General features: G+C 55.9%; 44 protein-coding genes, 1 tRNA gene and 1 pseudogene. 25 read left to right on the top strand and 21 right to left on the bottom strand.

All coding sequences use genetic code 11. From position 1 onward, the window contains the following. Nucleotides 1-22 precede the first annotated feature (22 nt). The 3 genes from AQS70_RS16295 to AQS70_RS16285 all read right to left on the bottom strand — a co-directional run bounded on the left by AQS70_RS16295 (nt 23) and on the right by AQS70_RS16285 (nt 3,053). Nucleotides 23-1,078, bottom strand: coding sequence for a linear amide C-N hydrolase (locus tag AQS70_RS16295; RefSeq protein ID WP_055103795.1), 1,056 nt, complete (start codon nt 1,076-1,078; stop codon nt 23-25). Between the two features lie 24 nt (nt 1,079-1,102). Next, a complete protein-coding gene (locus tag AQS70_RS16290; RefSeq protein WP_055103838.1) occupies nt 1,103-1,888 on the bottom strand; it encodes a hypothetical protein in 786 nt (261 codons plus the stop codon). Between the two features lie 139 nt (nt 1,889-2,027). Then, the gene (locus AQS70_RS16285; protein WP_055103794.1) at nt 2,028-3,053 is read right to left on the bottom strand and encodes a GlxA family transcriptional regulator; all 1,026 of its coding nucleotides are present in this window, start codon (nt 3,051-3,053) and stop codon (nt 2,028-2,030) included. 166 nt (nt 3,054-3,219) lie between these two features. Between AQS70_RS16285 and AQS70_RS16280 the strand changes: the two genes are divergently transcribed. The 3 genes from AQS70_RS16280 (at nt 3,220) to AQS70_RS16270 (ending at nt 7,243) form a co-directional block, all read left to right on the top strand. After that, nucleotides 3,220-3,729 carry a sigma-70 family RNA polymerase sigma factor gene (locus AQS70_RS16280; RefSeq protein ID WP_055103793.1) on the top strand — a complete coding sequence of 170 codons (510 nt, stop codon included), beginning with the start codon at nt 3,220-3,222 and terminating at the stop codon, nt 3,727-3,729. Beyond that, complete coding sequence (locus tag AQS70_RS16275) at nt 3,726-4,706, top strand: DUF4880 domain-containing protein (RefSeq protein WP_055103792.1); 981 nt, start codon at nt 3,726-3,728, stop codon at nt 4,704-4,706. The genes AQS70_RS16280 and AQS70_RS16275 overlap by 4 nt, the downstream gene beginning before the upstream one ends. A 110-nt stretch (nt 4,707-4,816) precedes the next feature. Continuing rightward, nucleotides 4,817-7,243, top strand: coding sequence for a TonB-dependent siderophore receptor (locus AQS70_RS16270; protein WP_055103791.1), 2,427 nt, complete (start codon nt 4,817-4,819; stop codon nt 7,241-7,243). A gap of 107 nt (nt 7,244-7,350) precedes the next feature. On the opposite strand, the gene AQS70_RS16265 is transcribed toward AQS70_RS16270, so the two are convergent. The 3 genes from AQS70_RS16265 to AQS70_RS16255 all read right to left on the bottom strand — a co-directional run bounded on the left by AQS70_RS16265 (nt 7,351) and on the right by AQS70_RS16255 (nt 10,628). Beyond that, complete coding sequence (locus AQS70_RS16265) at nt 7,351-8,739, bottom strand: tripartite tricarboxylate transporter permease (protein WP_055103790.1); 1,389 nt, start codon at nt 8,737-8,739, stop codon at nt 7,351-7,353. Then, complete coding sequence (locus tag AQS70_RS16260; protein ID WP_055103789.1) at nt 8,736-9,212, bottom strand: hypothetical protein; 477 nt, start codon at nt 9,210-9,212, stop codon at nt 8,736-8,738. The genes AQS70_RS16265 and AQS70_RS16260 overlap by 4 nt, the downstream gene beginning before the upstream one ends. 129 nt (nt 9,213-9,341) lie before the next feature. Further along, nucleotides 9,342-10,628, bottom strand: a complete 1,287-nt coding sequence (locus tag AQS70_RS16255) for a hydroxymethylglutaryl-CoA reductase, degradative (RefSeq protein WP_055103788.1) — start codon at nt 10,626-10,628, stop codon at nt 9,342-9,344. A gap of 129 nt (nt 10,629-10,757) precedes the next feature. Here AQS70_RS16255 and AQS70_RS16250 point away from each other — a divergent pair, with 129 nt between their 5' ends. Beyond that, nucleotides 10,758-12,128, top strand: coding sequence for an aminotransferase-like domain-containing protein (locus AQS70_RS16250; RefSeq protein WP_055103787.1), 1,371 nt, complete (start codon nt 10,758-10,760; stop codon nt 12,126-12,128). Between the two features lie 194 nt (nt 12,129-12,322). Here the strand turns inward: AQS70_RS16250 and AQS70_RS16245 are convergent, their stop codons facing one another. Next, a complete protein-coding gene (locus AQS70_RS16245; protein ID WP_055103786.1) occupies nt 12,323-13,423 on the bottom strand; it encodes a polyamine ABC transporter substrate-binding protein in 1,101 nt (366 codons plus the stop codon). A gap of 391 nt (nt 13,424-13,814) precedes the next feature. On the opposite strand from AQS70_RS16245, the gene ssuD reads away from it, so the two are divergent. After that, on the top strand, nt 13,815-14,957 hold the full coding sequence (ssuD, locus tag AQS70_RS16240) for an FMNH2-dependent alkanesulfonate monooxygenase (RefSeq protein WP_055103785.1): 1,143 nt from the start codon (nt 13,815-13,817) through the stop codon (nt 14,955-14,957). A 102-nt stretch (nt 14,958-15,059) separates the two neighbouring features. On the opposite strand, the gene AQS70_RS16235 is transcribed toward ssuD, so the two are convergent. The 3 genes from AQS70_RS16235 to AQS70_RS16225 all read right to left on the bottom strand — a co-directional run bounded on the left by AQS70_RS16235 (nt 15,060) and on the right by AQS70_RS16225 (nt 19,561). Next, nucleotides 15,060-16,490: an FAD/NAD(P)-binding protein gene (locus AQS70_RS16235; protein WP_055103784.1), complete on the bottom strand. Its 1,431-nt coding sequence runs from the start codon at nt 16,488-16,490 to the stop codon at nt 15,060-15,062. A gap of 323 nt (nt 16,491-16,813) precedes the next feature. Then, complete coding sequence (locus AQS70_RS16230; RefSeq protein WP_055103783.1) at nt 16,814-19,177, bottom strand: DNA polymerase II; 2,364 nt, start codon at nt 19,175-19,177, stop codon at nt 16,814-16,816. Nucleotides 19,178-19,207: 30 nt separating this feature from the next. Then, on the bottom strand, nt 19,208-19,561 hold the full coding sequence (locus tag AQS70_RS16225) for a hypothetical protein (protein WP_055103782.1): 354 nt from the start codon (nt 19,559-19,561) through the stop codon (nt 19,208-19,210). A 514-nt stretch (nt 19,562-20,075) separates the two neighbouring features. On the opposite strand from AQS70_RS16225, the gene AQS70_RS16220 reads away from it, so the two are divergent. Continuing rightward, a complete protein-coding gene (locus AQS70_RS16220; RefSeq protein WP_055103781.1) occupies nt 20,076-21,659 on the top strand; it encodes an aldehyde dehydrogenase (NADP(+)) in 1,584 nt (527 codons plus the stop codon). Between the two features lie 343 nt (nt 21,660-22,002). On the opposite strand, the gene AQS70_RS16215 is transcribed toward AQS70_RS16220, so the two are convergent. After that, on the bottom strand, nt 22,003-22,308 hold the full coding sequence (locus AQS70_RS16215; protein WP_055103780.1) for an NIPSNAP family protein: 306 nt from the start codon (nt 22,306-22,308) through the stop codon (nt 22,003-22,005). A 533-nt stretch (nt 22,309-22,841) separates the two neighbouring features. Here AQS70_RS16215 and AQS70_RS16205 point away from each other — a divergent pair. Next, on the top strand, nt 22,842-24,551 hold the full coding sequence (locus tag AQS70_RS16205) for an amidase (RefSeq protein ID WP_055103778.1): 1,710 nt from the start codon (nt 22,842-22,844) through the stop codon (nt 24,549-24,551). A 79-nt stretch (nt 24,552-24,630) separates the two neighbouring features. Here AQS70_RS16205 and AQS70_RS16200 read toward each other — a convergent pair whose 3' ends face one another. Next, on the bottom strand, nt 24,631-26,853 hold the full coding sequence (locus AQS70_RS16200) for a TonB-dependent siderophore receptor (RefSeq protein WP_055103777.1): 2,223 nt from the start codon (nt 26,851-26,853) through the stop codon (nt 24,631-24,633). A 238-nt stretch (nt 26,854-27,091) separates the two neighbouring features. Further along, a complete protein-coding gene (locus tag AQS70_RS16195) occupies nt 27,092-27,967 on the bottom strand; it encodes a LysR substrate-binding domain-containing protein (protein WP_055103776.1) in 876 nt (291 codons plus the stop codon). Between the two features lie 104 nt (nt 27,968-28,071). Here AQS70_RS16195 and AQS70_RS16190 point away from each other — a divergent pair, with 104 nt between their 5' ends. The 8 genes from AQS70_RS16190 (at nt 28,072) to AQS70_RS16160 (ending at nt 35,271) form a co-directional block, all read left to right on the top strand. Beyond that, nucleotides 28,072-29,298 (top strand): MFS transporter, encoded by a 1,227-nt coding sequence (locus AQS70_RS16190; RefSeq protein ID WP_055103775.1) that lies wholly within the window; start codon nt 28,072-28,074, stop codon nt 29,296-29,298. A gap of 282 nt (nt 29,299-29,580) precedes the next feature. After that, nucleotides 29,581-29,970 (top strand): hypothetical protein, encoded by a 390-nt coding sequence (locus tag AQS70_RS23650; protein ID WP_156355180.1) that lies wholly within the window; start codon nt 29,581-29,583, stop codon nt 29,968-29,970. A 499-nt stretch (nt 29,971-30,469) separates the two neighbouring features. Further along, entirely contained in the window at nt 30,470-31,462 is a 993-nt protein-coding gene (locus AQS70_RS16185) for an NAD(P)-binding domain-containing protein (RefSeq protein WP_055103774.1), read from the top strand. Nucleotides 31,463-31,511: 49 nt separating this feature from the next. Then, entirely contained in the window at nt 31,512-32,273 is a 762-nt protein-coding gene (locus AQS70_RS16180; RefSeq protein ID WP_055103773.1) for a transporter substrate-binding domain-containing protein, read from the top strand. A 28-nt stretch (nt 32,274-32,301) separates the two neighbouring features. Continuing rightward, a complete protein-coding gene (locus AQS70_RS16175; RefSeq protein ID WP_055103772.1) occupies nt 32,302-33,015 on the top strand; it encodes an ABC transporter permease in 714 nt (237 codons plus the stop codon). A gap of 2 nt (nt 33,016-33,017) precedes the next feature. After that, entirely contained in the window at nt 33,018-33,728 is a 711-nt protein-coding gene (locus AQS70_RS16170) for an ABC transporter permease (protein WP_055103771.1), read from the top strand. A 104-nt stretch (nt 33,729-33,832) separates the two neighbouring features. Next, nucleotides 33,833-34,558, top strand: coding sequence for an amino acid ABC transporter ATP-binding protein (locus AQS70_RS16165; RefSeq protein ID WP_156355184.1), 726 nt, complete (start codon nt 33,833-33,835; stop codon nt 34,556-34,558). Nucleotides 34,559-34,677: 119 nt separating this feature from the next. Further along, the gene (locus tag AQS70_RS16160) at nt 34,678-35,271 is read left to right on the top strand and encodes a helix-turn-helix transcriptional regulator (protein ID WP_241492854.1); all 594 of its coding nucleotides are present in this window, start codon (nt 34,678-34,680) and stop codon (nt 35,269-35,271) included. A gap of 41 nt (nt 35,272-35,312) precedes the next feature. Here AQS70_RS16160 and pdxR read toward each other — a convergent pair whose 3' ends face one another. After that, nucleotides 35,313-36,812, bottom strand: a complete 1,500-nt coding sequence (gene pdxR / locus AQS70_RS16155; protein ID WP_055103768.1) for a MocR-like pyridoxine biosynthesis transcription factor PdxR — start codon at nt 36,810-36,812, stop codon at nt 35,313-35,315. Nucleotides 36,813-37,046: 234 nt separating this feature from the next. On the opposite strand from pdxR, the gene AQS70_RS16150 reads away from it, so the two are divergent. Further along, complete coding sequence (locus AQS70_RS16150) at nt 37,047-38,258, top strand: benzoate/H(+) symporter BenE family transporter (protein ID WP_055103767.1); 1,212 nt, start codon at nt 37,047-37,049, stop codon at nt 38,256-38,258. Between the two features lie 89 nt (nt 38,259-38,347). Here the strand turns inward: AQS70_RS16150 and AQS70_RS16145 are convergent. Then, a tRNA-Asn gene (locus tag AQS70_RS16145) sits at nt 38,348-38,423 on the bottom strand. A 65-nt stretch (nt 38,424-38,488) separates the two neighbouring features. After that, nucleotides 38,489-39,685 (bottom strand): amino acid aminotransferase, encoded by a 1,197-nt coding sequence (locus AQS70_RS16140; RefSeq protein ID WP_055103766.1) that lies wholly within the window; start codon nt 39,683-39,685, stop codon nt 38,489-38,491. 334 nt (nt 39,686-40,019) lie between these two features. On the opposite strand from AQS70_RS16140, the gene uvrB reads away from it, so the two are divergent. From uvrB to AQS70_RS16115, 5 genes are all read left to right on the top strand, one after another. Further along, a complete protein-coding gene (uvrB, locus tag AQS70_RS16135; RefSeq protein ID WP_055103765.1) occupies nt 40,020-42,035 on the top strand; it encodes an excinuclease ABC subunit UvrB in 2,016 nt (671 codons plus the stop codon). Between the two features lie 230 nt (nt 42,036-42,265). Next, the gene (locus tag AQS70_RS16130) at nt 42,266-42,910 is read left to right on the top strand and encodes a sugar dehydrogenase complex small subunit (protein WP_055103764.1); all 645 of its coding nucleotides are present in this window, start codon (nt 42,266-42,268) and stop codon (nt 42,908-42,910) included. Beyond that, nucleotides 42,907-44,499 carry a GMC family oxidoreductase gene (locus AQS70_RS16125; protein WP_055103763.1) on the top strand — a complete coding sequence of 531 codons (1,593 nt, stop codon included), beginning with the start codon at nt 42,907-42,909 and terminating at the stop codon, nt 44,497-44,499. Before AQS70_RS16130 ends, AQS70_RS16125 begins: the two co-directional genes overlap by 4 nt. 1 nt (nt 44,500) lies before the next feature. Then, the gene (locus AQS70_RS16120) at nt 44,501-45,853 is read left to right on the top strand and encodes a cytochrome c (RefSeq protein WP_055103762.1); all 1,353 of its coding nucleotides are present in this window, start codon (nt 44,501-44,503) and stop codon (nt 45,851-45,853) included. A gap of 111 nt (nt 45,854-45,964) precedes the next feature. Next, complete coding sequence (locus tag AQS70_RS16115) at nt 45,965-47,113, top strand: MFS transporter (protein ID WP_055103761.1); 1,149 nt, start codon at nt 45,965-45,967, stop codon at nt 47,111-47,113. A gap of 71 nt (nt 47,114-47,184) precedes the next feature. Here the strand turns inward: AQS70_RS16115 and AQS70_RS16110 are convergent, their stop codons facing one another. The 5 genes from AQS70_RS16110 to AQS70_RS16090 all read right to left on the bottom strand — a co-directional run bounded on the left by AQS70_RS16110 (nt 47,185) and on the right by AQS70_RS16090 (nt 53,850). Continuing rightward, nucleotides 47,185-48,504: an MFS transporter gene (locus AQS70_RS16110; protein WP_055103760.1), complete on the bottom strand. Its 1,320-nt coding sequence runs from the start codon at nt 48,502-48,504 to the stop codon at nt 47,185-47,187. Nucleotides 48,505-48,751: 247 nt separating this feature from the next. Further along, nucleotides 48,752-50,182 carry an efflux transporter outer membrane subunit gene (locus AQS70_RS16105; protein WP_055103759.1) on the bottom strand — a complete coding sequence of 477 codons (1,431 nt, stop codon included), beginning with the start codon at nt 50,180-50,182 and terminating at the stop codon, nt 48,752-48,754. Next, complete coding sequence (locus AQS70_RS16100; protein ID WP_055103758.1) at nt 50,179-51,243, bottom strand: HlyD family secretion protein; 1,065 nt, start codon at nt 51,241-51,243, stop codon at nt 50,179-50,181. The genes AQS70_RS16105 and AQS70_RS16100 overlap by 4 nt, the downstream gene beginning before the upstream one ends. After that, the gene (locus AQS70_RS16095; RefSeq protein ID WP_420912356.1) at nt 51,240-52,778 is read right to left on the bottom strand and encodes an MFS transporter; all 1,539 of its coding nucleotides are present in this window, start codon (nt 52,776-52,778) and stop codon (nt 51,240-51,242) included. Before AQS70_RS16095 ends, AQS70_RS16100 begins: the two co-directional genes overlap by 4 nt. Nucleotides 52,779-52,941: 163 nt before the next feature. After that, nucleotides 52,942-53,850: a LysR family transcriptional regulator gene (locus AQS70_RS16090; protein ID WP_055103757.1), complete on the bottom strand. Its 909-nt coding sequence runs from the start codon at nt 53,848-53,850 to the stop codon at nt 52,942-52,944. A 392-nt stretch (nt 53,851-54,242) separates the two neighbouring features. Between AQS70_RS16090 and AQS70_RS16085 the strand changes: the two genes are divergently transcribed. The 4 genes and pseudogenes from AQS70_RS16085 to ureB all read left to right on the top strand — a co-directional run. Next, a complete protein-coding gene (locus AQS70_RS16085) occupies nt 54,243-55,028 on the top strand; it encodes an SDR family oxidoreductase (protein ID WP_055103756.1) in 786 nt (261 codons plus the stop codon). A 476-nt stretch (nt 55,029-55,504) separates the two neighbouring features. Further along, nucleotides 55,505-56,605 carry an FUSC family protein gene (locus AQS70_RS16080; protein WP_055103755.1) on the top strand — a complete coding sequence of 367 codons (1,101 nt, stop codon included), beginning with the start codon at nt 55,505-55,507 and terminating at the stop codon, nt 56,603-56,605. Nucleotides 56,606-57,093: 488 nt separating this feature from the next. Continuing rightward, the gene (locus tag AQS70_RS16075) at nt 57,094-57,396 is read left to right on the top strand and encodes an urease subunit gamma (protein WP_055103754.1); all 303 of its coding nucleotides are present in this window, start codon (nt 57,094-57,096) and stop codon (nt 57,394-57,396) included. A gap of 50 nt (nt 57,397-57,446) precedes the next feature. Then, nucleotides 57,447-57,671: pseudogene (gene ureB / locus AQS70_RS23380) on the top strand (urease subunit beta); the annotation flags it as partial.

The raw sequence follows: 57,671 nt of genomic DNA, 5'->3' as shown, positions 1-57,671 counted from the left end.
CAGATAGCGGGTCGGGTGCGTATTACGCACCTTCAAACTTGAACGGCGCTGCGACTTCAAAACGGCTCGATACTTCACCGGAGAAGATAGTGCTCTGATTCGGTCCAAGATCAAGCTTTTTGACTTTGCCAGTGGCCTGCGACAAGTCCAGCTTTTTAAGGTCTACCCAAAACGTATTGGGGGTGATGGCAGACTCGAAAAAGTACAAGCCTTGCTTGTGATCAATGACAGAACGCCAACGCGTCGAAGAGATATTTGGCTCACCCGGCGTGGTAATGCCGTAAGGCACCGAGACGTTGCGAATCACACTGAACACGCTGGCCAACGACAAGCGCGCATCCTGATTTTGCGGCACCGCGTTGACGTAAAACGACGCTCGGGCAAAGCGGTCGGCTGAACGGTTGGTGCCGGGCAGCATGACGGTGCCGCCAATCGCCTGCCAGTAGGCGTTCATGGCTAACTGATCGGCGAACGCCGGTGAGTTGGTCATGACCTGATACTTGCGGCTGTGGTGGATGACTTGTTTGCCGTCAATGTATTCAATAATCGCGCTGTCGCCCGAAGCATCGGACATCGAAAGGTGCAATGTGGCCAAGCGGCTTTCACCTGGTACTTGCGAGGTTACTACGTTGAAAGGCTCGGTCTTGAGTACCTCAACGGCTTCGGCCACCGTACTGAAGTTGTCCAGTACGTACTGCGCCCAAGCCGCAATGCTCAAACCCGGTTTGTCTTTGCTGTAGGTGGGATACTCGGATTCCACCAACCACAATACGTTGGCCGCCAGACCGGCTTCATTGACCCCGTCGGTGGTTGAGATGTCATAACCGCTGGCAATCAAACTGCCGTATTTGGAGGTCCATTTCACAGACGTAGGCCCAACTTCACCATTACGCTGCATGCCCTTTGGAAACACCCACAAGTTCGTCGCGACGTCTGTTTTCCAGTCCATTGAACGGGCGGTGATCACCCTTTGGTCGTCACCTAAATACACCAAGCGGGTGCAGGCTTGTGCAAATGGCAGCGATAAAGCGAACCCTGAGACCGCCAACACTAGAGCTTTGAGAACAGGCTTTTTCATTCCATTGATCCTTGCATAAACACATTAGAAACGCATGGACAAACCCAGCACCGGGCCGCGCTGAGTCACATCATATTTGAAGGTGTTACCGGTAAAGTCCCGGGTTCGATACTCCTGCGCCAACACTCGATAACCGACCCGCACAATGGTCGGGTGCTCGAACAGGAACGTTCGGTAGCCGAGGTAAGCTTGGGCGTTGTAGGTTTTCTTGGAGGAGGTATCAAAGCCGCCGGTGTCCGCCGCACCAGACAACGTCCAGCGATCGGTCAGGTCCGCTTGCATGCGCACCCCGACAAACGGGTCAGTCCACTCGGTTTTTTTCTTGGTGCTGAAGCCGACTGGGTCGATGTCGACCTTGGTTGTGATCCTCGTCCAGCGCAGCCCTGCGGTCGGTTCAATCCGCCACGTGCGAGGCTCGCCAAATACCGTGTTACCGCCTAACGCGTACTCATAGACACGGTAGTAAACACCCCCGGCCAAGGTGCTTTGGGTAATGTCGAGGCCGATTTTTTGGCCGTATGCCCTTTCAGACTGGCTGGTCTTGGCGTAGACACCGTCCAGATAGAAACCCAACGTGCGGTTAGTCACCTCCACGTTACCCATAAAGACTCGGTTTATATTATTGAAAATCTCGCGGAACCCCACATCCGCCTTGGCATCTACCCCGCCCAGCGCGACTTGGCCATTCATGGACGGCGCCCAAACAAAGGGGCTTACCAGCACCAGCCATTCATCACTCTCAGCACTGGTTTTGGCCGTAGGCTCTTCAGCCTGCGCGGTTGAGTAAATGCCTAACAAAGGCCAAGCCATGCACATCATTCTGAACATCTGCTTAGCCGCAACTAGCCTCAGTGTCATCGCTTTCGTCTTCCTGACTGCAAGTTCTAAATTTTAACCACTGTATATAGCACAACAAGGCTGAACCGTTACCAAGCCCAGCCAAACAAGGCTATTTAATCCAACGCTTTTCTTTAGACGGCCGGTAGCCAAAGTAAGCGCTATAACACTTGCTGAAATGGCTGGGCGAAACAAAACCGCAGGCCACCAGCACATCGACCTGCGACAGCTCAGTGTGTTGTAACAGCCGCCTAGCCTCAGTAATCCGCAGCTCCATGTAGTAACGCTGTGGCGTGGTGCCCAGCTGCTCCTTGAACAGCCTTTCGAGCTGACGACGCGAACGACCTGCGTACACCGCTAACTGTTCCAGTTCGAGGGGGTCTTCAAGGTTCGCATCCATTAGTTTCAACACCTCGCGCAAGGGTGCGCTGACACTGATCTTTTGCGTCGGTTTGATGCGTCGATAACGCGACTCCTCAAACGCCAGAATGTCTTCAACGCCCTCAACCAATGCCTTGTCATGCAAGCTTTTGATCCAAGCCAGCGCCATCTGAATAGCCCCGGATGGGCTGGAGGCTGTTAGCCGATCACGGTCAATTACAAAGGGCTCACTGGTGACGTTCGCGGTCTTGGACACTTCTGCCAGCGCCGGTCGATGCTCTGGGTGTATCGCACAGCGGTAACCCTCCAGTAAACCTGCACTGCCGAGAAACCATGCGCCATTCCACAAGCCGGCCAGACTGATATCCAACTGCGCAGCCGTGACGAGCAATTGATTGAAGTGCGCATCCCGCTTGAGTTCTGTGCGATAGCCACCACACACCATCAGTAAATCCAAATCATTGAGCCGTGCCGCGTTAAGTGACTGGTCTGGCCGTATAACCAACCCTAGATCGCTGACAACCTCACCTTCAGCCAAGCCGAACGTCTGAGTCTCAAACAACCCGGTGCGCAACAAATTAGCAGTGATGAGCGCATCCAACGCCTGAGTAAACGCGGGTAGCGAGAAGTGCTCAAGCAGGACAAAACCGACGCGCACACTTGGCCGTACTTCGTCGGGATACCTTGAGAGATAGCGCAGGTTTTTGCCTTGCATGCCGGTGCTGAATTGACGACGTTCCACCACGATTCCATCCATCTTGATCTTTCAACACATTCCCGCTCGGGGCTGAGCCGATAATACCCTTACACATGGCCTATCACTCCAACGTCTTACACCGAGCGTAGGAAACATTCCAGGCGCGCGTTAATGAGAAGCGCTATCATTGCGATCCTTGTCAGTGTCCGCACCGGAATTGCTCTCCATGCATCCATCCTCTTCCACACACAGCGTTATAGGTGAGTTGTACGTCCAGCACCATGGCTGGGTGGTGCAACTGTTACGCCGAAAATTAGGTAATCAAGAGCAGGCTCTGGACTTGGCGCAAGATACCTTTGTGCGAATGCTGCGCACCGACACCCACCCCTCGCTGCGCGAACCGCGCGCTTACTTGACCACTATCGCCAGTCGCTTATGTGGTCAGTACTTCCGACGCCAGGCATTAGAACGCGCTTACATGGAATCATTGACGGCGCTGGAGCCCGAACATGTGCCCTCCCCAGAGGCGCGTCTGCTGGTGCTTGAGGCGTTGGACGCGGTGGGCCAAGTGCTGGATGGACTTGGAAGTAAAGTGCGAGAAGTATTTTTGCTCTCGCAACTAGACGGCCTGACCTACCCGCAAATCGCTGAGCGCATGGACCTCACGGTTAACGTGGTGCAAAAGGCCATGCTTAAGGCTTACCGTCACTGTTACAGCGCGGTCTACGCAGCGTGAGCCTGTTCGAAAGCGCCAACGCGCAAGCTTTGGATCAGGACGTAGTCGAGCAGGCCATGCTGTGGATGGTCACCCTGCAATCGGGCGTGTGCAGCGAAACTGAACGCATGGCTTGCCACCATTGGCGCAAGCAATCGGCGGTGCATGAAGCTGCTTGGCAGCGACTCACCGGGCTGAACCGCGATGTACGCGAAAGTGCGCAACTCATCGCCCCCGAAAGCGCTCGCCGCCTGCTTAAGGCGCGGCATGCCACTTCACGACGCAGCTTGCTCAAAGGCTTTGCTGGCCTTGGAGTGGTCATGGCTACGGGCGTGAGTGTGCATGAGCGCGTGCTGCTACCGCAGCTGTTCAGTGACTACCACACCGCCATCGGTGAGCGCCGCACGGTGTCACTCAGCGATGGCGTGGGGCTCACGCTTGACACCCATACCGCGCTCGACACTCAAGCTAGCGCCGCGGGTCTTAACCTGAAGCTCAACCTGGGCAGAGTTTTACTGTCCAATTACAAGACACCCGACGCCACAGTACAGACCGCTAATGGACGTATTCATCCCGCTCCATACTCACGGCTAATCGTTAGCCAAGGATTGCCTGATCAACCTGGAACTCAGGTGCAAGTACTCGCAGGCAGCGCGTCAATTGAGCAAGGTCGCGCAGACCGCATTAGTCTGCAAGCCGGCCAGCAACTGACATTTAGCAGCCATTGGAGTGGTGAGCCGACACAGGTTATTGCGGCCTCGACTGCTTGGGTCGACGGTCTTTTAATCGCTGAACGCATGCCATTGGCACAGGTCATTGCTCAGCTCAACCGTTATCGCCGTGGCGTATTGCGCTGCGATCCGGTGGTTAGCGCCTTGCAGGTATCAGGCTCGTTCTCGATTGACCACCCAGACGCCAGCCTCGCGCTGCTCACCCGCGTCTTGCCGATTCGCGTACAGCGGGTGTTTGGCTATTGGGCCAATGTAGTGCCTGCCTGATTAAATTTTTTTCTGTGTCAACGGCAGTTTTTTCGATCTCGTGCATCAGGTTCAGGGAAGACGCTGAAAAACAGCGCACCGCCGCCCCTTCTCACACATGGACAGTCACTATGCACATCCGACTTACGCCCCTTGCCAGCGCTTTACGCAGCGTTTTATTGGGTTTAACCCTGACCGCCACCGGCTCTCTGGCGCAGGCTGCAACGGTCAGCACCCAGAGCCAAAGCCAGTCCTTTACTATTGCCCCCGCCAGCCTAGACCAAGTGCTGGGCAGCTTTGGTCAACAAGCCGGGGTGATGATCGCGGTGGACTCGGCGCTGACCACGGGCGTTCAGAGCAACGGCCTCAATGGGCAGTTCGTCGTGGCCGACGGTTTGGAACAACTGCTTGCGCCAGTGGGGCTGCAAGCCATCAGTGAGGGCGCAGGTTATCGTGTCATCGCCAAGCCGTCGTTAGGCGACGGGCCGTTGCAATTGCAATCGACCCAAGTCACCTCTAACCAGTTGGGAACCATCACTGAAGGCAGTGGCTCGTATACACCCGGCACTATCGCCACGGCCACGCGGATGGTGTTGTCGCCGCGGGAAACACCGCAGTCGATCAGCGTTATTACCCGCCAGCACATGGACGATTTTGGCCTTAACGCCATCGACGACGTCATGCGTCATACACCGGGTATCACCGTCTCGACCTTCGACAGCGAACGCACTAACTATTACGCGCGAGGTTTTTCGGTCGAGAACTTCCAGTACGACGGCATCCCTACCTTGCGCAACTCGGCCTATTCATCGGGGCAAACCCTCAGCGACATGGCGATTTATGACCGTGTGGAGGTACTCAAGGGCGCAACCGGCTTGCTGACTGGCGCCGGTGCCCCAGGCGCTACGATCAACCTGATCCGCAAAAAACCAACCCGCGACTTCAAAGCCAGTGTTGAACTAGGCGCTGGCAGTTGGGACAACTATCGCTCACAAGTCGACGTCAGCGGCCCGCTGACTGACAGCGGCAACGTGCGCGGGCGAGCCGTGGCTGCCTATCAAGATAAGCACTCGTTTATGGAGCGCTATGAGCGAAAAACCGGGGTTTACTTTGGCACGCTCGAAGCCGATCTGAGCGATGACACCCTGCTGACGGTGGGCTTCGATTATCAAAACAATGACCCTCGTAGCTCAGGCTGGTCGGGCAGTCGTCCGTTGTTTGACCGCAATGGCGAGCGTATCGACGTTAAACGTTCCTATAACAACGGGGCCAAATGGAGCCGCTGGGAGCAAACCACCCAAAGCGTGTTTTCAACCTTGGAGCACAGTTTCGACAATGGCTGGGTCGGCAAGGCTCAGCTGACCCACCAGATCAACAGCTATGACGCGCCGTTGGGTTCGGTCATGGACGGCCCCTTCCCTGCGACGGGTTTGTCGTCGGTGTATGCCAACAAATTCACGGGCAACACCCGCACTGACGCCGCCGACGCTTACTTCAGCGGCCCCTTCAGTTTGGGCGGGCGTGAGCATGAATTGGTGATTGGTGCCTCGGCGTCCAGCGCTCATTGGAAAGGCAAGGACTACGGCAACCCGACCTTTGTAAACGGCAATAAAGTCATCGACTTCTGGAACTTCGACGGTGAAATCCCTGAGCCAGACTGGGGCGCCCCAACCCAGTACAACGACACCACAACCCGTCAAACCGCCAGCTATTTCACGGTGCGCTTTAACCTGACCGATGAATTGAACCTGCTGCTGGGCAGCCGAATCGCCAACTACAAACTGACCGGCGATTACCAATCCAGTGAAACAGGCAGAGTCGTTCCGTATGTGGGTGTGACGTATGACCTCAATGACAACTTCACCGCTTATGCCAGCTACAGCTATATTTTCATGCCGCAGACCTACAACCGCGACCGTGAGAACAAGGTGCTGGAACCCGATGAAGGCAAAAACTACGAGGTGGGAATCAAAGGTGAGTTCTACGACGGCAGGCTGAACACCAGCTTGGCTTATTTCGAAGTGCACGAAGATAACCGCGCAGAACCCGATGCTGAGTACAACGCCGCCCCCACCAACCCATCCATTTTGTACGCCTCAATCGGCACTAAAGCTAAAGCCAAGGGCTTTGAAGCCGAACTGTCTGGCGAGTTGGCACCGGGCTGGCAGGCTCAAGCCGGTTACACGCACAAGATCATCCGCGACAGCCAAGACGAGAAAATCTCGACTTGGGAGCCACAGGACCAGTTGAGTGCCTTTACCAGTTACAAATTTAAGGGCCCCTTGGATCGTCTGACTATCGGCGGCGGCGCTCGCTGGCAGAGCCGCAGTTGGCAGAACATCTACAACCGCACCAAGGCTCAGTATCAGGAATTTTCGCAGGATGCCTACTGGGTGGTCGACGCGATGGCGCGTTACCAAGTCACCGACAACTTGTCCACGACCTTGAACGTCAACAACCTGTTCGACAAGAAGTACTACACCAACATTGGCTTCTATAACACCGCCTACTACGGCGATCCGCGCAATGTGATGCTCAACACCCGCTGGGAGTTTTAATTAGCGCTGCAGTTCCCGATGATTTGTAGTCGCTGGCGAGCGAAGGCCGCGATGAGGGGGCACCTCGTACCCTATCGCAGCCTCATTCTTCGACAGCGACGACTGCCTTAAGCGCCCAACAGCGCGACCAGCGCCGGGACAGTCAATACCGCGGTGTAGTAGCCCATAAACTGCACGCCGATGTTGAAACCCAAAAAGCGTGAAAGGAAACCGCCTAACAAACCCACAGTGACAATCACCAGCAACCCCAGCAAGCCGCCCTCCCAGATACCAATCACCAGAATCAGCCCAACAAAGGTCGCAATCACTGCTTCATGGCTGATTTTGCGCGACACGTAGGACGCTGCGCGATACGCGTAATTCATGGTGAAGGGGTAAGCGATCAACAGCGCAATCACCACCGCCAGCATCCCATAACCCAAAAACTCCCACGTGCTGAGCAGTGAGTGCAGGTTGTGTACTTCACCCGAGGCAGAGTCCACGCTAAAGCGTGGCGGCGCATTGAACAAGGGCGCCGCCGGGCCAGCCGCCACCGGGCTTAATGGCAAGCCAAAGGCGATCAAGGGAATCAGCGCCTCGGCAATATAAGTGGACTCGGTGACGCCATTGCGCGCGGTAATCACCGTGGTCAGCCGATGGTAAACATGCTTAACCCGTGAGCCGACTAACTCGCCCATGATGACGGTCATAGCCACCGGACTGAACACAAAGGTGGCGCTCGAAATCACCGCGGTAATGCCGGTCCACAGGCTTTGTTTACCGTCCAGTACCTTGAGCGGATTTGGGAAAAACCCACCGCCGCTTTTTACATCAGGTGACAGCGAGAACGTACGCACCTCTTGGCGGCGCATTTTCTCGCGCTCGGCCGGAGCCATCATGGCGAATAGCGCCGCGATCAATGGCCCAATGGCGATGCCCAGAAAGTAACTGACGCTAAGCTTTACCCCATATTGGCCAGTTAGGGTTTGCAAACCGAGAATAATCAGTACGAAGGGGATCAATGCCAGCACAGCGGCCAGGCGCCCTTTCGAGAACCAAGCAATCGCAATCGCCGCCGCTAGGAAGATCCAAGGCGCCGTGCGTTTAATGGTGTCGCCAAAAGGCGCCAACATCACCGCAAACAAGACGGCCATGGGCACCGCAATCAGCGCGGCAATCACGGCCCCGGAGATCATCTTGCGCAACGCGATGTGCGGCACCCCGAGGTTGCGCAAAAAATTAGCCTCGCGCATCAAGGGCGTGGCCATGGTGTCACCTGGAATCCCCAGCAAAGCAGTGGGTACGGCGTGGGTCATGTGCTTGGCCACGGCGCCCGCCAAGAAAAACGTCAGCACCCCTGGCGCAGGCACGCCCAACAGCACTACCAGCAACGTCAGTGGGGCCAGTGTGGTCGTCTCATCGCTGCCAGAGATCAAACCGATGGCTGCGAAAATCACCGCCCCGATAATCCCCATGCCCAGCGCAATCAGCACTTGGTCGAAGAGCGACGCGATCATGACCGACCTCCATTACCGACCAAGCCAGTGGCCGGTTGCGTCTGGGAAACCGGCTCAGCTTTGGCGGCGCTCTCCAGCCCCTGCTCGTACTCAACGAACAAGTCGTAAAGGTCCATGTCTTTGAGCTCTTTAATGGTTTCTGGCGGCAAGTCAGCGAGGCGCCCGAGGTCGCCAAACTCGTTTTGCAGATCAACCAGCACTTGGCTGCGCCACGCCGGATCCGCCTCGTGTTCGACCACGTGACGCTTAGGTTTGAATAAGGTTGCGCTGATTGCACCGCCCACCAGACAGCCAACGATCCCGACCAGCATGGCGTAGGCCCGCGCCATCTGCGCTGAGTCCACCCATTGCAGCAAAAAGTGTTGCGCGGTAAAAAAAGCGCTGAGGCTGACGATGGCCCCGATTACGATGGCGTACACCAAATGCCGCGCATCCACCGTATCGCCCCAGACTTCGTAGAGTTCAGGTTTCAAAAAAATTCTCCCACTGCTTTTATTGTTATGAAGGTGAAGAGAGATGCCCCAATACCTGTAGCGAGCTTGCTCGCGATCTTTTAAAAGCTCGCGAGCAAGCTCGATCCTACAGATGACGTGGTGTTTTCATCACAAGCCGCGTTTTTGCTTGAGCAATGCCGCTGCGTGGTCGGCACGCACGTCACGGGCGTCGACCATCTGTTTGACCAGCCAACCCAGCTCCTCACCCCGTGCACCGGCGGTGAGTGCGATATTGCGCGCATGCAAGGCCATGTGCCCGCGCTGAATGCCCTCAGTGGACAACGCCCTCAGAGCGCCCAAGTTTTGTGCCAAACCGACCGCCACCGCAATCTCGGCTAACTGCTGGGCTGTCTCGACCTTGAGGATGCGCAACGACAACTGCGCCAATGGATGAGTCTTGGTGGCACCGCCAACCAAGCCAACCGGCATCGGCATTTCCAGTGTGCCCACCAGATTACCTTTACTGTCCTTCTCCCACGTCGTCAGCGAACCATAGTGGCCGTTTCGACACGCGTACGCATGTGCGCCCGCCTCAACCGCGCGCCAGTCATTACCGGTGGCCACAATCAGCGGGTCGATGCCATTCATGATGCCTTTGTTGTGAGTGGCGGCACGGTACGGGTCCACCACGGCGAAATTATAAGCATCAAGGATGCCTTCAATGACCTCTTCACCTTTGAACTCGGAGGTTGTTAACAACTGCGGGGCAATGCGAATTTGAGCCCGAGCCAAACGTAAATCAGCCAGGTTGGAAAGGATTCGCAGCCGTACCTTAGCCCCGGTGATTTCTTCTATAAGCGGCGCAACCGCTTCGGCCATGGTGTTTACGGTATTGGCGCCCATCGCATCACGCACATCGACAATCAAGTGCGCCACCAGCATGGGCCCACGCGGGCTTTGCGCGAACGTATGCACTTCAAGGTCCCGGCAACCCCCGCCCAGCGAATTAAGAAGTTGGTCTTTGCGATTCGCCAACTCGATGATTTCATCCTTGCGGCGCAACAGGCTCAAGCGCGCGTTAAACGGATCTTCAACATCAACGATCTGAACTTGCGCGCGCATCAATGGCAACGAGCTGGAGGTTTGAAAGCCGCCCGCTTCACGCGCCAGCTTGGCCATGAACGAGGCAGCGGCCACGACTGAAGGCTCTTCAACCACCATCGGCACGATCACGTCGCGGCCATTAATCTGAAAGTTGCTCGCCACTGCATACGGCAACTCAAAGGTGCCTATCACGTTTTCGATCATGCCGTCGGCCGTTTCCAAGGCTAATGCGCCTGGTTCGCGCAACAGGGCGACATCATCAGCGGACAGTTCAATAAGGTCCTGCAAGTACCCCAAACGTTCTACGGGTGCCATGCTGCGGAACTGGGGAAGGCGCGAATCAATACTCATGGCGAAATCCAGTGGTCTTTATTGTTGTGTGGCCCTCACCCTAAAACGCCCTGTGCCCACATAAAAGGTACAGTTCGCACAAACAGTACCCAAGCTGTACCCTCATTCCATTTCGCTAGGACTGCGATCATGGTGCGCCTAACGCTTGCTCAGCAACTGACCGCTTCGCTGGTCGAACAGATCGGCAATGGCACTTACCGCGAAGGCGATCGCTTGCCGTCACTGCGCGAATGCATGCGCCTGTTCGGCCATTCCAAAAATACCGTGATCAATGCTTACGAGGCGCTGGCCTCCCAAGGGTTGGTTGAGGCGCGCCACGGCCAAGGCTTTTTTGTGCGTCAGGGCGCGACCAGTCACAGCGAAGCGGACGAACCTCAACCCTATGCACGGGCGATGGACACGGTATGGCTGATGCGTCAGCAATTTGTTCGCGAGCCGAGCCATTCACCACTGGGTGAAGGCTTCCCGCCCGTGGACTGGCTGATGGACATGCGTCTAGACAAATTCACTCGGCAGATCATGCGTACCGGGGTCAACACCCTGTTTCGTTACGGTAACCGGCTGGGCAATGCCAGCCTGCGTCAACACTTGGCGCAAAAACTGGCCAGCTACTCAATCAGCGCCAGCCCTCGACAAATCGTCACCACTCACGGTGCCAACCACGCCCTTGACCTGATCATCCGCCGCTTCATTGCCCACGGCGATGCGGTGCTCGTTGAAGACCCTGGCTATTACCCGTTGTTTGGCAAACTGCAACTGCAAGGTGCGCAGATGCTGAGCGTACCGCGCCTGGCAGACGGCCCAGACCTGCAGGTACTGGAACAACACCTGCGCACCCACACGCCTAAACTTTTTTTTATTCAGTCCGTGGGCCACAACCCTACCGGGTCTGATATTTCGCCGAGCAAGGCCCATCGGCTGGTGCAGCTCGCCCAACAGTACAACTTTATTCTGGTCGATGACGACGCACTCGCGGACTTCAAACCGGCCTCTGCGATCAAAGTGTCGGCGCTCGATCAACTGCAACGCTCGTTGTACGTGGGCAGTTTTTCCAAATCAGTGTCCGCCGCGCTGCGCGTCGGATTTATCGCCGGCAGCAAAGACATTATTGATGAGCTAGGGGATTTGAAAATGCTGTTGCACACCAGTTCATCGGAGTTTTGCGAGCGAGTGGTGGATGTGATCTTGACCGAGGGGCACTTCCTGCGGCACCTGATCCGCCTGCAAGAGCGGCTCAAAACGGCCACGTCCATAGGCTTGCAGATGCTCGACGAGATCGGAGCCCAGGTTTTATGTCGACCAGAGCAGAGCCTCTACTTGTGGGCACGTTTTGCCCATATCGACGATGCCAAGCAACTGACCCGTGAGTTACAGCCCAAGGGATTCATGATCGCGCCGGGGCATATTTTTTCGCCCGAACAGTCGAGCATCAATCCGTGGACTCGACTTAACGTCGCCTACTTGAATGACCCGTTGCTTAAGGCGGTGCTGAAAGACTGATAGTCGGTTACTCCGGGTGAAAGATCGCAGCCTGGGGCAGCTCCGCACAGCAGATGCAGCGTGGCGTGAAAGTACCCCACATACCCTTGTAGGAGCTGCCGAAGGCTGCGATCTGTTGATCTTTAAAAGCAAAAGATCGCAGCCTGCGGCAGCTCCGCCGTGGACTGTACTCAAAGACTCGGCCTAAGCGCCGACTACTTGTCTGACTTGATGCTGGTCCATGTCCGGGTGCGCACACGCTCAAGCTTTTGTGGCAGCGGCTGTACGACGTACAGCGACTTCAATGCTTCGCTGGTCGGGGTCAGGTTAGAGTTGCCGGTAATGTCTTTATTGATCAACGGCAGCGAATCCTTGTTGGCGTTCGGGTAGCCCAAAAAGTCGCTGATCGAAGCGATCACTTTTGGCTCCAGCAGGGTGTTCAAGAACTCATGGGCTTGCTCAACGTTTTTCGCGCTTTTAGGGATAGCAAACGTATCAAACCAGATCGGCGCGCCTTCTTTAGGCAAACGCCAGTCCACTACCACGCCGTTTTTCGCTTCTTTGGCACGGTTGCCAAATTGGTAAAAACTCCCCGAGTAACCAATGGCGACGCAGATGTCACCGTTGGCGATATCGGTCATGTATTTGGCTGAGTTGAAGTACGTGACATAAGGGCGGATTTTCAACATCAGCTCTTTGGCTTTTTCATAGTCTTCCGGGTTTTGGCTGTTCGGGTCTAAGCCCAAATAATGCAACGCCAATGGCAAGATTTCAGACGGTGAGTCGAGCATCGCGACCCCGCACGATTTGAGCTTTTCCATGTTTTCGGGTTTGAACACCAGATCCCAACTGTCCACTGGCGCATCATCGCCTAATACAGCCTTGACCTTGTCTGGGTTAAAACCGATCAACACCGTGCCGACCATATAGGGCACGCCGTATTGGTTGCCAGGGTCGTTGGTTTCCAATAGCTTGAGCAGCTGCGGGTCTTGATGCTTCCAATTAGGTAACTTGGATTTGTCGAGCTTTTGAAATACGCCTGCCTTGATCTGAGTGTCCAAAAACTGGTTGGACGGCACGACCAGGTCGTAACCCGAGTTGCCAGTGAGTAGTTTCGCTTCCAGCGATTCGTTAGTGTCGAAGGTGTCCCAGATCACTTTGATCCCGGTGTCTTTGGCAAAGTCTTTGGGCACTGACGGCAAGATGTAATCCGCCCAGTTGTAGACCCGCAGTTCGCCCGGATTGGCTTGAACTGCGCTGGCCAGTAGCGACAAACCACAGACCGTGGCGCCCAGTAAGCGTTTGATCGTGCTCATAAATGCATTCCCCATGGTTGGCGTGAGAGCGATAGTTTTTATGTTTTGTACACGGCAGCAGCCCTAACAAGGGCAAGGGTCTGTAAGACAGCTCTTATAAGTTGATTCGATTCTTGCCGACCCATGGGGTGCTTCACAGAGGTATGCAGGCCAAAAAGGGATCGTTATGGCCATTGATCGTGTCCGAATCTATGTCCGACAGCGCTTAACTGTTGGCACGACAACTGTTGCAAATCAAACAGCAAATCTACACTTAAGCACTCAATCAACACTGCGCACCTCATTAACTATCGTCTAAAGCCCTATTCTTGGGCGATTGGCTGTTGGTACGGAGATTGCTGACTAGGAGGATCTGCTCATCGTTGGCTGAAAATCGCTTAAGGATTTTTTAATGGATGTGTTTTGGTTCCTCCCGACTCACGGCGACGGCCACTTTCTGGGCACCACCAAAGGTGCGCGCCCGGTGACGCTTAACTATCTGAAACAAGTCGCTCAGGCCGCTGATGATTTAGGGTATTACGGGGTTCTCATCCCCACCGGACGTTCTTGCGAAGACTCATGGGTCATTGCTTCTGCGTTGGTGCCGTTGACCGAGCGCTTGCGTTATTTGGTCGCGATTCGCCCAGGAATTATTTCGCCCACCGTCTCGGCACGCATGGCGGCCACCCTCGATCGGCTGTCCGGCGGGCGTCTATTAATCAATGTGGTGACGGGCGGCGACCCCGATGAAAACCGGGGCGACGGTAGCTTCCTTGACCACAGCGAGCGTTACGAAGTCTCTGATGAATTTTTGAAAATCTGGCGCCGGGTCTTGCAAGGTGAGTCGGTAGACTTTGAAGGCAAACACTTGCGCGTACAGAACGCCAAGGCGTTGTACCCTCCCGTACAAAAGCCCTATCCGCCGCTGTACTTCGGAGGCTCTTCCGAAGCCGCTCACGAATTAGCTGCCGAACAGGTAGACGTGTACCTGACTTGGGGTGAACCGCCTGCGGCCGTGGCCGAGAAAATTGCCGATGTCCGCGAGCGCGCAGCACGTTTGGGGCGCAGCGTACGTTTTGGGATCCGCCTGCATGTGATTGTCCGCGAAACCGAACAAGAAGCGTGGAAAGCCGCTGACACCCTGATCGAACACATCAGCGATGAAACCATCGCATCCGCTCAAGCCTCCTTCGCGCGCTTTGACTCTGAGGGCCAGCGCCGTATGGCCGCACTGCACGACGGGCGCCGCGACAATCTGCAGATTGCGCCCAACTTATGGGCAGGCGTTGGCTTGGTTCGCGGCGGCGCCGGTACAGCGCTGGTGGGCAACCCCCAACAAGTCGCGGAGCGCATCAAGGAATATGCCGACTTGGGCATCGAGAGTTTTATCTTCTCGGGCTATCCGCATCTGGAAGAAGCCTACCGCTTTGCCGAACTGGTGTTCCCACTGCTACCAGAACCTTATGCCAGCCTCGCGGGCCGTGGCATTACCAATCTGACCGGACCGTTTGGCGAAATGATTGCCAATGATGTGCTTCCAAGTCAGGCAAAGTAATCCGCAAGGCGATGTAAACGTGCTCGCGATCTTTTGTGCAGCCAAAAGATCGCGAAGCAATTGAACGGCCCACCGGCTCTTCTCACCGTATAAGTAACCGCCTTATAACGACACCAACTTTGCCGCCAATGCTTTGGCCTGCAAAGCCACATCCGTCACCGCAGTACTTTCCCACCACTCGCCGCGCAACGGTGGGCCCATCGCAAATAGACGTTTAGCAGGCTGTGATTGCGCGTTAAGCACCGCCCCTGAAGGATCGGCGGCAATACCCAAGCCTAAGTTACCGACGCGAATCAAACCCCGCTCAAGCAATTGTCGGGGCAAGGCTTTGTCAACTCGACGCCAGTCATACTCGATGCCCGTAGAGTTAATCAAACCATCACCTTCAACCACCCTGACTTGCGTTTGCCCGCGATAGCGCAACCGAATTTGCGGGCGTCCGTCGTCGCTTGACGCCACGCCTTGTAGCGAGGCCGCTTGAATGGTTAACCGCCCTTCTTTGAGTAGTTTTTGCAGTAAGGCATTACCCTGTGGCGGCGAACGATGGTGATGGCTTTCCCACCAAGGCCGGACATGGCGCACAAATTGACGACGCTGAACATCGCTGGCCTGGCTCCACAATCGAGGGATGTGCACGCGCACGGTGTCGAGCGGCGCCTGCCAGTCTATGCCCATCGCTTGCGCACGTTGGCAGTGTTGGCGTAGCGCACGCAGCAATTGCAGTGGGCTGCGAATCTCAGGAGCTTGGCTCAAAAAGTCTTCCCACGCCGGTGGCTGACGACGCACGTGAGGCAACAGACCATGCCGTGAAAAGACCTCAATAGGTCCGCGGTGTCCGGCCTGATTCAGTGACTCTAGAGCATCGACCATGGTCAGCCCTGACCCAATGATCAGTACCCGAGCATCCACCGGCAACCCACGCAAGGCCGCAACATCCCATGGGTCCAGTGCTGCGGCATTAAGACCACTGGATTGACGTTGCGCAGTGCGCGCTGCCGGGAACATCCCCGTGGCCAACACCGCGATACTTGCCTGCAACTGGCGACCGTCTTTGAGGGTGACCTGCACCCGGCGGTCATCGGTTTGCAGGCCGATCACTTCATCGCGCACATGGGTCAGACTCGACCCTTGCACCTTGCCGCGAACTAAGGCTTCGGCCAAACGCTGCTGGGCGTACCGGCCAAACAACCCGCGCGGCGGAAATAAGTGCGCAACCGGCACCTGTTGCGCAGCGGATTCAGGCCAGCCTCCGTCAGTAATATGCGCTTGTAGCCAGCGCGTCAGGTCGTCGGCATCGTCTGGATCAATGCTCATGCGTGCGGCATTGCCATTGAGGGTGTGCCCTAGTTCGGTAGCGCTGTAAGCCTCGCCCCGCCCCAGCTCAGGCCGCGGCTCGACCAGCACGATATGCCGGGCGCCCGGCAAACGCAGCAACTGCATGGCCAGCAGAGTGCCGCTCAGGCCGCCACCAATAATCAGCACATCGGCCTCGCCGATGGCAGTGGCTGCTTGTCCGCCTTGTGGCTCAGTCATGAATATCCTCTCTTAGGGATACAGCCCATCAGGCACGTATTTATCACGCGTTCGGTTCACTTCAGCAAATTCACGGTCGATGGAAAACACCTCATGCTTCCTTTGCACAGGCCGTGCCGTTTCTAAATTCTTTATGAATCAATAATTTACTTGATTGATACACGCACAAGTTACAGCAATTACCGTGCAATCTGTTCAGTTGCTGTTGCTCAAACAACAGTTGGTTATGCAACAGCGCGATAAAGCCATGCAGAGTTTTTCAGTCGATATTGGGTACTCGATGATCTTCCAGCGTGGTTTTATCAAAAACAGCACAACCGGCGCTAAAACAAGCCCATTTGGCCGCCGACTAAAGCGCTGAAATCATCGTCGACAAACACCAATATTGCGTCAGCGACGGGCTGCAATTGGCGGGTCAGGTAATGGTCGTAATCGACCTCGGCGGTGCGGTTTTCTAAAGGTTGAGGGCCAGCCAAGGTGATGACGTAACTGATATAACCGCCGTTTTGATACTGCCGTGGTCGCCGCTGTTGGTCGTTGTACTCATCTGCCAACCGAGCCGCACGCACATGCGGCGGTACATTGCGCTCATAGTCGCTCAAGGGTCGACGCAAACGTTTACGGTAGATGAGCAAATCATCATGTTCACCCGCCAAGGTACGACGCACAAAGTCGCGGACGTATTCTTGGTAAGGCTGACGATTGAAGATCAGCAGGTACAAGGCTTGCTGGAACTGTTGCGCCAGCGGCGACCAGTCGCTGCGCACGGTTTCTAGGCCCTTGTAGACCATTTCTGGTTGCCCGTCAGCGCGGGTCACCAACCCGGCATAACGCTTTTTGCTGCCCTCTTCGGCGCCTCGAATAGTCGGCATTAAAAAGCGGCTGTAGTGGGTTTCGAATTGTAATTCCAAGGCGCTGGTCAGCCCGTACTCGTCGCGCACATGGGCTAGCCACCACTGGTTGACGTGTTGCACCAACTCACGCCCGATGCGCGCAGCGTCTGCTTCGCTGTGCTCGCTGCGCAACCAGACAAAGGTGGAGTCGGTGTCGCCATAGATCACGCTGTAGCCTTGGGCTTCGATCAAGGCGCGGGTTTTGAGCATGATTTCATGCCCGCGCAAAGTAATTGACGACGCCAGCCGAGTATCAAAAAAACGACAGCCGCTGGAGCCCAATACCCCATAAAACGCATTCATGATGATTTTCAGGGCTTGCGACAGGGGCGCGTTTTTCTCGCGTTTGGCCACTTCTCGGCCATTGGCAACCCGCTCAATGATCGACGGCAAGCAGTGCTGGGTTCGCGAAAAACGAGCCCCGCGAAAACCCGGTACCGAGTGTTCGTCGTCAGGCTCGCGCAAGCCCACGACCAGCCCCAGCGGATCAATCAAAAACGTACGGATGATCGACGGATACAAGCTCTTGTAGTCGAGCACCAGCACCGACTCATATAACCCCGGTTGCGACTCCATGACAAAACCGCCAGGGCTGGCCTGCGGGGGTTTGTCTCCAAGATTGGGCGCCACGTAGCCCTGACGGTGCATCAACGGCATATATAAGTGGTAAAACGCGGCGACCGAGCCACCGCTGCGGTCAGCTTCAAGCCCGGTGACCGAGGCGCGCTCCAGTAGAAAGGTCAGCAGTTCGGTTTTTTCGAAGATGCGCGTCACCAGCTCGCAGTCTTTGAGGTTGTAGCGCGCCAGCGCAGGCTTGTCCTCGGCAAACATGCGGTTGATTTCGTCCATGCGCTGGTACGGGGTGCTGATGTCCTTGCCCTCACCCAGCAGGGTTTGGGCGACGTTCTCTAGGCTAAACGAGGTAAACGACCAAGTCGCCGAGCGCAGTGACTCAATACCATCAATGATCAAACGGCCCGCAGCACTGGCAAAGTAGTGATTTTTTCGAGTGCCGTGCTCACGCCATTGCATCTCGTTGCCCGCTCGCCCTAATAGCAGCGGAATGCCGAGGCGCCGAGCATGTTCGTGCAAGATTCGCAGGTCAAACTGCACCACGTTCCAACCAATGATTGCGTCGGGATCGTACAGCGCCAGCCACTGGTTCAAACGCTGCAACAAGTCACCTCGGGTCGCACAAAACTCAAGGTTAAAATCCACCGGCGCATCGGCTGCCGTGGCTTTGCCCAACATGTACACCTGGCGCTGGCCACAGCCATGTAGGCCAATCGAGTACAAATCGCCTTGGGCACTGGTTTCAATGTCCAACGAAACCAGTTTCAATTGCGGGCGGTAATTAGGATGCGGCTTCATCCGCGTATTCAATAGCGGGCCGTTCGCTTGGGCTTGGCCGCTAAAGCTGACCGGCGCGGTAATAAAACGCTCCATTAAAAAGCGCTCGGGGGGCCGTATGTCGGCTTCAAACACCTCCACCCCGGCGCGGCGCAGGCGTTGCGCAATGTCGGTCAGTTGGGCGTGTTGCGGGCAGTAAAGCCCCAGCACCGGCCGTGAGTTGAAATCTCGCAGCGCCAGCTCGCGAACTTCAACGTTACGCTCGTCCTGCAACAGCACTTGCGCCTGCTCACGTTGCTCCAGCGCAATGAACGCGACAGATGTTTGAAGAGGCAAACGCACGTGTTGCGGCCCATCATCGGTCGCCAGCCAGAACTCCACTTCCACCCCAGACGGCGTATCGTGCCAGTGCCGGGTCAGCACAAAGCCCTGTCTCAAGCTCACTGTTGCAGGCTCAATACAAGTACCAGCGGATTACAGGCATGTTGCAACCATCGCCAAACGGCGCATCGCTGCACTGTCATCAGGTTGCTTAGCGTAGTAACTCAACGCAGTGCCGGTACCCTGCGGCACTAGATCAACAAAGGACTCGGCATCACGGGTATAGACGGTCGTCCGCCCGGATTTATCGTTTTTGATATAGCCGCTGGCGTCCACCCCGAATACGCCCTCGTCCTGCCACGTGAACTTGATGCACTCGGCGACCTTTGGCGTCTCTTTATCAGAGCTTAGGGCGCGCGTAGGAGCCTGATTGCGAGCATCATTCATCGCCGGTGAAACACAGCCAGCCAGCAAGGCTACGCTTACAGCGCCAATCAGCATTCGCATTGAATATCCCTCTCAAAAAGGTGCTCACGATAGCACGCTGATACTGCAGATTCATTGTCTGGCAGGCGGCCCTTGCACGCACTCCACAAAACTCTGATTCGCTCTCTATACTCTGGTGCGCTGCTTTATCGACCCTGATGTGCTGAAACTGCATTTGGCCGACCAACACGTACGACAACCTAGGATTAAAACGCAAACCTCTCCCAGTTTACTGAGTGGCAGACAGCTTAAAGCATGACCTACGCAGCAATTAGTACCGGCTTAACGGGGCGATAAACTCACTATTTATTATAAGAATCAGGCTTTTAATCATTTTTTATAACCAATTCATTAGCCAGAAGGCATTGCGAGGCGAAAACTCAAGTCATATGATGTCTGTTAACTTGATTCGCACAGCCCTAACCAGCGCTGGCATCTGCCGAAGACTCGTGCGGCACTGAAATACGACAACAAAAAACCGTGTCTGATGCCTTAACTGCGCATCATTAATGCTTAGCTAGCAAGGATTGAAAAAATGTCGACCGTTACAGGCCACAACTTTATTGCCGGTACCCGCAGCGCTGCAGGCACCACTACCCTTGAAAGCCTCGACGCAACTACCGGCGAGGCTCTGCCTTATCGCTTCCATCAAGCCACGCTTGAAGAAGTAGACCGCGCTGCCAAAGCCGCCGACGAAGCATTTGCGACCTTTCGCCAACTGAGCCCTGAGCGCCGCGCTGAGTTCCTGGACGCCATCGCAGACGAAATCGACCAACTGGGCGACGACTTCGTTGCCATCGTGTGCCGCGAAACTGCGTTGCCAGCCGGGCGCATTCAAGGTGAGCGAGGCCGCACCAGCGGTCAAATGCGCCTGTTCGCTAAAGTCCTGCGCCGTGGTGACTTTTTGGGCGCGCGCATTGATCTGGCACTGCCAGACCGCAAGCCACTGCCGCGCGTAGACCTGCGTCAATACCGCATCGGTGTTGGGCCGATTGCTGTGTTCGGTGCGAGCAATTTCCCACTGGCATTCTCGACTGCGGGTGGCGACACCGCCGCTGCGTTTGCTGCAGGCTGCCCAGTGGTGTTCAAAGCGCACAGCGGCCACATGGCTACCGCTGACCAAGTCGGATCGGCGATTATCCGTGCCGCTGAAAAAACCGGCATGCCAAAAGGCGTGTTTAACATGATCTTCGGCGCTGGCGTCGGCGAACCGCTGGTTAAACACCCGGCCATTCAAGCTGTGGGCTTTACTGGATCCCTGCACGGCGGTAACGCCTTGAGCAAAATGGCCGCCGAGCGCGAGCAGCCAATTCCAGTCTTCGCCGAAATGTCCAGCATCAACCCTGTGATTATCTTGCAGGATGCGCTGGCTGCCCGTGGCGCAACCATCGCTAAAGACCTGGCGGGCTCAGTGACGCTGGGCGGCGGTCAATTCTGCACCAACCCTGGCCTAGTGATCGGCGTACGCTCGCCTGAGTTCACCGGTTTTGTCGAGCAACTCACGCAGCACATGAGCGAACAAGCGCCGCACACCCTGCTCAATGCGGGCGGTCTGCGTAGCTATGCCAAAGGTGTTGAACACCTGATCAAGCATGAAGGCATCAGTCATCTTGCTGGCAACACTCAGTCGGGTTCGCAAGCGCAGCCACAACTGTTCAAGGCTGATGTCAGCCTGCTGCTGAACAAGGATCCATTGCTGCAAGAAGAAGTGTTTGGCCCAGCGACGCTGATCATCGAAGTCGAAGACGATGCGCAGCTTAAAGCGGCCTTGCTGGCCCTGCGTGGCCAACTGACCGCCACCCTGATCGGCGAGCCGGCTGACCTGCAAAACTATCAGTGGCTGGTGCCGATTCTGGAGCAAAAGGTTGGCCGCATTCTGGTCAATGGCTACCCGACTGGTGTGGAAGTGTGCGATGCCATGGTTCACGGCGGCCCTTACCCGGCAACTTCAGACGCCCGCGGCACGTCGGTTGGATCGTTAGCGATTGATCGCTTCCTGCGCCCTGTGTGCTACCAGAACTACCCTGATGCCCTGCTGCCTGAAGCCCTGCAAAACAGCAACCCGCTGGGCTTGCAGCGTCTGGTAAATGGCGAATGGAGTTCGCAGGCAATTGATTAAGCCTTGATTCACGGTCTTGTTGATTAAAAGATCGCAGCCTTCGGCAGCTCCTACGGACGGTGTAACGCATGCACTGTCTGTAGGCGCTCCACGCTAACGAAAAGCCCCACCATGGCGCATCACGCCCTGCTTTTCGTAGAAGAGAAAACATCAAATTTTAGGCAAAAAAAAGCCCAAGTAGCTGATGGAAACTTGGGGCTTAAAAATGCATTTACCGTGGTAGGTGAACGCAGGCCGATAATACCCCAGTGTTACGACAGGTAACAAGATATTCTGCGCAATTTTTTTGGGCCCGGTACTGACCTGCGTCAACAAAACCGAACCCTCTCAGCTTTAGCAAGGCTCACTCGAATACGGGGCGAAAGAAGCTGCGCTCGTAGCTCAGGATGCAACGGTTATCTTCAGCGAGCTTGAAGGCAGCGATGCACTCGGCATCGGTTTTCGAGCGTTCACGATAATCCTCGTAGGCCGCAAGGCTTGGGAAGGTAAACATTGCTAGCGCAATATTGTTGGCGCCTTCTGCGGGTAAGAAATAACCATGGTGAGTACCGCCGAACTTCTCCACCAGCGGGATCCAGATGCGCCCATACGCTTCGAATTCTTCCAGTTTGTAAGGGTCAATCACATAGCGCAGATAACACGTAACCACTTCATCGCTCCTTTGGAGGGTAGAGTCTATTCAGTACGCCCAGGCTGATGACGACCGCAGGGATCATTAGCAGCACAGAATTGAACGGTGCCGGGGCAAACAGCGAGATAAGGCATGCGATGTAAAAACCAGCGGCTACTAGGCAAAAAAACCACGTCGGGATTCGCCTACCAAGATCTTCACACGCTTGATTGAATCGTTTGAACCATTGCATCAGACACATCCTTGTTAAGGGGCGCGCAGAATACCGCAAAAATACTGGCTTTTTGCCCTTTCCAGAACGGTCTTACGCTTCACACTTAAGAAGCGGGCAATACACGTCATTTGTTCTGACTCCTGAGCTTTAACGCTGACTCCCAAGGGTCAAACCAGCTATTGCGGATAAATATCGAATATACATAGAAGTGATATGCGCAGTTTCGCTAAGCTGCGCGCTTATGTACTGCACGCAGCGCTACACAAAGCCCGATAAGTAACGCTATATTTGCACCGTATATGCCCCAAACCCACTATTCAGCCCCGGCGGTGAGCGCATGATCGAAGTCACTGAAGTTTCTATTGCCCAACTGCGTGAAGCGCTCGAGTCGGGCCAGACCACGGCCGTTGAATTGGTTAAATCGTACTTGGCACGCATTGAGGCCTACGATGGCCCGCACACGCCAACTGCACTTAATGCACTGGTGGTTCGCAACCCCGACGCCCTTAAAGAAGCCGAAGCTTCGGACGCCCGTCGCGCCAAAGGTGAACATCTTGGGCCACTGGACGGCATTCCCTATACGGCCAAGGACAGTTACTTAGTCAAGGGCTTGACGGCAGCCTCCGGCAGTCCGGCCTTTAAAGACCTGATCGCCTATCGGGATGCCTTTACCATCGAACGTTTGCGCGGCGCTGGGGCCATTTGTTTGGGCAAGACCAATATGCCGCCTATGGCCAACGGCGGTATGCAACGCGGCGTTTATGGCCGCGCAGAGAGCCCATACAACCCTGACTTTTTGACCGCGCCATTCGCTTCAGGCTCTTCTAATGGCGCAGGCACCGCAACAGCCGCCAGTTTTTCGGCGTTTGGGCTGGCGGAAGAAACCTGGTCCAGCGGTCGAGGCCCAGCTTCTAACAATGGCCTATGCGCCTACACGCCCTCACGCGGCGTGATTTCGGTGCGTGGTAACTGGCCACTGACGCCGACGATGGACGTGGTTGTGCCCTACGCCAGAACCATGGCCGACCTGTTACAAGTGCTTGATGTGGTCGTCGCCGAAGACCCCGACACCCGAGGTGACCTGTGGCGTATGCAGCCGTGGGTGCCGCTGCCGAGTGTTGCGTCGGTTCGTCCGGCGTCCTATCTGGCGCTGGCGGCAGATGCTCAAACCTTGTCGGGCAAGCGCTTCGGCGTGCCGCGTATGTTTATCAATGCGGACTCCGAAGCAGGCAGCGCCGCAAAACCCGGTATTGGCGGCCCGACGGGGCAAAGGATCATCACCCGCGCCTCAGTTATTGATCTATGGCAGGCCGCACGCAAAGAGCTGGAAGCCAAAGGCGCCGAGGTGATTGAGGTCGATTTCCCGCTAGTGTCGAACTGTGAAGGCGACCGCCCAGGGGCACCTACCGTGTTCACCCGTGGGCTGGTGTCTAAGACGTTTATGCACGATGAGTTATGGGAGCTGTCGGGCTGGGCCTTCGATGATTTTCTGCGTGCCAACGGCGATCCAAAGCTAAACCGTTTGGCTGACGTTGAAGGCTCGCTGATCTTCCCGCACGACCCTGGCACCCTGCCCAATCGCGAAGACGAACTGGCGGCGGGCATGGACGAATACGTGCGCATGGCGCAACGCGGGATTACCCCGTGGGATCAGATTGCCAGCTTGCCAGATGGCTTGCGCGGGCTGGAGCAGACTCGCCGAGTCGACCTCGAAGAATGGATGGACCAACTGGGGCTGGATGCGGTGCTGTTTCCGACTGTGGCCGATGTTGGCCCGGCAGACGCCGATGTGAACCCGCAGTCAGCCGATATCGCTTGGAGCAACGGTGTGTGGGTGGCCAACGGCAACTTGGCGATTCGGCATTTGGGCGTACCGACCGTTACCGTACCGATGGGCGTGATGGCGGATATTGGGATGCCGGTGGGGCTGACCTTTGCCGGACGCGCTTATGACGATTCGGCGCTGCTGAGTTTTGCCTCAGCGTTTGAGTCGCTTGGCAGCAAGCGCACGATCCCGCCACGCACCCCGCCTCTGTCGGCGGCCTGATCAACGCGAGAGGCGCTGACGTCTCTATGTGTACGCCTCCCCCCGGGATAACAGGGGGGGCGTGTCAGGTGCTGACCGATCAGAAACTCACAGTGGCCGACAGTCGCGCAGTACGCGGCGCGCCTTGGAACAAGTAACCGTCGCCCATGTAATCCCCCACATCGCGCCAGTAGCGCTTATCAAACAGGTTGTCGACGGTCAGGCGCCATACGGTGTCGTAACCCTCAATGCGGGTGCTGTAGCGACTGCCAACATCGAACACGGTGTACCCACCGACTTTGACGCTGGCCTGTTGATTGGCATATTTGCCAGCACTGTAGTACGCGCCGCCGAGCAACGCTAAGCCCGGAACGTCAGCGATGCTGTAATCACCGTGCAGGCTGGCCCGCAGGGTTGGCACGTTGCGGGCTTGATGCCCGTCGTAGTCATCGGTGCCGCTGTCGTTGATACGAGCACGAATGGCGGCAACGCTGGCAGCAACTTGCAGGTTAGTGCTGACGCGACCGTTGGCCGACAGCTCAATACCGATATTTTTCTGCTTGCCCTGCTGCACGAAGGTGAACGTACCGTCGCCATTAGGTTTGTTGTATTGGTAGTCCTGAGTGATCTGAAACAGCGCAGCCGTCAGGCTCAGTGCCTCCCAATCATGCTTGACTCCCAACTCGATTTGACGCGAGGTGGTGGGCGGCAGAATGTCACTGGCATTGGAGCTGAACCAAGGCGCCTCACCGCCCAACGACAGGCCCTTGCTGTAGCTCAAGTACACCGTGGTATCCAAGCGCGGCTTGTAAATCAAAGCCGCTTGCGGCAAGAACTCCGAGCGCTGAGTGTGCCGGTTGGTGCCCCCGTCGCTGTTATAAGCTTTCTCGTCGAGACGGATTTGCCGCCCCCCCAGCACGGTTTGCCACTGCTCATTGAAGCTGATGCGATCGGTGGCAAACAGCCCGTATTGGCGGCTGTCGAGATGCCGGTAGGTGTGCCCCGGCGTCCCGTCGTACGGCTCAAAGGGCTCAGGGGTTGTACCGATAACGCCAGAGCCGATCATTTCGTTGAACACGGGACGGCTGTCCAGCACTCTACGCAATGCACTGCTGCCGAACGTCAGCTCATGTTTGAGTGAGCCTGTCTCAAACTGCCCGCTGAGCGCCAGTTGCGCTTCATCATTGCGTCGCGTGTCATCCGGGTTACGGAAGTCATAAATATCGTATTCGCCTTCAGGGCTGAATGTGTTCGGCACCGCGGCCTCGGCGCAGTTGGCCGAGCCATAGCACCCCCACGCAAAGGCGCTGTAATCGTCAATCACCACACGACTACGTGAAGCGCTGAAGCTGGCTTTCCAATCATCGTTAAAACGGTACTCGTACAGCCCGTCCATGTTCAGCGAGTTGATGGTGACCGGCTTGGACCAAGGTTGATAGGCCAGCAAGTCATGTGGGTTAACGTGATGCGGTAGCTCACTGCCGCCCAGCAACTGATAACCCGGCACAGAACGCTGCTCGCGGCGCTGATATTCAGCATTGAGCTGTAAGGTGCTGTTGGGGTCGATGTTCCAGTCCAGCGCCAAGGAAGCAAAGTCGCGCTTGCCGTGCGCATGGTCGACATAAGACTGGATATCTTCGTGGGCGAGGTTGGTGCGGATGCCCAGTTGTTGCTCGCTACCGAACCACCCGCCCAGATCGGTCGCTAGGTAGCTACCGCCCTGATCCGTAGTCGATACCGTAACTGAGCGTACATTTTCCGGGCGCTTAGTTACGTAGTTGACCAGCCCGCCAGGTTCGGACACACCGCTCTGTAAGCCCGCTAAACCTTTGAGTACTTCGACTTGTTGCTTGTTTTCGAGGGCGACGTTCTGTTCGCCAGTGATGGTGCGGCCATTGATCTTGTAGCTGCTCGCAGAGTTGAGGGTAAAACCACGTACTTCGAAGTTTTCGTAGTAACCAATCGGCGCATAGCTTTCGCCTACCGAGGCGTCATTGCGCAACACCTCACTGAGCAGGCGCGCTTGCTGATCGTTTATCTGCTGTTCAGTTACCACGGTAATCGCAGCCGGCGTGTCGAGCAGCGGTACTGAATCAAAACCACCTACCGAGGCCGACGTAGCCTGATAACCACTGCCTTGCTCGCCAACGACTCTCACTGCATCCAGTTGCAGACTATTCGCTGTAGCCAGCGAGCTATCGGCCCACACAGCGGTGGCCAACATTGACGTACCAACGCCGCACGCCATCACCATGCTGACGCTTAACACGTTGGGGGAAAATCGAAGGCGAGATAGCTCAGCAGTTCGATACAACATGACCATGAAAGCTCCTTAATGGCTCCCCTCAACCAGCGCTATAACCAGGCACTGCGCCGCTAATGCGTTAGGGAAACCGGGCACGACAGAATTAATTAGCGAGTACTCGAAGGCGTCTGGCCGGAGCTGTTTCGGTTGTCATTGGCAAGCAAAAACCGACACCCCACTCATGAAGGCGGCCATCATAAATCAAGACGTTGCTGCGACTGACAAATGTAAGAGCTATATCTGTATTACTGCACAGTTACCCCAACTGCCGCTCAATCGCTTGCAAGACAATGCGTGACAAACGCTCAACAACCACTGACCGCTCAACCTGTCGATAGCGCATGGTCAACGCGATACTGGGCAACGCTGGCAACCCTGCCTCCAGCTCATCAAGCACACAGGTGCCAGCTTGCAAACCCAAGCGGGTCCTTATGGTGTAACCCAACCCCGCCTGAGTTGCCGCAGCCAAACCCGGCAACGTAGAACTGGTAAAAGCGACACGCCAGTCGGTGCCTTGACGAGTTAACGCCTCGGTGCCCGCATGATGAAACGGACACGGGGTATCAAACATAATCAACGGCAAAGGTTCTGCGCTGCTGGCTCGCCAAGCCAACGCCTGCTGCTCAGAACCAATCCAGCACATGGGTAACCGGGCGATCACCTCGCTGCGTCGACCGCCCTCGCCCCACATTACGGCCATGTCCAGCGCTCCAGACTCCAGCCGGCTGAGTAAGTCGGCATTGCGGGCAATTTGCGCCTCGACCCGAACATGGGGATGTGCGCGGGTAAACTGCCCCAGTACAGAGGGTAGAAAACTACTCAAATCTTCTTGTAGCCCAAAGCGTACCCAGCCTTGCAGAGATGCTTCAGAGACGGCGAACAGCGCTTCGTCATTCAAACTGAGCAAGCGCTGCGCATAGTCATACAACTGCTCACCAGCCTGCGTCAGCTCCAGTCCACGGCCCGCTTTGCGCAGCACGGGCACGCCGACCTGCGCCTCAAGCTTTTTCATCTGCGCACTGATTGCCGACGTCGAGCGCGCCAGTTTGTCTGCCGCTGCCGCGAAGCTCCCCGACTCGACGCCACACACAAAACTGCGCAACACCTCTAGATCGAAACTGACCGGACGCATAATCATCCCGATTTTATGGACTATTTAATAAAAGTAATTGATTTTGCGAATGATCATGGCATGGGACGCTGCACGCTCACAAGCCACAGATCGGGAGAGAGTCGATGCGGTTTAATCGTCAACATCGTTGGAAAGTACTGGCCGCTGGCGTGGGGGCTAACGTCAGCTTTTCATTCGTGGTCGGGGGCGTACCGGCCACAGCGGTGTATTTACGCAGCAGCTACCAGTTGTCAAACAGTGAATTGGGGCTGGCTCTAGGGATCCTTGGCCTCGGCATTGCGCTGAGCGAGATCCCTTGGGGGCTGCTGACGGATCGTTGGGGCGACCGCCCTGTGCTGTTAACGGGGTTAATGAGCATGGCGCTTACACTGCTAACCTTGGCCGCATACTCCAACCACACCCCCACCGCACTCGTATTGTGTCTGGGGCTGTTCGCAACCGGTTTACTTGGCAGCAGCGTCAACGGTGCCAGTGGCCGGGCAATCATGCTCTGGTTTCAAGAGCAGGAGCGAGGCTTAGCCATGAGCATCCGGCAAACCGCCGTTCCTACGGGCTATGCCTTGGGTGCACTGTTAATGCCTTGGCTCGCGCAGCACTATGGGTTCGGCGTTGTTTTTTCGACTGCCGCCGCGTTGTGCATGCTGTGCAGCGGCCTGGTCTGGCGCTGGATTCATGAGCCTGATACCCGCGTTCAAACGTCTGGTTATCTCCAAGCAAGCCCACTGCGTGAGTTCAACGTGTGGCGCGCAGTGCTGGCTATCAGCTTGCTTTGCGCGCCGCAATTTACACTGATGACCTGTGCCGCGATGTTCTTCCACGACAGATTAGGTCTGAGCGTAGTCATAGCTTCGCTGATGTTGGCATTGATTCAAGTAGGAGCCATTATCGGCCGTCTGTGGAGCGGCCATTGGACAGATCGGCACAACAACCGCAGCGCCTACCTCAAAGGCTGCGCCTGGTTCAGTGCCGCAGCGTTCTTGATACTGAGCATCGTCACCTGCGTGCTGCCAATCCCTTCAACGCTGGCAAGCGTTGTACTGCCTATCGTGCTGATGGTGGCAGGTACGCTGGTGTCCATTTGGCACGGCGTGGCTTACGCCGAACTGGCCACACTCGCAGGTGCACAGCGTTCGGGCACTGCAATCGCTATGGGCAACAGCGGCGCTTTCATCAGCTTATTTCTGGCCCCCATTGCAGCGTCCGCCGTCGTAAGCCACTGGGGATGGGAAGCACTCTGGATACTGTGCACTGTGTGCGCGCTCTTGGCGGCACGGTTATTTATCAGCCATTCAGCGAGGTTAACCCGTTCTATTTCATATAAGCGCCAGTAGTTGTATGCAACCAGCGCGTAAAAAAATGTCTGAGCATCAATATGTTATCGGCGCAAGGATGTGTTCTCACGAGCCAAGTATTATTTAGAAAAATAAAACTTGGCACAGCCTGCACATATAAGCATTTATCCGGCGGCCATTATAGGAAATTGGAATATAAGAAACTTATCCTGTAGGGAGCATTGACACATCACAAATACCCTACCAATCTCAATAAGGAGTTGTAGTTTATAAAGGGCTGCCATCGCAGCAGGCCAACTTTCTTAAACTGAGGTAATTCTCATGAAAACGTACAAGTCATACACAACATTTTTAAAAAAAGCTTTTTCGACTTCGATGTTTTTAACACTTTTCGCCCTAGTCGGTTTTTCATCTTCTGCATCATCCGGAGCCTTGTGCGATGGGGGATGGGTGCTGGTCGGCGGGTCTAATTGCGATTTATTCCCGATTGGAGGGGGCGGTGGTACCTGTCTGCTTTTTGGAGCAGATATCAATGCAAATGGTTCAATTGAGGGTAACACTACGGATATATGTCAAGTTTTGGACAGCGGAAATAAGTATCACGATATCTCGTGTGCTACGGCGTGCGGCATTGATTGTAGCAAGCAATATTGTATGAAATCAGCCTCCACCGATTCGTCTAAGTTTGCTGCTGAAGCACGAACGCAATAGGATTCTATGATTAAGAAAAAAGAACAAACACCCCCTCAACAGTGACCCTACTAATGAGCACCTCTCTTCACGCTTTGTGTTGAGAGGTGCATGTTTTAGTTAGCCGTTTTGGTACTTTCACTCTGTCCGTGAACCTCTCCCTCTCCTCGTATTAAAGACAGCGCTTATAAAAGTTTTAACCTCTAAAATTCGAATTTAAGGATCTTGCAGGCGCCCATTGTCGGCAGCAGATAACACGCTGTTCTCACTGTACTTTTTGTGAGTCTGGCGTTGAGTTGCCGGAACACACTATTAAAAATGCCCTCCCTGCAGGCCAGAATTGGTAGGTCTGACCAAAGCCACGGCAACAATTAGACAATAAATTTAATTTAGAAAATAAGTCTAAATTGCTTAGTCTCCGACCTCACGTCATCCACGGGGCGAGACAGCATGACCATACTCAAGACCTCACTGCCAGCCATCCACTTGCGCTTACTGCTTACAGGTGGAGGACTGGCCTATGAACCTGTCGCTCTATGACTTGAACAGTCTGCGCACTGCTCTGCGGCGTGAAGACGTTCTGCGAGTAGTACGTGACGCGTGTATTAGGCACGCAGAGCACGACGTTATCTGCGCCAAAGGCGGCGAGCTGATGTTTCAAAACCCGCCCGGCGATTGTCATATTCGGTTCGGCTATTTCCGCGGTGCGCCTATTTTTGTGGTCAAGCTGGCCATGGGCTTCTACGAAAACCCAAGCAAGGGGCTTGCGACTAATAACGGATTGATGCTTGTGTTCAGCTCAGAGACCGGCAAGCTCGTCGCCATCCTTAACGACGAAGGCTGGCTGACCAGTTGGCGCACAGCCGCTGCCGGGGCACTGGCGGCAAAAGCCGGGGCGCCTTCACAGATCACGGCGCTGGGTATTATCGGCACCGGGCATCAGGCCGAACAACAAGCGCTTTGGGCTGCACACAGCCTCGCCGCCTCATCCATCATCATTTGGGGGCGCGACTTCAATAAAGCCAATCGACTCGCAGAGAAACTTAAGGGCAACGCTTTAACCACGCGCGCAGTAGAGACGGTGGAGGATGTATTTCAACACTGCAATGTGGTGATTACCTGTACCCCATCAACTCAACCAGTCGTTCCGCTATGGGCCGTTCAACCGGGCACACACATTGTCGCTATGGGCTCAGACAGCCTCGGTAAACAGGAGCTGGACCCACACATTTTGGCTCGGGCCCGAATCATCATGACTGACGACCATCGCCAATGCGCTGAACGCGGCGAGTTGGCCCATGCCTTGCGCGCCGGGCTGATAACAGAGACTGCCGACGTTTCCCTAGGGCTAGTGCTGGCCGGCAACCGGCCGGGACGAATCAGTGATTTAGACATTACCGTCGCTGACCTGACAGGGCTGGCCGCCCAAGACATTGCCATTGCCACGTTGGCGGTCGAGTTGGCTCGCCCTTCGCTCTCTCACGCTTACGACCACATCCCGCTCGCCATCTGAGCCTTACCCAAGCAATGCCTGAACCAACAATAAAAACATAGGTATTCATATGAATAAGCTGATCCGCACGGCTGCTGTCATCACCGCTTGCATGCTCTTGGCAACCCTCAACACGGCGCACGCAGAAACTCTACGCATCGCCAGCGAAGGGGCCTATCCACCGTTTAATTACGTTGACTCAAACAACACCTTGCACGGCTTCGACATTGATATTGCCCACGCGCTCTGCGAAAAAATGAACGTCAAATGCACCTTCGTCACTCAAGACTGGGAAGGCATGATTCCCGCCCTGCTGGCCAAAAAATACGATGCCATCGTGGCGTCGATGAACGTGACCGAAGAGCGCAAAAAGAAGATTGCGTTTACTGATCGTTATTACCGCACTCCGCTGTCACTCGCCGTCCCAAAAGACTCACCGATCACCGATACCCGCGCTACTTTCAAAGAGTTGACGGTTGGCACCCAGTCGTTTTCAACCCAGTCTATCTACGCCGAAAAACATTACGAGCCTGCTGGTGCCCATGTAAAGCTCTACCCTTCGCAAGATGAAGCCGCCAGCGATTTGGCCGCTGGGCGCCTGGATGCAGTCATCGCTGACAAGTATCCATTGCTGGCTTGGACTCAAGGCGCAGGTAAAGAGTGCTGCACCTTTCTTGGCGATATACCCGGCACCCATGCCGATGCTGCGATTGTGGTGCGTAAAGAAGATAAAAAACTGCGTAAGCGGCTCAACAAAGCACTGGCTGAAATCATCGCCGATGGCACCTACCAAGAACTGGTCAGCCGGTACTTCGACGTCGATATCTATTAACCCTTCTGCCGTGCCTGAGGGTTAAGACATGTTCGAGCAGTTGTCGTTGTTATCGCTGGCCGACGGTGGCTGGGGTGTCGCTTTACTGGTCGGTGCGCTGGTCACTCTCGTGCTAGCCCTTAGCTGTGTGCCGCTGGGCTTGCCCCTCGGTCTGGGCGTGGCGCTGGCCACTCGCTCCAAGCGACGCTGGTTACACCTTAGTGCCACGGCATTTTCCACGGTGTTTCGTGGGTTACCCGAACTGCTGACGCTGTTGATCATTTACTACGGCTGTCAGATCGGGGCGCAAAAGCTCCTCGCCGCCATGGGCTACTCAACCGAGGTGACAATCAATGCCTTTGTCGCAGCCATGATTGCTTTCAGCTTGGTGTTCGCAGCCTTTTCCAGCGAGATCTGGCTGAGTGCTTTCAAGGCCGTACCCAAGGGGCAGCTTGAAGCGGCGGCGATGCTGGGCCTGTCCCCGAGCGCGATCTTTTGCAAAGTGCTGCTGCCACAACTGACGCGCGTGGCGTTGCCCGGCCTGTCGAATAATTGGTTGGCGCTACTTAAGGAAACGTCACTGGTGTCGACTATTTCCTTGGTCGATTTGATGCGCCAAACCAGTCTGGCCGTCAGTGTGACCAAAGAACCGATGCTGTTTTACACAGTGGCGTGCCTCGGCTACCTGTTTTTCTCGGCACTGTCAGGTCGCCTCTTCCACTGCCTCGAACAGCACTTCAATCGCCACCAACGAGGTGCATGAGCATGAGTGCCGATGAGCTGTTGAACCTTTTTTTTAATCCAGAATTGCTAGCGCGTTACGGCCCACGCATGTTGGACGGGCTTTTAGTCACGGGCAAACTGGTCGCGATTTCTTTCTCCCTTGGCATGCTGCTGGGTCTGGCACTGGCCTTGGGGCGGTTATCAAGCAACCGTTGGCTGCGTGGTTTTACCGGTGTGTACGTGTATTTTTTCCGCGGTTCGCCGCTGCTCGCCCAGTTGTTCTTGCTGTATTACGGCCTCGGCTCGTTTAAGCACTTCTGGCAAGATCTAGGGCTTTGGTGGTTTTTGCGAGATGCCTGGTACTGCACGCTGCTGGCTTTCACTCTTAATACTGCGGCCTATCAGGCCGAGATTTTACGCGGCGCTTTGCTGGCCGTACCCCAAGGGCAGCGCGAAGCTGCGCAAGCTCTGGGCCTGTCACGCTGGACCAGCTTTGGCAAAGTGATCTTGCCGCAATCGTTATTAATAGCGATCAGACCGCTGGGCAACGAACTCATCCTAATGATCAAAGCCAGCGCTATAGCCTCGCTGGTTACTGTCTACGACTTGATGGGCGTGACCAAACTGGCGTTCTCACGCAGCTTCGACTTCCAGGTCTACCTCTGGGCAGCGGTGCTGTACCTGTTGATCGTCGAAGTGCTCAGGCGAGCACTCAAGCGGCTAGAACAATCACTAAGCAAACACATCGGCTGAGGCTGTCTCGGCAGCCCACCTAATTATCGAGAGGACTCGCCATGCCGTTGAGCTACTCCACGCCCAAAGATCTCAGCCTATCCGATTTGGCCGCACGAGAAACCGTGGTGCATATCGACGGGCTGAGCAAATGGTACGGCAACTTCCAAGTGCTTCACGGGATTGACCTAAGCGTAAAAAAAGGTGAGCGCATTGTGTTGTGCGGGCCTTCGGGCTCTGGCAAATCAACCCTCATTCGTTGTATTGGCCACTTGGAAGTGGCCGAAAAAGGCGTTATCCGCACGTTAGGGGCCGACCTAGCAAAACCCTGTGCGGCCAGACGTCAGGCGTTACAAGAAGTGGGCATGGTGTTTCAAAACTTCAATCTTTTCCCGCACATGAGCGTCTTGCAAAACTGCACACTCGCGCCAATGTCCGTACGCGGCCTGTCACGCCAGCAAGCCGGTGATCAAGCTCGTCACTACTTAAACAAAGTCGGGGTCGACAATCAGGCGGATAAATACCCCAGTCAACTCTCGGGAGGCCAGCAACAGCGCGTAGCCATTGCCCGTGCGTTATGCATGGAACCGAAAGTCATGCTGTTCGATGAACCCACTTCAGCACTGGACCCAGAGATGGTCAATGAAGTGCTAGAGGTCATCGTTAACTTAGCGGACACCGGCATGACCTTACTGTGCGTCACCCACGAAATGGGTTTTGCACGCCAGGTGGCTGAGCGAGTGTTGTTTTTAGACGCAGGACGCATTATTGAGGATCTGCCCCCCGCTAAATTTTTCACTGCGCCCACCAGTGATAGAGCGCGAGCGTTTCTGGCGCAAATTCGTCACTGAGGGCTCGTGACATGCACGCGGTTAAGCGGTACGAGGCTCCTGTCAAATGCCATGGCGACTCCGTACAATCCCACCACTCATCTTCAAGTGCCGTAACACCTATGGTTAATCTCTGCTTTATGAAAGCAACCGCAGACGGCATCGCCGCCCTGCTTTACCCTGACGTAGAAGCTGTCGTCCATGACCTTAGTAGCGGACGGATCGCGCACATGGCCAACGGCTTCTCCAAGCGTAAAGTCGGTGATGAGTCACTGATTACCGATCTGCCAGAGTTAGATAAAGGGCAGGATGTGATCGGCCCTTATGAAAAGACCAGCGCCAACAACCGCACTCTGCGTTCCATCTCGATTGCTGCACGCGCAGACGATGGCACGATCGCCGCTTTGTTGTGCCTAAACTTTGATGTCACAGCCTTAGCCCAAGTGCAAAAGCTCTTGAATGGCTTTGCTGTGGGAGTGCAGTCACAGGCTCGTCCCGCACCCTTGTTCAAGGCTGACTGGCGCGAACAGCTGCACGGTATCGTTGAAGCGATTTGCAGTGAGTACAGTGTGCGACAAAGTGATTTTGGGCGTGCCGAGATCATGCTGGTACTGGCTCAGGCCCGCACCGATGGGCTGCTGGACGTGCGCGGCTTCGTCGACTATTTCGGCGAGTACTTTAGTATTTCTCGGGCGACGGTTTACAACTACCTTAAGGCGGCCCCGTCGTTGTAGGTCTTGTCAGCGGAACCACCGAGTGCACGCTAACGATTGCTCTAGCTTTTGCGCAACGCATTGGCCAAGCGCAACATGGCGGCTTCGATTTCAGTGGCGTTCAAGCCTGAATACCCCAACAGCCAACCTTGTTTCTTCTGCTCGCTGGCATATAACCGACTGAGGCCAGGCAGTTGCACGCCCGCACTGGCAGCTTGGAGGATTGTCTTTTCTTCTGACCATCCTTCGGCCAGCAAACAGGGAATCTGCAGCCCGCCTTGAGGGCACAAAGCCGTGACAATACCTTCCAAATGCTTGCCAATAGCATTGAGCATGACGGCGCGGCGGCCGCCGTAAAGTTTGCGCATTGCCCGGACATGGGCGTTGTAATGACCGTCTTCCATGAAACGTGCCAAAGTCAACTGAAGGATCTGAGGTGTGTGCCCGTCCATGATGCTGCGCGCATAAGTGAAAGGCTTGACCAATTCAAATGGCAGCACCATGTAGCCCACGCGCAACCCTGGGTAGAGCGTTTTGCTGAAAGTGCCTAGGTAGACCGTGCGCTGATAAGCGTCTAGGCCCTGCACACACGCAGTCGGTAGCCCTTCGTAGTGAAACTCGCTGTCGTAATCGTCCTCGATAATCCACTTGCCATGTTCGGCCGCCCAACGGATCAGCTCAAGTCGACGCTCCAGCGGTAGGGTCGCTCCGGTGGGGTATTGATGCGACGGTGTGACATAGACGCAAGTGGCGCCACTGCGGTCTCCCTGCAACAGGTCTGTGCGTATGCCAAGGGCATCAACGTCAATGGGTACGACCTTGGCCTCGGCGGCTTGAAAAGCCTTTTTCGCACCGTAGTAGCCTGGGTTCTCCAGCAGAATCGGCTTGCCAGCGTCCACGAGTAACTGGGCACACAGAAACAGGGCTTGGCGCGTGCTGCTCAAGACTAGGATTTGCTCGGGGGAGCATTTGGCCCCGCGCTCTAGGTTCAAGTAGATCGCAATAGCCTTGCGCAGAGGCTCGGCGCCTTGCGGGTCACCGTGCAGCAGAACATTGCCCCGGTAGTCCTTCATCGCCTGGCGCTGCAGGCGCTCCCAAACATCGGTGGGGAAGGTGCGAGTTTCCGGCAGACCGGTGGCAAAAGCTTTGATCACCTGTTGATCGTTAACTGCGCCACTGTCAAAAATCATCCGACCGCGCCGACTCAAACCCGAGCCTGGCACTGCCTCGCTGCGCTGGGTGTCTTGCACTTTCTTAGGTCGTCGCGTTGCCCCGTGCAATTGGGCACCCACCGTTTCGCACACATAGCTGCCCGAGCCTTCGCGCCGCACGATGAAACCATCTCGGTGCAACTGCACGTAGGCGTTTTCGACCGTGTCGCGAGCAACCCCGAGGGTTTTGGCCAGAACCCGGGTTGCGGGCAACTTCAAACCAGCATCAAGGGTCGTGTCGAGGATCAGTGCACGCAGTGCTCGCTGAATCCGCTGATGCAGGTCCAGCAGCGCAAATTCAGGATCGTTGAGTCGCATCTTCAGCGTTTCAAGCTCGAAGGTTTTCGCCATGCGGTCTGCCCCATACGAACAAGTTGGCCCGAAAAGCCGACCAGTCTATCCGAAGGCTCTACCCATCGCTATTGACTAAGCACGCGCACAGCGCTTGGCAGGAACCGCACTCAGCTCCAAAAGTGGTCTGGCTAAATCAGCAAAAGTGTACGGGCTAAACAGGCCATTTAAGCGCTATAAATCACTTCTAAGCCGACGCCAAGCACCTCATTTTGCAAGGAGCAACGTAAAACCATGCCATTTTTAGCCTTCAAATCAGCTGTTCGCCTTAATCACCTGCTGCATCCGATTGTCGCCGGTCTGATCTCGGTCATTGTCAACTATGGCGGCACTTTCATTCTGGTTTTCCAGGCGGCCAAAGTCGCTGGGCTGAGCCCTGAGTTGACCGCTTCATGGGTATGGGCCGTGTCGATTGGCGTGGGCGTTACCGGGCTGTTCCTCAGTTGGTTTTCTCGCGAGCCGATCATCACTGCTTGGTCGACACCCGCAGCGGCGTTCCTGGTCGTCGCCTTAGCCACCACGCCCTATGCCGAGGCGGTAGGCGCGTACATGATTTCTGCTATAGCCTTCATCCTATTGGGTGTTTCTGGCTACTTTGAAAAAGTTATCCGACTGATCCCTCCTGGTGTAGCCGCAGGGCTGCTGGCCGGTATTCTGCTGCAGTTTGGTATCAATGCTTTTGGTGGCATGAGCCTTGAACCGTTGCTAGTCGGTTTGCTGATTGTTACTTACACATTGCTCAAACGGTTCACCGCACGTTACGCAGTGGTGGGCATTCTGATAGTGGGCTTGGCCTTTCTACTGATTCAGGGACGTTTCGATGTGTCAGGGCTGAGTCTGCAATTCGCGACGCCCGTGTTCACGCAGCCTGAGTTCTCACTCAATGCGTTGCTAAGTGTCGCGTTACCGCTGTTTCTGATAACCCTGACGGGTCAGTACATGCCTGGCATGCTGGTACTGCGTAACGATGGGTTCAAGACCAGTGCCAACCCGATCGTGGCCCTCACCGGTTTGGGTTCTTTACTCATGGCGCCCTTTGGTTCGCATGCGTTCAATATTGCAGCGATCACAGCGGCCATCTGCACCGGCAAGGAGGCCCATGAACAGCCTTCCAAACGCTGGATCGCGGGGGTTGCTGCAGGCGTGTTCTATATTTTCGTAGGAATCTTCGGCGTCACCCTCGCAGCGCTATTCATGGCCCTGCCGCCCGCCTTTATCACCACACTGGCCGGGCTTGCCCTGCTGGGCACTTTGGGCGGCAGCTTGGCCAGTGCCATGGCCGATGCCAAGTCGCGCGAGGCGTCGCTGATTACCTTTCTGGCGGCTGCCGCCAACATCACGCTGCTCGGTATTGGTGGGGCGTTCTGGGGGCTACTGATCGGGTTGGTGGCGTACGCCGTACTCAACGGTCGTTTGCCACGTCGCCAGCCGATCGCGAGCAACTAGCAGGCAGGATCTGTAAAACGAAAAAACCCGCCATAAGGCGGGTTTTGTCGGAAGATTCAGAGCGTGAACGCTGCATCTGAATCAATATTTGGCTCCACGACCTGGACTCGAACCAGGGACCCAATGATTAACAGTCATTTGCTCTACCAACTGAGCTATCGCGGAATGGCGCCTATCTTACTGATATAAAAAGAGAAGTCAACACCTTGATAACGTCTCTTTTAGATTATTCAGATGACCTGAACAATCGCGTCGGTGACCGCTTCAATGTTGCGTTGATTCAAAGAAGCAACGCAGATTCGACCGGTGTCGAGCGCGTAGATGCCAAACTCGGTGCGCAACCGCGCCACTTGCTCAACGGTCAAACCGGAGTACGAGAACATGCCGCACTGACGCGCAACAAAACTGAAATCGTGCTCAGGAGCTTTTTTCGACAGCAGCTCAACCATCTGCAAGCGCATGCCGCGGATACGTTGGCGCATTTCAGCCAGTTCGGCTTCCCACTTGGCACGCAGCTCAGGGCTGTTAAGCACCGCAGCCACAATGCTTGCACCGTGAGTCGGCGGGTTGGAGTAGTTCGTACGGATCGCACGTTTAACTTGGGACAGAACGCGAGCGCTCTCTTCTTTGGACTGAGTAACAACCGACAGTGCGCCAACACGCTCGCCGTAAAGCGAGAACGATTTGGAAAACGAACTAGAAACAAAAAAGCTCAGGCCCGAGTCAGCAAACAACCGCACTGCGGCAGCGTCTTCGGCGATGCCGTCGCCAAAGCCTTGGTAGGCCATGTCCAAGAATGGGATCAAACCTTTGGCTTTTACTACGTCCAGCACGTTCTGCCAGTCGGCGGGAGTCAGGTCGACACCCGTTGGGTTGTGGCAGCACGCGTGCAACACAACGATCGAGCCAGCCGGTAAGGCGTTCAGGTCTTCGAGCATGCCAGTACGGTTAACGTCATGGCTGGCGGCGTCGTAGTAGCGATAGTTCTGCACTGGGAAACCTGCTGTTTCGAACAGCGCACGGTGGTTCTCCCAGCTTGGATCGCTGATCGCGACCACAGCTCCAGGCTGTAACTGCTTGAGGAAGTCAGCACCGATTTTCAGCGCGCCTGTGCCGCCTACCGATTGCGTGGTAATCACACGGCCAGCGGCTAACAGTGGCGATTGCTCGCCGAACAGCAGCTTCTGCACGGCTTGGTCGTACGCAGCAATGCCATCAATCGGCAAGTAGCCGCGTGAAGCGTGTTCAGCTGCCCGGATCGTTTCGGCTTCGATAACGGCACGCAAGAGTGGAATTCGTCCCTCCTCGTTGCAGTAAACACCGACCCCCAAATTGACTTTGTCGGTACGAGTATCGGTATTAAATGCTTCGTTGAGGCCCAGGATAGGATCGCGTGGTGCCATTTCGACAGCGGAGAACAGGCTCATTATTACGGCGGCTCTGAATGGAAGATGGAGGGGGTGACAACGCTCCAGCCGATTGCACTAGAGCGGTGCACAAACGGGGAGCAAGTATAAAGCTGATCGCGATTGGGGCAACAGCCGAAACCCGGTTTTAGACAAGTATTTGGGTTTATTTTCCCCCCGCTGGTCTAATTGCCGGCTTAGCCTGAATGGCCTTGGTGTGCAGCGCCTTGAAACAGTCAGTCACGATCTCCATATATAGACGTATCCTGTTTGTTCTGCGGCATGCATCGCATGCAGTCTTTCTCGCTTTGGTGGGGTCTATCCCAGCATAAGGAAGCGAATCCAGAGGTCCGTTATGTCCGATTTCCAACTCGTTACCCGCTTTCAGCCTGCGGGCGATCAGCCTGAAGCCATTCGCCAAATGATCGAAGGCATTGAGGCAGGTCTGTCGCACCAGACTCTGCTCGGGGTAACCGGTTCGGGCAAGACGTTCAGCATTGCCAACGTCATCGCCCACGTCAATCGGCCGACGCTGGTGCTGGCGCCTAACAAAACCCTGGCCGCCCAGCTGTATGGCGAGTTCAAAACGTTCTTCCCGAACAACGCGGTGGAATACTTTGTCTCGTACTACGACTACTACCAGCCCGAAGCCTATGTGCCTTCCTCCGATACGTTTATTGAGAAAGACGCCTCGATTAACGACCACATCGAACAGATGCGTTTGTCGGCTACCAAAGCGTTGCTGGAACGCAAAGACGCGATCATCGTGACCACGGTGTCGTGCATTTATGGTTTGGGCAGCCCAGAGACGTATTTAAAAATGGTGCTGCACATCGACCGCGGCGATAAGCTCGACCAGCGCGAGTTGTTGCGGCGCTTAGCCGATCTGCAATACACCCGCAACGACATGGATTTTGCCCGGGCGACCTTTCGGGTGCGCGGCGACGTCATTGATATTTACCCGGCCGAATCGGACCTTGAAGCGATTCGCATCGAACTCTTCGATGAAGAAGTCGAAAGCATCAGCGCCTTTGATCCGCTCACCGGTGAAGTCATTCGCAAGATGCCGCGTTTCACCTTCTACCCCAAGAGCCACTACGTGACGCCGCGCGAAACCTTGCTCGACGCCATAGAAGGCATCAAGGAAGAACTCAAAGAGCGCCTCGATTACCTGCGCAGCCACGACAAACTGGTCGAAGCGCAGCGCTTGGAGCAACGCACTCGCTTCGATCTAGAAATGATCATGGAGCTGGGCTATTGCAACGGCATCGAAAACTACTCGCGCTATCTCTCGGGACGTGAATCCGGTGCGCCGCCGCCAACCTTGTTTGATTACTTGCCCGCTGATGCGCTGTTGGTGATCGACGAGTCCCACGTCAGCGTGCCGCAAGTCGGCGCCATGTATAAGGGCGACCGCTCGCGCAAAGAAACCTTAGTTGAGTATGGTTTCCGCCTGCCTTCGGCGCTGGACAACCGGCCAATGCGCTTTGATGAGTGGGAGCGCATCAGCCCGCAAACGATCTTCGTCTCGGCCACTCCAGGTAACTACGAAGCGGAACACGCGGGGCGAGTGATTGAGCAAGTCGTGCGGCCGACCGGTCTGGTCGACCCGCAGATCGAGATTCGTCCGGCACTGACTCAGGTCGACGATCTGCTCTCCGAAATCAGTAAACGCGTGGCATTGGAGGAGCGAGTCTTGGTGACCACGTTGACCAAGCGCATGTCCGAAGACCTCACCGACTACTTGGCCGATCACGGGATACGCGTGCGTTATTTGCACTCGGACATCGACACCGTAGAGCGGGTCGAAATCATTCGCGATCTACGCCTTGGGGTGTTTGATGTGCTGGTAGGCATTAACTTGCTGCGTGAAGGGTTAGATATGCCCGAGGTGTCGCTGGTGGCGATTCTTGACGCTGACAAAGAAGGCTTTTTGCGCTCCGAGCGCTCGTTGATCCAGACCATTGGTCGTGCCGCACGTAACCTAAATGGCCGAGCGATCTTGTACGCCGACCGCATCACCGGGTCGATGGAGCGGGCGATTGGTGAGACTGAACGTCGTCGCGAAAAACAAATCGCGTTTAACGAGACCAACGGCATCACCCCCAAAGGCGTCTTCAAGGACGTTGCCGACATCATGGAAGGTGCGGTGGTCCCGGGTTCGCGCAGTAAGAAACGCAAAGGCATGGCCAAAGCGGCCGAAGAAAACGCCAAGTACGAAAACGAATTGCGCTCACCGAGCGAGATCAGCAAACGTATTCGCCAACTGGAAGAGAAAATGTACGCTTTGGCTCGCGATCTGGAGTTTGAAGCTGCCGCGCAAATGCGTGATGAAATCGGCAAACTTAGAGAGCGTTTGTTGCAGGTTTAAAGTTCGACACCCCCTGTGTAGGAGCGAGCGTGCTGGCGACTTTTTGATTGTTTAAAAGATCGCCAGCACGCTTGCCCTTACAGCAAACGATAATAAATCTCATTATTTAAACACTGCATAAACCTCGACTTATTAATAACTGACAATACTTGCTGTTAGTTGAACTTTGGCTATAAACATCTCTCACAGATTGAATATCGGATGTTTAACTGTTTGCCAAGGTGGGCTTTATGTCTATGGATCGTCGCTCCTTTCTTATTTCTCTCGCCTTAATACCACCTGCAGTGTACTGGTCGACTTCGGTGTTAGCCGACGGCTCAGTTTCCGACGCCTTTATGCAGGTCAGCCGCATCATCACCGGCGCGGATAATCTAACCCCCGGCGCAGCAGCAAGGATCGAAGGTTTGTTGAGCGAACGCCATCCGGGTTTCGCAGCACACCTCGCCACTCTGTACACAGCCTTGGTAGCAAGCCCTTCTCGCGAAGCGGGATTATCGGCGCTGACAGGCAATGATCTGGATACCGCCTTGATCATCGCCAAGCCATGGTACTTGGGGTATGTCGGTACACCGTCGGGGCGAATCCTTAAGGATGACGCCGAGTTCGCGACCTTTCTCGACATGCAAGCCTATGCCAAGACCGATTCAATCATCCCCGCGCAAAGCTACCCACCGGGGCCCGCCGGCTGGTGGCAAGACACGCCACGCGGGGTCGATGCGTCAGACCTGCCGGAAGGCGCCACCACTTGGGCCTACCAACCCCTGAAAACTTACACCATCGCCGCTCCCGACCCTGCTTGGCGGGCTTATGCGGCTGGCCACTTCGACTCAATCGAGGCCGCCCGCGCTTCGTTAGGAAAGGGGGCTGAACAATGAGCGACTTCGACGCTGACGTGATTGTAGTGGGTTCAGGATCATTGGGTTCAATGGTGGCGCTGCAACTGGCACGTGCCGGAAAATCAGTGATTGTGCTGGAAGCCGGCCCTGAAACCACTGACTGGAAAGTGACCGATAACTTTCGCAACTCGGCCAGGCAAAACAACTTCAATGCCCCCTTCCCGGATGTGCCCTACGCACCTAACAGCTTTAGCCCCGGCTACATCAGCCCACACCTTAAAGGGATTGATGTGTTCCCCGGCACGCTGCGTACGGTAGGCGGCACCTCACGGCACTGGACGGCGGCCACTTGGCGTTTGCTCCCTGAAGACATGACGTTGAAGTCCAGCTTCGGGCTGGCCGTAGACTGGCCCATCACCTATGACGAACTGGAGCCGTTCTATTGCGACGCCGAGTACGAAATCGGGGTCAATGGTATCGCCGACTTCGACGAGTCAGGCCAAGGCTTGGGCTACACCTACCCACCTCGCTCACGACCCTTTCCGCTACCCGCTGAAGCCAAGCCCTATGCGATACAACGCTTGCAACAACAAATTGCAACCAAAGGTTATCGCGTTGACGTGGCACCCTCATCACGCATCAGCAAGCCCTATGACGGCCGCCCGGCGTGCATTGGCAACAACATGTGCAACTGGAACTGCCCTATTGGCGCCAAGCATTCGGGTTACCACGTTGTTGAAAAAATCCGCAAGTTGGGCGTAGACCTGCGTAGCAACGCCGTGGTGCACAAGATCGAAACCGCTGCCGATGGCAAGGTAACCGCCCTGCACTACCTGACGCCGAACCGTGCTACTAAACGGCTAACCGCCAAAGTGTACGTGCTGGCTGGCCATGGCTTTGAAACCCCAAAGCTGATGCTGATGAACAACCTGGGGAAGCGCTCAGGCATGGTTGGGCGTAATTTGATGGTGCATCCCACCATCGACATGACACTGCTCTCGTCTGAGCCGTTATGGGCGGGACGCGGCCAAAACATTCATGGCGCAATCATGCAGCGGCGCAATCAGCCCGACCGAACGCGCATCCCCTCGACGCGCTACGACTTGCTGAACAACCCACCGACGGTGGGTATCGCCGAAACGGCCCTTTCGGAACGTAAGATCGGTACTGCGCTGGATGACGAAATTTACGACCGTTCTGCTCGAATATTTACCTTTGAAGCACTCACCGAAGACTTACCCGACAAGGCCAACGGGATATCCCTGAACACCAGCTTCAAAGATTCGCTGGGCTTACCGGGCTTACGTTTGGACTACCGGATTTCGGACTACACCAAAGCGAATCTGCCGCGGCTGATGGACGATTTTGCCAACTTTCTGCAAGCCACCCAAGGCACCCGCGTCAGCCCACCGACCACATTCATTTGTCAGCAACACATCATGGGCACGGTGCGAATGGGCAATCAGGCAGAGGACGCCGTGGTGGATCGCGACCTTCGTTGTTTCGATCATCAAAATCTATTCTTGGTCACAACCGGCGTCATGCCCACCGCAGGCGGGGTAAACCCTACGCTGACCGGAATGGCGCTGGCCATCCGCGCCGGCCAACACATCGCCAAGGAGGTGTGACATGCGTAAAGCACTGATCTTCGTCACTCTCGCCCTGAGCACACAGTGGGCTTGCGCCCAGCAAAGTGACACCGCGACCCTCGAGCGCGGAAAATACATCGCCACGGCCGCCGACTGCGCGGGCTGTCATGGGCCGGACTTGTCTGGTGGCGCACCGATTGCCAGCCCCTTAGGCGCTATTTATGCCTCTAACATCACCCCAGACACGCGCACCGGGATTGGTGGCTGGAGCGAGGCACAATTGCGTGATGCCCTGCGCAAGGGCCGGGCGCCGGGCAAAGGCTGGTTGTACCCGGCAATGCCTTACACCTCGTACACCGGCATCACTGATGCCGATGTATCAGCGCTTTACGCCTATTTACAGAGCGTGCCTGCGGTCAGCCATGAAGTCCCTGCGACCGACTTGGGATTCCCCTTTGTACGACCGGCAATGATTGCTTGGAACATGTTGTACCTGAAAGAAGGCCAGGCAGCGGGCGCGCAACCGGTACAGGGCCCTTCGCAAGAGCGCGGGCGCTATCTGGTTGAGGCCTTAGGGCATTGCAGCGCCTGTCATACGCCCCGTGGAGCATTAATGGCCGAATTGCCGGACCAGCATCTGGGCGGTGCATTTGTCGGTGGCTGGCATGCTCCTAACCTTACGAGTGATCCGACCGGTCTGGGTGGCTGGAGCGATCAAGCGCTTAAAACGTTTTTGCAAAAAGGCCATAACTCAATGGCAGTCGCGGGCGGTGACATGGGCTTGGCAGTGAGCCGCAGCCTGAGCCATCTCGGTGATACCGAAATTGCCGACATCATTGCCTATTTGCGTGTCGTGCCTGCGCTCGCCTCACCCGCCGTACCCGCAGCGGCGCAACCCCCTGCTCACGTGAACCCGGACACGATTGAAGGGCCGATCACCGGCTGGCGAAACCTGGCCAACAACGGCACGCTTGATGGCGCCGTGTTGTACCAATCGGCTTGCGCCAGTTGTCATGGCGTAGACGGCACAGGCACCGCGGGACCCGATTTGGGTCGGTTGCGCGATGTACGCTCAGCCCACGCCAATAACTTGGTGCAAGTCATCGCCGGGGGCATCGACCTGCACATTGATGGCAAACACATCCTGATGCCTGGTTTCAGCGACCAAATGAACAACGAGCAGATCGCAGCGCTGGCCCGATATGTGCGCTCGACATTCGGTCATGTGCCAAGTGCAGACCCGGATGAGCAACAGGTCGACAGCATCCTGTCGGATAAAACTCCGGTCAGTTGGTTGATCAACTATGCACCCGCACTCGCGTGGACTGGGATTGCCGTACTGGTTCTGTTGGTGGGCTGGGCAATCCGGCGAATCAGCACCAAGCGCAGGTAAAAGCCTAACGCGGGGGTAAGAAGACACTGATCGTCTTCTATCCTCGCGAGCTCTACTGCAACTGTGTAAGGATACTGCCCTGTTTTTTATTGCTTGCCCTCTAGGAAGTCCATGACCGCCATTCCTGAAACGCCTCCGCCCCCGGGGCGTCTTGAACAAACATCGACCCGTATTGCCTTTTTTATTGCCGGATTTGGCATCGCCGCCTGGGCACCATTGGTGCCCTACGCCAAGGCTCGTGCTGGGCTGGATGACGCAACGCTTGGGCTGTTGCTGTTATCGCTGGGTATCGGCTCTATTCTGGCGATGCCGATTGCCGGGGTGCTGGCGACACGCTTTGGCTGCCGCCGGGTATTTACCACCGGGACCCTGTTGATCTGCCTGAGTTTGCCGCTATTGGCCACCGTCAGTTCCATCCCCTTACTCATCGCCACGCTGTTTGTATTTGGTGCGGGGTTGGGCACCGTCGACTCCACCGTCAATCTGCAAGCAGTGATTGTGGAGCGCGCCAGCGGGCGCAACATGATGTCTGGGTTTCACGGTTTGTTCAGTGTCGGCGGGATCGTCGGCGCAGCCGGGGTCAGCGCCTTGCTGGCAATCGGGCTGACGCCTCTGTGGGCCATGTTAGTGGTGATCGTGCTGATCCTGGCGGCGCTGTTTAAGGCGGCGCCAAATCTACTGCCCTACGGCAGCGAAAGCAGTGGCCCGGCGTTTGCCATTCCCCACGGCGTGGTGCTGTTTATTGGCGTGCTGTGCTTTATCGTGTTTCTGGCTGAAGGCGCAATGCTCGACTGGAGCGCAGTGTTCTTGACCTCTGATAAACACATCAACGAAGTCTATGCCGGGCTCGGTTATGCCGCATTTGCCCTGACCATGACCATCGGCCGTTTGCTGGGAGACACCTTGGTCAGCCGCTTAGGGCCTCGTCGGATCATCGTCTTGGGCGGGTTGTTGGCAGCCACAGGGTTGGCGTTGGCGACCGTGGCGCCGGATTGGCAAGTATCACTGTTGGGCTACGCGCTCGTCGGCGCCGGATGCTCGAATATCGTGCCGGTGCTGTACACCGCCGTGGGCAAGCAAACCGTGATGCCGGAGAGTATCGCCGTGCCAGCGATTACCACGCTGGGCTATGCCGGGATTTTAGTAGGCCCGGCGGCGATTGGTTTTATTGCTCATGCCAGCAGTTTGAACATTGCCTTTGGCATGATCGCGGTGTTGCTGGTAGGTGTGGCCATCAGCGGACGGATTCTGCGGGTCTAACGTTTTGGCCTGTAGCAGAAGGTGGAGATAAAGGCCGCCTTCTGCAACAGGCCCAGAGCATGCTGCGCTAACTACACGTCGACCAAAGCCCGCAGGCGCCGCTCAACCTGATGCCCCCGCGCAAAGCCAAACCAGCGGGCAGTCAACACACCCACCAGCCCCATCACCCCACAAAACAGCACACCCACCCACGGGCTCCAAGGCATCAGGGCAATCAACAACAACGGCGTGAAACTGGCCCACAGCGCGTAGGCAATGTTGTAGGTGAAGGAGATGCCCGAAACGCGAATCTTGGCCGGGAACAAACCGATCATCACCGACGGCACCACGCCGACAATCCCACAGCACAAACCGGCAAACCCATAGGCCAGCCCCGGTAAGCCCCACTGCCCGACTAGGCTTGCGTAAAGTACGCCAATCCCCAGCGGCAATAGCAGGCTGTACAGCACAATGCTGCGCCAGACGCCAATCCGATCAACCACCAAGCCCGCAAGCACACAGCCAATGTTCAGGCACACAATGCCCAAGCTGCTCAGGGCGAACGTATGGCTGGCGGTCATGCCAAAACGCTGTTGCATCACGGTTGGGGTAATCACGACAAACACCACGACGGCGCTGGTCAGTACGCAAGTTAGCAACGCGGCGGGCAGCAGTGACGGGCGAAAATCTCGTAACACGGTACGCAGCGGCAGCTCCACCCTACCCTCGCGGCGTTCGCGCAAGGCCAAAAACACTGGCGTTTCGCTTAACCAACGGCGCAACCACACACCGATCACGCCAAAAACACCCCCCAGTAAGAACGGAAAACGCCAAGCGTAATCAAGGATTTCAGCCGGAGTGAAGAGTTGCGCCAACAGTGTCGCGGTCAAAGCGCCAATCAAGTAGCCGAAGGTCAGACCCGCCTGCAAAAAGCCCAAAGCGTAGCCTCGACGCCCTGCTGGCGCGTGTTCGGCAACAAATGCCCAAGCACTGGGCACCTCGCCACCGACGGCCGCACCTTGAAAAATCCGCAGCGCCAGCAGAATCAGTGGTGCGAAATAACCAATCTGCGCATACGTCGGCATGATCCCGATCAGCAGACAGGGCAAGGCCATCATCAGAATGCTCAGACTGAACACCCGCTTGCGGCCCAGATGATCAGCAAAATGCGCCATCAAAATACCGCCCAATGGACGCGCCAGATAGCCGGTCACGAAAATCCCGAAGCTTTGTAGCAAACGAAGCCATTCAGGCATATCCGGAGGGAAAAACAGCTGACTGAGGATCAGGGCGAAAAATACGAAAATGATGAAGTCGTAGATTTCCAGCGCCCCGCCCAAGGCCGCCAGCCCTAGGGTTCTATAGTCGGAGCGCGAAAAGCGCGTCGTTACAGCGTGAGTATCGGCAGACATAAATACGCTCAAAGTGAACAGGGCACGCCTATGCTGGCGCTTGTTTCAAGGCGCCGAGCATAACAAATCTCCCGCCTAGAGCGACGCGGCCTGTCAGTAAGAAGCAGTGATGGTTGGCATGGATTAAAACAATCCGCTGCGCATGCCCTTCGTATAGACCCTATCGCGAGACAAGCTCACGGCCTCAGATTCGGGATGCGCCTCAAATCGTCAACGCAAGCTTGCCTCGCGATAGGGTCTAGATCACTCACCCCTGCCAGCCTCCTCCTAGCGCGCCATACAGGTTGACCAGCGTCAACGAGACTTGAGCCGTGCTATCGACCAAGGCGGCCTGGTTGGCCAAGAGGGCGTTTTGCACAGTCAGAACGTTGAGAAAGTCCACAGTGCCCTGCGCGTACTGTTGATGGACACTGTCTAAAGCGCGCTGATTGTGGGCGACAGCCTGTTGCAAGCTGTCGCGACGACGCTGACTGGCTTGATACGCCACCAGCGCATCATCCACTTCATGCCAGGCGCGCAGTACTGTCTTCTGATAGCCAATGCCGGCTTCTTGCTGGCGCCCTTCCTGCAATTGCAGCGCACCTTTCAAGCGTCCGCCCTCGAACACAGGCACGCTCATCCCCGGCCCAAAAGCAAAGCTGCGCGAGCCCCAGCTCCCCAAGTCTGATAACTGCAACGCCTGAAACCCCAGATTGCCGGATAACGTAATGCGCGGATAAAAATCCGCCTTGGCCATACCAATCGCCGCCGTCGCCGCATGCAGCTGGGCTTGCGCACGACGAATATCCGGGCGTCTTTGGGCCAGCTCACTGGGCAGACCGATTGGCACGTCCCCGGTGTAGGCCGGTACAGCGGCGACGGGGCTTAGTTGCTGCTGTAACGCTCTAGGTTCGCGGGCCAACAACAGGCTCAACGCGTTAATCAGTTGCGCACTGTGCTGTTGCAGCGGTGCCAAGCGCGCTTCAATTTCTGCCACTTGAGCCGCCGCTTCCGACACTTGAAGGTCGGTAGCAACGCCTTCATTGAGCTGGAGCTGGGTCAGTTCCAGAGTCCGCTGGGCTATGTGCAGGTTTTGCTCAACCACCGCCAACCCTTGCTGCGTACTGCGCAGTTGGATGTAATCCTGAGCGGTCTGCACGATCACCAACAGTTGCAGCGCATGGCGATCCTCTTGGGCCATCTGCACAGAGGCATCCGCGACTTCAACCGATCGTTTCACGCGCCCCCACAGGTCAGCTTCCCAACTGATATCAAGCCCACCTTTCCAGATGTTGAACGCCTGTTTGCCCTCATTGCCCGACGCGTCCATCAAACCGCGCTGGCTGTTACGGCTGCGGCTGTAACCCGCCGTACCGTCTGCCGCAGGTAAGGTGGCTGCGGCAATTTGACGGCGCATGGCGCGGCTTTGCTCAAGACGACTGGCCGCCATTTGCAGATCAAAATTATGCGTCTGGGCTTCGCGCACCAACGTCGATAACTGTGGGTCCGCAAAGCTGTCCCACCACCGCACATCCACCGGCGACTCAGCAGTTGCACTGTGCTCTGACTGGCTTGGGGTTGGCGCCCAATGATTGGGCAAAGGGGTCTTGGGGGCAGTGAAGTCCGGGCCCATGACGCAACCGCCAAGCGTCACCAAACTCAAACACGCTGTGGCGTAGGTGATCGTCTTAAGGCTCATCGTGCGCTGACCTGCTGCCCTGAAGTGCTTGCGGTGTCGACAGAGGCATCCACAGACATACCCAAGCGCAGTTGTTGTGTCAGCGGCTGTTGAGGGTCCAGAGTGATTTTGACCGGGATACGCTGAACCACTTTGGTGAAGTTGCCCGTTGCGTTATCCGGTGCTATGGCGGCAAACGTCACCCCTGTGGCCGGAGCAATACTGTCGACGGTGCCGTGTAATAGCTCGCCGGGGAAGGTATCGACCGATACCGTGACCCGCTGACCTGGGCTCATGTGGGTCATCTGATGTTCAAGAAAGTTGGCCACCACGTAAGCCTTGGCCACGGGCACTACCGCCAGCAACGTATCGCCCGGTTTGACGTAAGCCCCTTTGCGCACGCTACGACGCCCGACGACCCCGTCAAACGGAGCCACCAATTGGGTGTAAGACAACTCCAGCTCAGCACGCGCCTGCAATGCTTGGGCATAATGCACCGAAGCCTCAGCCGCCGTGTGTTGGGCGGCCAATACTTGGGTTTGTTGACGGGCAGCCTCCAGTGCGGCCTTGTGCTGCGCCAATTGCGCACGCGCTGTTTGCGAGCGGTTTTTTGCCTGCTGCGAATTTTGCAACGTACCAGCACCTTGCCCAGCCAAGTGCTGATAGCGCAACAACTCATGCTCGGCAAACTCCACCTGTGCCAAGTCAGCATCGACCGTGGCCTTGGCCTGTTCAATCAGCGAGCGCTGACGTTGGAGCATCGCTTGCGCATTCAACTGCTGGGCTTGCGCTGTGGCGACGCTGGCGTGTGCGGCTTGCAGGCTGGCTTGATAGTCCTGTGCATCAATGCGCGCCAGTAACTGTCCGGCCTTGACCGGCTGGTTATCCTCTACCAGTACCTCATCAATAAACCCGGCAACTTTCGGCGCGATGAGGGTGAAATCCGCACTCACATACGCATCATTGGTGCTTTGTTGCGCACTGCTGGCAAACACTATTCGCCACAGCCCATACAACACGGCCAGTGCCAGCATGCCCGCGCCCACCCTCACCAATGGCTTACGCCCACTTAAAGTACTCATTTCACTGCTCCCACCGCTGTGCCCGGCGGATAAATCCGCGTCGGGCCAAAAGGAATAATTACAATCAAAAGAACCGCTACGCCTGCCATGCACAGGTACAAATCTGAGGAGCTCAACACCATCGCCTGCTGGTGTACGCGGCGTGCCAGATCAACCCCAGACGACACCAGCGGCGAGTTACCCACGCGGTCCACCAGCATCATCGAATGAAAATGCTCGCGATTGACCGTCAGCACTTGCAACACGCTGCCCGCGGCCACTGCCGAAAAACCTTTAACTGTGTTGAACCACGCCGAAGCAAAAGGCCCATCAACCGGGTTTAGGCTGCCGGTGGACAGCATCAGCAGCGGGATCACGGCCATTGGTTGAGCAATGATTTGAATCGCCTGTAAAGCGTAAAAGTTCTCGCGATTCCACACCGAAGTCACCTCTGAGCCGAGCACACAGGCCAAGGCCAGCAGCCCTAAACCTGTGGCCAGTACCCAACGGCAATCGACCCAGCGCAGGTTGCACAAGGCGACCACCAGCGGCAGCGCAATCAACTGTGGCACAGCGACCATCAGCATCACCGGCGCGGTTTCAAGTGGCCGGTAGCCCTGAATTTGCGCCAAGTAGCTCGACGGGATCTTAATCACGGCCAACAACACAAACAGCACCCCGGCCAACGTCAGCAAGGCGTGGGACAAGTTGCGGATTTTCAGTAATTGCAACTTGAAGAACGGTAACGGGTGCGACCATTCATTGATGAAGAACAGCACCAACAAGGCCAGCCCACCCACGATAAAGATCCGAATCATTTGCGACTCAAACCAGTTCAGGCGTTGGCCTAACTCAAGCCCCAGCACCAGCATGATCAAACCGGGCATACCGAGCAGCAGCCCACGCCAGTCAAACTGTTTAAAACGCTCTAGACGCAACGGGTCTTGCGGCAGCCCCCAGGCCACACAAGCCATAGCCAACAGGCTTAACGGAATGACTTGCCAGAACGCCCACTGCCAACCCGCGTATTCCACCCACCAAGCCGACAATGGCGTACCAAAGCTGGGGCCAAAAGTGGCGGTCAGCGCGTAACTGCCCAACCCATATAAGCGAATATTGGGGGGCAAAAAACGTAGCGCGACCGACATCAGCATGGGCGGCAACGCGCCACCGGCAAACCCCTGTAAGGTGCGTAGCAACATCAAGACAGAAACGTTTGGGGCCAATGGGCAGAGGACGCCCAACAGCAAAAATGCGCCAATCGCACACAAGGTGAACCGCCGCAGGGAAAATGTTGCCGCACACCACGGCGCAAACGCCATGGCACTGATCGAGGTTGCGGAGTACACCGCCAGCAACCAAGTACTTTCGTCGTAACCAATGCCCATAGCGCCGCGAATATCAGGCATCGCCACTTTGGTCACGTTTTCGTTAAAACCTGACACCAATACCGCCAGCAGCACGCCAACTAGACCCGTAATGATCCGCAGGCCAAATGCTGAACTGACCGCTGGAGCCGCAGCAGGCGCCGTAACGCCGACCGAACCCGCGGCCAACGCGGTCACAGCCAAGCTCCCGGCACCCAATCACGCACACGCCTAAAACGCCAACCCATGGCCAACTCCGTCTTCACACTAGATGAAGAAAGTTTAACCAAGCAGCAATGATACAAAAATTGACAAATAACTAACTGTGGAGTGCGTCAAACGCAATCCATGGTTATACGCAGGCGTTATCGCAAAAATTCTTGAGGGTGCGGCGCAGCCAACGATGGGCGTGATCGTTGTCTAAGCGAGGATGCCACGCTTGGAAAATGTTGACCGGTTGCAGCGTGATGGGCAGTTCAAAGGCGCGCAGTTTCAAACCCATCGGCTCAAGCGTCTTGAGCAATAACTGGGGCATGAGCGGCAAAATGAGGTTAGAGGACGACAGGGCAAAGATCGCTGAGTAAAAGGTTGGCGTGGTGAACGACACACGACGCTCAAGTCCCCTCTCGGCCAGCACTGAATCAATCGGCCCTCGGGGCAAACCCCGACGCGAAACGCTAATGTGATCAAACTCGGTAAAGCGTTGCACGGTGATTGGCTGATCAAAGATGGGGTGATCTTCTCGAGCTAAGCCTACAAAAGGGCAAGTAAACAGTTGTTGCACCTTAATTTCAGAAGAAAACTTATTGGCGGCGCAGATGGTCAGGTCAATTCGACCTTCATTTAGTGCCTGATCATCGGTGAACCCTTCGGGTACGACCCGCAACGTAGCCTTGGGCATCTCAAGCGCCATGCGTTGACGTAAAGCTTCGCCATAGACCCCAAAAAACACATCGTTCGAACGAATACTGAAGGTGCGTTCCAGCGCGCGCAAATCGCTGTCCTGGCTTTGGGTGAACACGCCGTGCGCCAATTCCACAACCCCTCGGACCTGCTCGCGAAGCTCCAATGCCCGGGGAGTAGGCACTAATCCTCGCCCAGAACGCACCAAAATAGGGTCGTTCAACACTTCACGGATGCGGGTCAGGGTTCGGCTCATGGCAGGAGCGCTCAGGTTCATACGTCGGGCCGCGCCCACTACAGAGCCCTCTTCGAGCAAGACATTCAGGGCAACCAGCAGATTCAAGTCAGGTATTTGCATGGGCGCAAGGTTAGCGTTTAACCCGCACAGAGGCTACAACCTGCTCGTATAACGCCCTGCCCTAAAGTGGCAAGTGATGCACCATTGTTACGCACGAGGTAAAACTGAATCCCATTTACTTAGCTAGCTAACTAAGCGGGAGACAGGTAAATTGCATGCCGTCAGGTAGATGCCTGACGCTCTCTTTGGTTGAGAATCTTAGCCACTACCAGATCCCCATGATGGTAGTGGCTTTTTTTATTCCCGCGCTCCAAGCCCCTCGCCTCCCCCTTCTTCCTACATTAACGTCATAGACAGCCACAGGCTTGGTTCCTGCAAGAACCGACTTGCTCCAGACACCAGCAATGGGCCTATGATGCCCACCCGTTAAACGCATCGTTAGGATTCCAGGCATGCATCTCAATCTGCGTGAAAAACTCGTGGTCATCACTGGCGGCAGCAAAGGCATCGGCCTAGCCTGCGCGCGCGCATTCGGGCTAGAGCAGGCCCGAGTGGTAATTGTGTCCCGTAGCCAGGTAAACATCGAAAATGCGCTTAAGACCTTGGAGCAGGACGGCATTAAGGCCAGTGGCTATGCCGCCCATTTGTCGGAGTATGAAAATGCTGTGCAAGTGGTCGCCGACATCGAAGCCCAGAACGGGCCGATCGACATTCTGATAAACAGCGCCGGAGCTGCTAAACGTTATGCCCCCCAAGACCTTGACGGCCAAGCGCTGCGCGCGGGCATGGAGGACAAATACTTTCCGGTGGTTAATAGCCAGCAAGCGGTGCTGGCCGGGATGCGCCAACGTGGTCAGGGGGTGATCGTCAATATCATCGGCTCTGGCGGCAAGGTGCCCACCAGTACTCACTTGTCTGGAGGCGCCGCTAACGCCGCCTTGATGCTGGCAACCGTGGGCGCCGCCGAACACTATGCCGCGCAGGGCATTCGGATCAACGCCATCAACCCCGGCTATACCTTGACCGGCCGCGTTGAGCAATCCGTGGCGGTAGAAGCCAAGCGCTTGAATATATCCCCGGAAGAAGCGCTGGCCCGCGGAGTCGCCAGCGTGCCGCTAGGACGTTACGGCAAACCAGAAGAAGTGGCCGATGCTGCCCTATTTCTTGCCAGCGACCGGGCAAGCTACATCGTGGGGGTGGTTTTGCCAGTCAATGGCGGGCGAAATCCGAGTATTTGAACCCCTCACGCACACAGGGTTAGGCGCTGCCGTAGGCTGCGATCTTATGCTTTAAAGATCAAAAAATCGCAGCCTGCGCCAGCTCCTACAAAAACAGAGATGCGCCCAAACATCGTGCGCATGGTGTCACGACTACCAGCCGTTTTTACATAGAGTGTCTTGCCAGACAAATATCCCCCGTAGGAGCTGCCGAAGGCTGCGATCTTTTGATGTTGCAGTAGAAGATCAAAAGATCGCAGGCTTCGCCAGCTCCTACGAAAACAGAGATGCACCCAAACACCATGCTCGATGGTGTTACGACTGCCAGCTTTGTGCCTCGTCAGCGACTACAGACTTACCCCGTTATCTGCGTGACAGCTCGACGTCTGGACGACAGGGAATCTCCTACCAAAAGAACAGTGCCCGCCAAGACATGGCCAATCGTAACAGCGTGAACTACGCTGGCTGCCCAATCCCTCACAGCGATTGGGCTTTCTATGCAGTTGGGTAAAAAGATATCAAACCTAGAGCAGCTGACGTGTCGGTACTATCGCTGGATTCACGCGGTGCGCATCAGTTTGGCGTTTCTGGTCACCTTTGCCGTGATTCGTTATTTCAAACTGGACGGCGGCGTTTGGATCCTGATTACTCTGTTGATCGTGATGGGACCGCAACCGTATTGGGGTAACGTCTTTTCAAGGGCTCTGCAAAGAACCGGCGGAACAGTGATAGGCGCCGTGTCCGGGCTGATAGCCCTGTACCTCGAAACCTATGCCTTATCAGCCATGCTGCTGTGGTGTGCACTGCTCATGTTTGTCGCCGGCTACCTCACTCTTGGCAAACATCCCTACATGGCCCTGCTCATTGCTTCGACCTTGGCAATTGTCAGTTGCTCGCCGCCCAATGATATGGATTCCGCCATCCAACGCAGCCTCTATGTCATGGCAGGCTCGGTACTGGCGATGCTGTACACCAGCCTCTATCCGCAGCGTGCCTTCACCGACATGCGGATAAAATTCAGTGAGAGCCTAGCCAACCTGAACCGCTTGTACTTGGCTTACTTCTCGCTGAAGACCTTGGAGCGGCCCAACCTTGATGATCAGTTAAAGGATGAACTGGACAAGATCATAAAACTGCGGGCTTATACCCTTCCCGCCAGCCATGAAAGCCACTTGAAGCCTGCTGTTTTGCATGCATTACAAATGCTCCACCGTGATATTTTTTCGACCCTGTCACTGATGATCGACGCTTACTGGTCCTCAGCGCAGAGCCATAAGCTAATCGAAAGTGAACCCGCCTTACGTGATGTTCGACGCTTGATCCCACAGGCGTTGGAATCGCTGCAAAACAAGCTGTGCATGGGCATCGGCAACAATGAAATCAGCGACCAGTTACGCCAGACCACTCGCGACCTCAAAGACTTGGCTTTGCATTGCGCTGACGGCAACAACATCCAAACCTCTTTCTACGCCTACGTCTGGTTGAGTCTGGAGATGCTTCGCCAGTTGACCGAGCTCAATGATCAACTGCATGCCGCGCTTTACCATAAGCATCCGTCTCTGTTTAAGCGCAAACCTAAGGCCTCTCATGCTCAATAACTTCGGCTCTTGCCATCGTACTTTTCAGATACGTCCTACGTACGCAGATGCAAATTTCGTACGAGAGAAATAGATTTTTTACAGAGAGAAGTTTTTCTGGCAAAGATCACTCGTACGTAACGCCTAATACGATTCGTTTTAAAGCGATATCTTATTGTTTTTAAAGAAGTTATTTAAATGCAAAATAAAAAAGAAGCTACTTTCACCGGAAACACAATTTCACAAAAAGCGCCATTCATACTCGCCACTCAAAAAATATGGTCTAGGCTCAGATCGCCCCCACCTAAATGGACTTGAGCGGTTGAGCCGATGAAGCAGACCACCCCACGCATTGGGACTCGATTTGCGCCTGACATGAAGCCGATTGTGTTCTCGGGGAAATCACCTTGCCTGTTGTTTGCCCCATTCAACCTGCCGTCAGGCGCCTATTTGAGCCTTGGCTCGCGCTCTGAACATTCACATTTATCGCACTGTTAACAGGAGGGCTTATGCAGCTCACCCCCCGAGAGATCGACAAACTGATGATTTACACCCTGTCGGACGTGGCTCTGCGACGCAAAGCGCGTGGCTTGAAGTTGAACTACCCAGAGGCCGTGTCAATCATCACCGTGACCGCGCTGGAAGGCGCCCGCGATGGCAAGTCGGTTGAAGACGTCATGACAGAAGCCAGCAAGGTACTGACCAAAGACGATGTCATGGATGGCGTTAGCGAACTGATTCCGAACGTTCAAGTTGAAGCGATTTTTACCGATGGCAGCCGTCTGGTCACAGTTCACGACCCGATCAAGTGACGGCTGGCTTAGCCGGTTAACGCAAACAGACCCGTTTTGAGGAATTCGTCATGAGCACCAAAAAAACCGCCGCCCCTGCTGCCGCGCCAGCCAGCCCGCACCAAGACACCCATCCGCAACATCACATCCCTCACGCCAAAGATCCAGGTGGCGTACAAAAAGGCCAAGAAGACAATGTGCCGCTAGGCGGCGTCGTCTACGCCAGTACCCCAATCACCTTCAACGAAGACCGCCCGGTGACCAAGGTCAAAGTGCGCAATACCGGACCGACCGAT

Origin of the sequence: Pseudomonas endophytica, assembly GCF_001411475.1 — a bacterium.
Taxonomy (GTDB): domain Bacteria; phylum Pseudomonadota; class Gammaproteobacteria; order Pseudomonadales; family Pseudomonadaceae; genus Aquipseudomonas; species Aquipseudomonas endophytica.
The sequence above is the reverse complement of the archived record's forward strand: the minus strand, read 5'-3'. Positions and strand labels throughout refer to the sequence as shown.

Coding starts and splice junctions, on each gene's coding strand:
- AQS70_RS16295 (WP_055103795.1), bottom strand. CDS start 1,078: ATGAAAAAGCCTGTTCTCAAAGCTCTAGTGTTGGCGGTCTCAGGGTTC.
- AQS70_RS16290 (WP_055103838.1), bottom strand. CDS start 1,888: ATGGCTTGGCCTTTGTTAGGCATTTACTCAACCGCGCAGGCTGAAGAG.
- AQS70_RS16285 (WP_055103794.1), bottom strand. CDS start 3,053: ATGGATGGAATCGTGGTGGAACGTCGTCAATTCAGCACCGGCATGCAA.
- AQS70_RS16280 (WP_055103793.1), top strand. CDS start 3,220: ATGCATCCATCCTCTTCCACACACAGCGTTATAGGTGAGTTGTACGTC.
- AQS70_RS16270 (WP_055103791.1), top strand. CDS start 4,817: ATGCACATCCGACTTACGCCCCTTGCCAGCGCTTTACGCAGCGTTTTA.
- AQS70_RS16265 (WP_055103790.1), bottom strand. CDS start 8,739: ATGATCGCGTCGCTCTTCGACCAAGTGCTGATTGCGCTGGGCATGGGG.
- AQS70_RS16255 (WP_055103788.1), bottom strand. CDS start 10,628: ATGAGTATTGATTCGCGCCTTCCCCAGTTCCGCAGCATGGCACCCGTA.
- AQS70_RS16250 (WP_055103787.1), top strand. CDS start 10,758: ATGGTGCGCCTAACGCTTGCTCAGCAACTGACCGCTTCGCTGGTCGAA.
- AQS70_RS16245 (WP_055103786.1), bottom strand. CDS start 13,423: ATGAGCACGATCAAACGCTTACTGGGCGCCACGGTCTGTGGTTTGTCG.
- ssuD (WP_055103785.1), top strand. CDS start 13,815: ATGGATGTGTTTTGGTTCCTCCCGACTCACGGCGACGGCCACTTTCTG.
- AQS70_RS16235 (WP_055103784.1), bottom strand. CDS start 16,490: ATGACTGAGCCACAAGGCGGACAAGCAGCCACTGCCATCGGCGAGGCC.
- AQS70_RS16225 (WP_055103782.1), bottom strand. CDS start 19,561: ATGCGAATGCTGATTGGCGCTGTAAGCGTAGCCTTGCTGGCTGGCTGT.
- AQS70_RS16220 (WP_055103781.1), top strand. CDS start 20,076: ATGTCGACCGTTACAGGCCACAACTTTATTGCCGGTACCCGCAGCGCT.
- AQS70_RS16205 (WP_055103778.1), top strand. CDS start 22,842: ATGATCGAAGTCACTGAAGTTTCTATTGCCCAACTGCGTGAAGCGCTC.
- AQS70_RS16200 (WP_055103777.1), bottom strand. CDS start 26,853: ATGGTCATGTTGTATCGAACTGCTGAGCTATCTCGCCTTCGATTTTCC.
- AQS70_RS16195 (WP_055103776.1), bottom strand. CDS start 27,967: ATGCGTCCGGTCAGTTTCGATCTAGAGGTGTTGCGCAGTTTTGTGTGT.
- AQS70_RS16190 (WP_055103775.1), top strand. CDS start 28,072: ATGCGGTTTAATCGTCAACATCGTTGGAAAGTACTGGCCGCTGGCGTG.
- AQS70_RS23650 (WP_156355180.1), top strand. CDS start 29,581: ATGAAAACGTACAAGTCATACACAACATTTTTAAAAAAAGCTTTTTCG.
- AQS70_RS16185 (WP_055103774.1), top strand. CDS start 30,470: ATGAACCTGTCGCTCTATGACTTGAACAGTCTGCGCACTGCTCTGCGG.
- AQS70_RS16180 (WP_055103773.1), top strand. CDS start 31,512: ATGAATAAGCTGATCCGCACGGCTGCTGTCATCACCGCTTGCATGCTC.
- AQS70_RS16175 (WP_055103772.1), top strand. CDS start 32,302: ATGTTCGAGCAGTTGTCGTTGTTATCGCTGGCCGACGGTGGCTGGGGT.
- AQS70_RS16170 (WP_055103771.1), top strand. CDS start 33,018: ATGAGTGCCGATGAGCTGTTGAACCTTTTTTTTAATCCAGAATTGCTA.
- AQS70_RS16160 (WP_241492854.1), top strand. CDS start 34,678: ATGAAAGCAACCGCAGACGGCATCGCCGCCCTGCTTTACCCTGACGTA.
- pdxR (WP_055103768.1), bottom strand. CDS start 36,812: ATGGCGAAAACCTTCGAGCTTGAAACGCTGAAGATGCGACTCAACGAT.
- AQS70_RS16150 (WP_055103767.1), top strand. CDS start 37,047: ATGCCATTTTTAGCCTTCAAATCAGCTGTTCGCCTTAATCACCTGCTG.
- AQS70_RS16140 (WP_055103766.1), bottom strand. CDS start 39,685: ATGAGCCTGTTCTCCGCTGTCGAAATGGCACCACGCGATCCTATCCTG.
- uvrB (WP_055103765.1), top strand. CDS start 40,020: ATGTCCGATTTCCAACTCGTTACCCGCTTTCAGCCTGCGGGCGATCAG.
- AQS70_RS16130 (WP_055103764.1), top strand. CDS start 42,266: ATGTCTATGGATCGTCGCTCCTTTCTTATTTCTCTCGCCTTAATACCA.
- AQS70_RS16125 (WP_055103763.1), top strand. CDS start 42,907: ATGAGCGACTTCGACGCTGACGTGATTGTAGTGGGTTCAGGATCATTG.
- AQS70_RS16120 (WP_055103762.1), top strand. CDS start 44,501: ATGCGTAAAGCACTGATCTTCGTCACTCTCGCCCTGAGCACACAGTGG.
- AQS70_RS16115 (WP_055103761.1), top strand. CDS start 45,965: ATGACCGCCATTCCTGAAACGCCTCCGCCCCCGGGGCGTCTTGAACAA.
- AQS70_RS16110 (WP_055103760.1), bottom strand. CDS start 48,504: ATGTCTGCCGATACTCACGCTGTAACGACGCGCTTTTCGCGCTCCGAC.
- AQS70_RS16105 (WP_055103759.1), bottom strand. CDS start 50,182: ATGAGCCTTAAGACGATCACCTACGCCACAGCGTGTTTGAGTTTGGTG.
- AQS70_RS16100 (WP_055103758.1), bottom strand. CDS start 51,243: ATGAGTACTTTAAGTGGGCGTAAGCCATTGGTGAGGGTGGGCGCGGGC.
- AQS70_RS16090 (WP_055103757.1), bottom strand. CDS start 53,850: ATGCAAATACCTGACTTGAATCTGCTGGTTGCCCTGAATGTCTTGCTC.
- AQS70_RS16085 (WP_055103756.1), top strand. CDS start 54,243: ATGCATCTCAATCTGCGTGAAAAACTCGTGGTCATCACTGGCGGCAGC.
- AQS70_RS16080 (WP_055103755.1), top strand. CDS start 55,505: ATGCAGTTGGGTAAAAAGATATCAAACCTAGAGCAGCTGACGTGTCGG.
- AQS70_RS16075 (WP_055103754.1), top strand. CDS start 57,094: ATGCAGCTCACCCCCCGAGAGATCGACAAACTGATGATTTACACCCTG.